Origin of the sequence: Halomonas sp. SpR1, from assembly GCF_031010175.1 — a bacterium.
Classification (GTDB): domain Bacteria; phylum Pseudomonadota; class Gammaproteobacteria; order Pseudomonadales; family Halomonadaceae; genus Vreelandella.
Map to the genome: position 1 here is coordinate 1 of NZ_JAUAMB010000022.1, position 56861 is coordinate 56861.

Annotated in this window: 53 protein-coding genes (1 of these 53 running past the window's edge); 25 read left to right on the forward strand and 28 right to left on the reverse strand. The window is 54.8% G+C overall.

Translation table 11 applies throughout. The features are described from left to right. Positions 1 to 181 precede the first annotated feature (181 nt). Positions 182 to 1864 (reverse strand): glucose-6-phosphate isomerase, encoded by a 1683-nt coding sequence (gene pgi, locus QT231_RS15280; RefSeq protein WP_308337712.1) that lies wholly within the window; start codon positions 1862 to 1864, stop codon positions 182 to 184. A 121-nt stretch (positions 1865 to 1985) separates the two neighbouring features. Here pgi and cmoA point away from each other — a divergent pair, with 121 nt between their 5' ends. Then, positions 1986 to 2729, forward strand: a complete 744-nt coding sequence (gene cmoA / locus QT231_RS15285) for a carboxy-S-adenosyl-L-methionine synthase CmoA (protein WP_308337713.1) — start codon at positions 1986 to 1988, stop codon at positions 2727 to 2729. A gap of 2 nt (positions 2730 to 2731) precedes the next feature. Then, entirely contained in the window at positions 2732 to 3742 is a 1011-nt protein-coding gene (gene cmoB / locus QT231_RS15290) for a tRNA 5-methoxyuridine(34)/uridine 5-oxyacetic acid(34) synthase CmoB (RefSeq protein WP_308337714.1), read from the forward strand. 3 nt (positions 3743 to 3745) lie between these two features. On the opposite strand, the gene QT231_RS15295 is transcribed toward cmoB, so the two are convergent. From QT231_RS15295 to QT231_RS15310, 4 genes are all read right to left on the reverse strand, one after another. Continuing rightward, positions 3746 to 4420 (reverse strand): zinc metallopeptidase, encoded by a 675-nt coding sequence (locus tag QT231_RS15295; protein ID WP_308337715.1) that lies wholly within the window; start codon positions 4418 to 4420, stop codon positions 3746 to 3748. A gap of 144 nt (positions 4421 to 4564) precedes the next feature. Beyond that, entirely contained in the window at positions 4565 to 5683 is a 1119-nt protein-coding gene (locus QT231_RS15300; RefSeq protein WP_308337716.1) for a phosphatase domain-containing protein, read from the reverse strand. Continuing rightward, a complete protein-coding gene (locus QT231_RS15305; protein WP_308337717.1) occupies positions 5683 to 6246 on the reverse strand; it encodes a type 1 glutamine amidotransferase domain-containing protein in 564 nt (187 codons plus the stop codon). Before QT231_RS15305 ends, QT231_RS15300 begins: the two co-directional genes overlap by 1 nt. Positions 6247 to 6386: 140 nt before the next feature. Beyond that, the gene (locus QT231_RS15310) at positions 6387 to 7274 is read right to left on the reverse strand and encodes a helix-turn-helix transcriptional regulator (protein ID WP_308337718.1); all 888 of its coding nucleotides are present in this window, start codon (positions 7272 to 7274) and stop codon (positions 6387 to 6389) included. Positions 7275 to 7470: 196 nt separating this feature from the next. Here QT231_RS15310 and QT231_RS15315 point away from each other — a divergent pair, with 196 nt between their 5' ends. From QT231_RS15315 to QT231_RS15325, 3 genes are read left to right on the forward strand one after another with little or no spacing between them, the layout of a single operon-like run. Beyond that, positions 7471 to 8175: an ABC transporter permease gene (locus QT231_RS15315; protein WP_308337719.1), complete on the forward strand. Its 705-nt coding sequence runs from the start codon at positions 7471 to 7473 to the stop codon at positions 8173 to 8175. Further along, positions 8172 to 8903 carry an ATP-binding cassette domain-containing protein gene (locus QT231_RS15320; protein WP_308337720.1) on the forward strand — a complete coding sequence of 244 codons (732 nt, stop codon included), beginning with the start codon at positions 8172 to 8174 and terminating at the stop codon, positions 8901 to 8903. The genes QT231_RS15315 and QT231_RS15320 overlap by 4 nt, the downstream gene beginning before the upstream one ends. A 53-nt stretch (positions 8904 to 8956) precedes the next feature. Continuing rightward, complete coding sequence (locus QT231_RS15325) at positions 8957 to 9766, forward strand: substrate-binding domain-containing protein (protein ID WP_308337721.1); 810 nt, start codon at positions 8957 to 8959, stop codon at positions 9764 to 9766. 81 nt (positions 9767 to 9847) lie between these two features. On the opposite strand, the gene QT231_RS15330 is transcribed toward QT231_RS15325, so the two are convergent. From QT231_RS15330 to QT231_RS15360, 7 genes are all read right to left on the reverse strand, one after another. After that, positions 9848 to 10810, reverse strand: a complete 963-nt coding sequence (locus QT231_RS15330; RefSeq protein WP_308337722.1) for an Rpn family recombination-promoting nuclease/putative transposase — start codon at positions 10808 to 10810, stop codon at positions 9848 to 9850. A gap of 72 nt (positions 10811 to 10882) precedes the next feature. Continuing rightward, complete coding sequence (gene cysN, locus QT231_RS15335; RefSeq protein ID WP_308337723.1) at positions 10883 to 12334, reverse strand: sulfate adenylyltransferase subunit CysN; 1452 nt, start codon at positions 12332 to 12334, stop codon at positions 10883 to 10885. Next, entirely contained in the window at positions 12334 to 13266 is a 933-nt protein-coding gene (gene cysD, locus QT231_RS15340) for a sulfate adenylyltransferase subunit CysD (RefSeq protein WP_308337789.1), read from the reverse strand. Before cysD ends, cysN begins: the two co-directional genes overlap by 1 nt. Positions 13267 to 13472: 206 nt before the next feature. Next, the gene (locus QT231_RS15345) at positions 13473 to 14237 is read right to left on the reverse strand and encodes a phosphodiesterase (RefSeq protein WP_308337724.1); all 765 of its coding nucleotides are present in this window, start codon (positions 14235 to 14237) and stop codon (positions 13473 to 13475) included. Further along, complete coding sequence (locus QT231_RS15350) at positions 14237 to 14683, reverse strand: DUF1249 domain-containing protein (protein ID WP_308337725.1); 447 nt, start codon at positions 14681 to 14683, stop codon at positions 14237 to 14239. The genes QT231_RS15345 and QT231_RS15350 overlap by 1 nt, the downstream gene beginning before the upstream one ends. A gap of 2 nt (positions 14684 to 14685) precedes the next feature. Next, on the reverse strand, positions 14686 to 15450 hold the full coding sequence (locus QT231_RS15355) for an NUDIX domain-containing protein (protein WP_308337726.1): 765 nt from the start codon (positions 15448 to 15450) through the stop codon (positions 14686 to 14688). A 72-nt stretch (positions 15451 to 15522) separates the two neighbouring features. Continuing rightward, positions 15523 to 16182, reverse strand: a complete 660-nt coding sequence (locus tag QT231_RS15360; protein WP_308337727.1) for a hypothetical protein — start codon at positions 16180 to 16182, stop codon at positions 15523 to 15525. A 183-nt stretch (positions 16183 to 16365) separates the two neighbouring features. Here QT231_RS15360 and greB point away from each other — a divergent pair, with 183 nt between their 5' ends. After that, positions 16366 to 16896: a transcription elongation factor GreB gene (gene greB / locus QT231_RS15365; RefSeq protein WP_308337728.1), complete on the forward strand. Its 531-nt coding sequence runs from the start codon at positions 16366 to 16368 to the stop codon at positions 16894 to 16896. Positions 16897 to 16932: 36 nt separating this feature from the next. Here greB and QT231_RS15370 read toward each other — a convergent pair whose 3' ends face one another. The 4 genes from QT231_RS15370 to QT231_RS15385 form a co-directional block, all read right to left on the reverse strand. Next, positions 16933 to 17661, reverse strand: a complete 729-nt coding sequence (locus QT231_RS15370) for an SIMPL domain-containing protein (protein ID WP_308337729.1) — start codon at positions 17659 to 17661, stop codon at positions 16933 to 16935. 197 nt (positions 17662 to 17858) lie between these two features. Beyond that, entirely contained in the window at positions 17859 to 18863 is a 1005-nt protein-coding gene (locus QT231_RS15375; RefSeq protein WP_308337730.1) for a methyltransferase, read from the reverse strand. Continuing rightward, positions 18860 to 19699 (reverse strand): methyltransferase domain-containing protein, encoded by an 840-nt coding sequence (locus QT231_RS15380; RefSeq protein WP_308337731.1) that lies wholly within the window; start codon positions 19697 to 19699, stop codon positions 18860 to 18862. Before QT231_RS15380 ends, QT231_RS15375 begins: the two co-directional genes overlap by 4 nt. A 35-nt stretch (positions 19700 to 19734) precedes the next feature. Further along, complete coding sequence (locus tag QT231_RS15385; protein WP_308337732.1) at positions 19735 to 21252, reverse strand: amidase family protein; 1518 nt, start codon at positions 21250 to 21252, stop codon at positions 19735 to 19737. A 323-nt stretch (positions 21253 to 21575) separates the two neighbouring features. Between QT231_RS15385 and QT231_RS15390 the strand changes: the two genes are divergently transcribed. From QT231_RS15390 to QT231_RS15440, 11 genes are all read left to right on the forward strand, one after another. Beyond that, entirely contained in the window at positions 21576 to 23306 is a 1731-nt protein-coding gene (locus QT231_RS15390; protein ID WP_308337733.1) for a PilZ domain-containing protein, read from the forward strand. Between the two features lie 116 nt (positions 23307 to 23422). Then, the gene (locus tag QT231_RS15395; protein ID WP_308337734.1) at positions 23423 to 24439 is read left to right on the forward strand and encodes a LacI family DNA-binding transcriptional regulator; all 1017 of its coding nucleotides are present in this window, start codon (positions 23423 to 23425) and stop codon (positions 24437 to 24439) included. Positions 24440 to 24524: 85 nt separating this feature from the next. Further along, positions 24525 to 25508 carry a sugar kinase gene (locus QT231_RS15400; RefSeq protein ID WP_308337735.1) on the forward strand — a complete coding sequence of 328 codons (984 nt, stop codon included), beginning with the start codon at positions 24525 to 24527 and terminating at the stop codon, positions 25506 to 25508. Positions 25509 to 25553: 45 nt separating this feature from the next. Beyond that, positions 25554 to 26528, forward strand: a complete 975-nt coding sequence (locus QT231_RS15405) for a D-glycerate dehydrogenase (RefSeq protein WP_308337736.1) — start codon at positions 25554 to 25556, stop codon at positions 26526 to 26528. Further along, on the forward strand, positions 26525 to 27202 hold the full coding sequence (locus QT231_RS15410) for an HAD-IA family hydrolase (protein ID WP_308337737.1): 678 nt from the start codon (positions 26525 to 26527) through the stop codon (positions 27200 to 27202). Before QT231_RS15405 ends, QT231_RS15410 begins: the two co-directional genes overlap by 4 nt. Positions 27203 to 27460: 258 nt before the next feature. Then, complete coding sequence (locus QT231_RS15415; protein ID WP_308337738.1) at positions 27461 to 28459, forward strand: TRAP transporter substrate-binding protein; 999 nt, start codon at positions 27461 to 27463, stop codon at positions 28457 to 28459. Further along, positions 28459 to 29001, forward strand: a complete 543-nt coding sequence (locus QT231_RS15420) for a TRAP transporter small permease (protein WP_308337739.1) — start codon at positions 28459 to 28461, stop codon at positions 28999 to 29001. Before QT231_RS15415 ends, QT231_RS15420 begins: the two co-directional genes overlap by 1 nt. Then, a complete protein-coding gene (locus QT231_RS15425; protein ID WP_308337740.1) occupies positions 28998 to 30272 on the forward strand; it encodes a TRAP transporter large permease in 1275 nt (424 codons plus the stop codon). Before QT231_RS15420 ends, QT231_RS15425 begins: the two co-directional genes overlap by 4 nt. A gap of 33 nt (positions 30273 to 30305) precedes the next feature. Next, complete coding sequence (gene kduI / locus QT231_RS15430) at positions 30306 to 31136, forward strand: 5-dehydro-4-deoxy-D-glucuronate isomerase (protein WP_308337741.1); 831 nt, start codon at positions 30306 to 30308, stop codon at positions 31134 to 31136. Between the two features lie 24 nt (positions 31137 to 31160). After that, positions 31161 to 31913 carry a 2-dehydro-3-deoxy-D-gluconate 5-dehydrogenase KduD gene (gene kduD, locus QT231_RS15435; RefSeq protein WP_308337742.1) on the forward strand — a complete coding sequence of 251 codons (753 nt, stop codon included), beginning with the start codon at positions 31161 to 31163 and terminating at the stop codon, positions 31911 to 31913. Positions 31914 to 31968: 55 nt separating this feature from the next. Then, positions 31969 to 32763: an IclR family transcriptional regulator gene (locus tag QT231_RS15440; RefSeq protein WP_308337743.1), complete on the forward strand. Its 795-nt coding sequence runs from the start codon at positions 31969 to 31971 to the stop codon at positions 32761 to 32763. A 41-nt stretch (positions 32764 to 32804) separates the two neighbouring features. On the opposite strand, the gene QT231_RS15445 is transcribed toward QT231_RS15440, so the two are convergent. Further along, positions 32805 to 34028 carry an amino acid deaminase gene (locus tag QT231_RS15445; protein ID WP_308337744.1) on the reverse strand — a complete coding sequence of 408 codons (1224 nt, stop codon included), beginning with the start codon at positions 34026 to 34028 and terminating at the stop codon, positions 32805 to 32807. Positions 34029 to 34142: 114 nt separating this feature from the next. On the opposite strand from QT231_RS15445, the gene QT231_RS15450 reads away from it, so the two are divergent. From QT231_RS15450 to QT231_RS15465, 4 genes are all read left to right on the forward strand, one after another. Continuing rightward, complete coding sequence (locus tag QT231_RS15450) at positions 34143 to 35006, forward strand: MurR/RpiR family transcriptional regulator (RefSeq protein ID WP_308337745.1); 864 nt, start codon at positions 34143 to 34145, stop codon at positions 35004 to 35006. 1 nt (position 35007) lies between these two features. Then, the gene (locus QT231_RS15455) at positions 35008 to 36495 is read left to right on the forward strand and encodes a D-aminoacylase (RefSeq protein WP_308337746.1); all 1488 of its coding nucleotides are present in this window, start codon (positions 35008 to 35010) and stop codon (positions 36493 to 36495) included. After that, on the forward strand, positions 36492 to 36884 hold the full coding sequence (locus QT231_RS15460) for a RidA family protein (protein WP_308337747.1): 393 nt from the start codon (positions 36492 to 36494) through the stop codon (positions 36882 to 36884). Before QT231_RS15455 ends, QT231_RS15460 begins: the two co-directional genes overlap by 4 nt. Positions 36885 to 37052: 168 nt before the next feature. Beyond that, positions 37053 to 38552 (forward strand): sodium:solute symporter family protein, encoded by a 1500-nt coding sequence (locus QT231_RS15465; RefSeq protein WP_308337748.1) that lies wholly within the window; start codon positions 37053 to 37055, stop codon positions 38550 to 38552. A gap of 67 nt (positions 38553 to 38619) precedes the next feature. Here the strand turns inward: QT231_RS15465 and QT231_RS15470 are convergent, their stop codons facing one another. The 11 genes from QT231_RS15470 to QT231_RS15520 all read right to left on the reverse strand — a co-directional run bounded on the left by QT231_RS15470 (position 38620) and on the right by QT231_RS15520 (position 50572). Continuing rightward, positions 38620 to 40080: a mannitol dehydrogenase family protein gene (locus QT231_RS15470; RefSeq protein WP_308337749.1), complete on the reverse strand. Its 1461-nt coding sequence runs from the start codon at positions 40078 to 40080 to the stop codon at positions 38620 to 38622. A 5-nt stretch (positions 40081 to 40085) separates the two neighbouring features. After that, positions 40086 to 41366, reverse strand: a complete 1281-nt coding sequence (locus QT231_RS15475; protein WP_308337750.1) for a TRAP transporter large permease — start codon at positions 41364 to 41366, stop codon at positions 40086 to 40088. A gap of 2 nt (positions 41367 to 41368) precedes the next feature. Then, complete coding sequence (locus QT231_RS15480) at positions 41369 to 41947, reverse strand: TRAP transporter small permease (RefSeq protein WP_308337751.1); 579 nt, start codon at positions 41945 to 41947, stop codon at positions 41369 to 41371. A 95-nt stretch (positions 41948 to 42042) separates the two neighbouring features. Next, a complete protein-coding gene (locus QT231_RS15485) occupies positions 42043 to 43011 on the reverse strand; it encodes a TRAP transporter substrate-binding protein (protein ID WP_308337752.1) in 969 nt (322 codons plus the stop codon). Between the two features lie 86 nt (positions 43012 to 43097). After that, a complete protein-coding gene (locus tag QT231_RS15490; RefSeq protein ID WP_308337753.1) occupies positions 43098 to 44120 on the reverse strand; it encodes a Zn-dependent oxidoreductase in 1023 nt (340 codons plus the stop codon). Between the two features lie 62 nt (positions 44121 to 44182). Continuing rightward, positions 44183 to 45394 (reverse strand): D-mannonate dehydratase ManD, encoded by a 1212-nt coding sequence (gene manD / locus QT231_RS15495; RefSeq protein ID WP_308337754.1) that lies wholly within the window; start codon positions 45392 to 45394, stop codon positions 44183 to 44185. 30 nt (positions 45395 to 45424) lie between these two features. Continuing rightward, positions 45425 to 46843 (reverse strand): glucuronate isomerase, encoded by a 1419-nt coding sequence (uxaC, locus tag QT231_RS15500; RefSeq protein WP_308337755.1) that lies wholly within the window; start codon positions 46841 to 46843, stop codon positions 45425 to 45427. Between the two features lie 39 nt (positions 46844 to 46882). Further along, complete coding sequence (locus QT231_RS15505) at positions 46883 to 48172, reverse strand: TRAP transporter large permease (protein ID WP_308337756.1); 1290 nt, start codon at positions 48170 to 48172, stop codon at positions 46883 to 46885. Next, entirely contained in the window at positions 48169 to 48663 is a 495-nt protein-coding gene (locus QT231_RS15510) for a TRAP transporter small permease (RefSeq protein WP_308337757.1), read from the reverse strand. Before QT231_RS15510 ends, QT231_RS15505 begins: the two co-directional genes overlap by 4 nt. Positions 48664 to 48756: 93 nt before the next feature. Next, positions 48757 to 49716, reverse strand: a complete 960-nt coding sequence (locus QT231_RS15515; protein ID WP_308337758.1) for a C4-dicarboxylate TRAP transporter substrate-binding protein — start codon at positions 49714 to 49716, stop codon at positions 48757 to 48759. Between the two features lie 124 nt (positions 49717 to 49840). Continuing rightward, a complete protein-coding gene (locus QT231_RS15520) occupies positions 49841 to 50572 on the reverse strand; it encodes a GntR family transcriptional regulator (protein ID WP_308337759.1) in 732 nt (243 codons plus the stop codon). Between the two features lie 352 nt (positions 50573 to 50924). Between QT231_RS15520 and QT231_RS15525 the strand changes: the two genes are divergently transcribed. The 4 genes in view from QT231_RS15525 to QT231_RS15540 are tightly spaced (at most 50 nt apart) and all read left to right on the forward strand, a layout consistent with a single transcriptional unit that may run on beyond the window. Then, complete coding sequence (locus QT231_RS15525; RefSeq protein ID WP_308337760.1) at positions 50925 to 52484, forward strand: diguanylate cyclase; 1560 nt, start codon at positions 50925 to 50927, stop codon at positions 52482 to 52484. A 50-nt stretch (positions 52485 to 52534) separates the two neighbouring features. Beyond that, positions 52535 to 53200 (forward strand): ABC transporter ATP-binding protein, encoded by a 666-nt coding sequence (locus QT231_RS15530; RefSeq protein ID WP_308337761.1) that lies wholly within the window; start codon positions 52535 to 52537, stop codon positions 53198 to 53200. Next, complete coding sequence (locus tag QT231_RS15535) at positions 53197 to 55698, forward strand: ABC transporter permease (protein ID WP_308337762.1); 2502 nt, start codon at positions 53197 to 53199, stop codon at positions 55696 to 55698. Before QT231_RS15530 ends, QT231_RS15535 begins: the two co-directional genes overlap by 4 nt. Next, positions 55695 to 56861, forward strand: partial view of a lipocalin-like domain-containing protein gene (locus tag QT231_RS15540; RefSeq protein WP_308337763.1) — the 5' portion only. Its footprint extends 24 nt past the window's final position; 1167 of the gene's 1191 nt are visible here — the first part of the coding sequence; it begins with the start codon at positions 55695 to 55697; the stop codon falls past the right edge of the window. The genes QT231_RS15535 and QT231_RS15540 overlap by 4 nt, the downstream gene beginning before the upstream one ends.

The following is a 56861-nucleotide window of genomic DNA, read 5'->3' on the forward strand; positions in this document are numbered from 1 at the left end:
TACTCATCGGGGCCAGAGGCGCCAGGAGACGACGCCTCATGCACAGGCCGGATATATGGCAGCAACCTGTTCCTGCATCGATGACCGAAGCCTTGCAAGCAGGGAGGAGACCATATATGGGTTTACAGCGCCTCCTCGTAGACCTGTCGCCGGGTTAGCCCCGGCTCGCTATCTGCTTAATTCACTCCTGCTCCGCCGCCCAAAATGCTTCAATCAAACCCTTACTGGAAGCATCCATCCGCGATAGATCTCCCTCATGGTCGATAATCTTTTGGGTATCCGTGGCAATCTGTTTGCCTAGCTCAACGCCCCACTGATCAAACGGATTAATATCCCAAATCACCGCCTGAACAAAGACCTTATGCTCGTAAAGCGCGATAAGCGAACCAAGGGTTGCTGGGGTAAGCTGATCAAGCAGCACCGTGGTCGAGGGCTGGTTGCCCCGGTAGCGCTTATGCTCCGGCCGCGGGCCGTCATCTTCCAAGGCGTCGTCGCCAAGCATCAATACCCGGGATTGGGCAAAGCAGTTGGCCAGCGCCAAACGGTGCTGAGTCTTCAGATGGCGCCGGGTATCCAGGTCTTCCACTTCATCATAACGCTTGAGCGGCGCTATGAAATCGCATACTACCGGCTGGGTGCCTTGGTGCAGCAACTGGTAAAAAGCATGCTGGGCATTAGGGCCAAGCTGACCCCAGAGTACCGGGCAGGTGGAGTAGTTAACCGGCTGGCCTTGGCGGGTAACCGACTTGCCGTTGGACTCCATCTCAAGCTGTTCAAGGTAAGCGGCAAAATACTCCAATCGTCCATCGTAGGGCAGTATGGAGTGCGCGCGAATATCTAGAAAATTAACGTTCCAGATGCCCGCCAAGCCAAGCAGTACCGGTAAATTATCTTCCATGGGCGCTTCAGAAAAGTGGCGATCCATGACGTGGGCACCGGCTAGAAACTCGCGGAAATTATCCATCCCCACGACTAGCGCAATCGGCAAGCCAATGGTACCCCACAACGAGTAGCGTCCGCCGACCCACTCCCAAAAGGTTAGTTGATGGTCATCTGCAATGCCCCACTCGGTCATTTTCTCAGGACTCGCCGATACACCGATAAAGTGTTGGCGCACCACTAACTCAGCGCTAATCGGCGTCGCACCATGCTGGGTTAAGCGGCTCAAGAGCCACTCTCGTGCCGTGTTAGCGTTGGAGAGCGTGTCAATGGTGGTAAACGACTTCGACGACAGTACAAAGATGGTGGTTTCAGGGTTTAGACGGCTAAGATAATCCGCTAACTGCGAGCCATCCATAGTCGAGGCAAAATGCACCTCAACCGGATGAATATCTTTGGGCCGAAAGTCTGCCAAAGCGTGGGTAACCATCAATGGCCCCAGGTCGGAGCCGCCAACGCCAAGATTAACCACATGCCGAATCGGTTTACCGGTGGCACCGCGCCACTGTCCTGCGTGCAGTCGGCAGACCAAGCGCTCCATTTGGGCAAGACTTTCGTGCACGGCAGCGACGATATCCTCCCCTTCAACCTCGAGCGTGGCATCGGCAGGTAAACGCAACGCCGTATGTAACGCCGGGCGATTTTCACTGACGTTCACTCGTTTACCGCTTAGCAGAGCTTCAATCGCCGAGGGCACACCCGCTTCAGTCGCCAGCGTAAACAGATGCTCGAGCGTATCGTCATCCCAACGCTGCTTGGAAAGATCCAGCGTCAAGCCCGCCACCTGGCGAGTAAAACTCTCCCAGCGCGTGGGTTCGGTGCCAAACAGCGTTTTTAGGTGAACGTGCTGCAGCGTTTCAGCATGATGCTTTAACGTCTGCCACGCAGGTAACGTATCGGGGGTAGCGCTTGATGCTGAGGCCATGTGGCATCTCCAGTGGCGTCGTTCCATGCAAGGTCTGTTCTGGGGTACTTTTCTGACTTACTGTTCTGACATACAAAGGGCGCGTAAACTACGCAACCTCATTAACAATACCGGCTTGCCCATGAGTGATGCATCTTACCGTGACGCTATCTTTTCGACACCCCTTGACCGCGTAGCGCGGTTCTCTTTCGATGAAAAAGTGGTCGCCTGTTTCCCTGATATGATCCGCCGATCAGTGCCTGGCTACGGGCAAATTCTGGGCATGCTGAGTTTAATTGCCCAGCGCCACCTTCGCCATGGCGCCCATGTATATGACCTCGGCTGCTCGCTTGGCGCTTCAGGTCTTGCTTTGGCTGGCGCGCTGCCACCTGATGCGTTTCGCTATACGGGCGTCGATCTGTCACCCGCCATGGTAGCCCAGGCACGGCAAACGTTTGCGGATGAGTGCCCAACGTATGCGATACAGGTGGAAGAAGCCGATATCCGTACCCTGGAGTATGCACCTTCGGGCATGATCATTCTCAACTTTACCCTGCAGTTTCTGCCCGCCGCTGACCGCGATGCGCTGTTGGCACGGCTCTATGCCGCGCTGGAGCCCGGCGGCGTGCTGATTCTTTCGGAGAAAACCGTCGATGCCGACGAGCGAGACAACGCCTGGCGGGTTGAGCGTTACCACGACTTCAAGCGCGCCAACGGCTACAGCGACCTGGAAATCAGCCAAAAACGCACAGCTCTGGAGAACGTCCTGGTGCCCGACACTCTGGACGCGCTGCATGGGCGTCTTAAGCAAGCCGGATTTCCACGCTCAATGACCTGGTTTCAGTACCTCAACTTTGCCTCGCTGATTGCGTTTAAGGAGGGTTAAAGGTGGCGCCGTTATCCGATGATCATCGCGCAATTTATCAGGCATTTTTGGATCAAGCCGTTCTCGACGCATCGCTTACTGCTTGGCTGGCGAAACTACCCGAGCAACTAGCTCACGGGCTTGACCGCAACCGTCACGGCGACCTTTCCGCCTGGGAGAAAGCCGTCGCTAAACTGCCCGCGCTTCCCACTGAGCGGCATGTCGACTTAAACAGCGATACCGTCAGCGTTGACCTGGAATTTAGCGATAGCCAGCAGCGCCAGTGCTTTAACCTACTAAGAAAGCTCGCCCCGTGGCGTAAAGGCCCTTTTCAACTGGGTGGCATCCATATTGACACCGAGTGGCGCTCGGACTGGAAATGGCAGAGAGTGGCACCACACCTGGCACCGCTAAAATATCGCAAAGTGCTCGATGTGGGCGGCGGCAGCGGTTACCACGCCTGGCGGATGGCAGGGGCTGGCGCAGCCTTTGTGTTGGTGATCGACCCTTCGCCACGTTTCTACTGGCAGTTTCAGGCGGTTCGCCACTTCGTCGGCGATGCCGATGGCGGTAGAACGCAGTTTTTACCCGTGGGTATAGAAGATGTGCCCGAGAACCTGGGCTTTTTCGATACGGTATTTTCCATGGGCGTGCTCTATCACCGCTCTGCACCGTTAGAACATCTTCAACAGCTAAAAGCGGCCATGGCGCCGGGCGGCGAGCTAGTGCTGGAAACCCTGGTGGTCGAAGGTGATGAGCGGACGGTCTTTGTCCCCGGCGAACGTTACGCCGCCATGCCCAACGTCTACTTTCTGCCCTCTTCAAAAGCACTGTGCCACTGGCTGGAGCGCTGTGGCTTTAACAACGTGCGGGTAGTTGATGAGGCGGTCACCACGTTAGACGAGCAGCGCTCAACGGAGTGGATGACCTACCAGTCGTTGGCTGATTTTCTCGACCCTAACGACCGCACCCGCACTATTGAAGGCTACCCCGCACCGCGCAGAGCGGTGATTCTGGCGAATAAACCGGGGTAATAACTACCTTCTTAAAATCACCAGCCAGCGCCCCAGGTTCATGACGCTAGCGAGAGAGGCAGCAACGTAGGTAAAGGCGCAGGCGGTGAGTACGTGCCGGGCACCGGGCATATCGTAAGGCGGCACGTACTCTTTCAACAGCGGCAGCGCGCGGTTAAAGCTGGCATCAAACTCTACCGGCAGGGTCACTAGATGCACCAATGCTGCGGTGCCAAAGCTAATAACTGCGATAGCAATCACTATCGCTAGACCACCCGGCAAACGCGTTAGTAGAAATAGAAAAGGCGCGGCCATCATGAGTAGAGCGCCGAGTTTTTCGGCTTTTTGGGCTACGCCGATTAAGCGGCTACGAGCCAGTAGAGGCGCGTAACCCTGGTAATGCTGAATGGCGTGGCCAACCTCGTGGGCAGCGACGGTGACAGCAGTTAGCGAACGGCCATCATAGTTGTCCGGGGAAAGCCTTACGCAGCGCGTTTCGGGGTCATAATGATCGCCAAACTCGGTGCGCTCGACACTCGCGCCTTCAATACCCAGTCGGCGCAGCAAATGATCGGCAAGCTCTGCCCCAGTGCCAGGATAGTCGTCACGACCACGAGTATGGCGTTTGAGCACCCACTTGGCCCATGCATTGGGGAGTACAAAAACGACCAGTGCGAAAATGATCAGCAGAACAACCATGGCAGTCTCTATCCATAAACAACCGCCGTTAGACAAACGACGGTAACAGGTTTTTTCTCAGCCTAGCGGTTATCAGATGAGTGCTTATCAGATTAGCTTTTACCATGGGGACTGACTTGGCAACAGCGTTGTGTGAGAGTGTGGTTATGCAGAGGTGTTGCGATGCTCCTCCACGTCGCGCTTAACGGCTGCTAAGCCGTGGGCAGAGATATGGCCCTGGGCGTGGGCATGCTCGGCAATCAGAACGCTATCGACGGCTAACACCAACTCACACTGGGTACCCACCAATTCATCGCGTAACCGCTGGATGGCCTGCTCACGCTTGGGATTTTTATCCACCCGGCGTATATAGATGGCTTTTATCCGATCCGGATAGGCTTTCACGATCTCGAAATACACTTCTGGATCGTGCTGACCGCTGTCGCCGATCAGTATGCAGGGCATCTCGTTGTAGAGGGTCAACATGCGATCGATCAGATCGCGCTTGTGCTCTTCTGCACGGCGCGGCCATGGGCGGCGTAAAGAGATGCCCCACTCACGTAAGAAGATAATCGGCCCAACGGGAATACGGTTTATCTGAAAAAAGGTTTCGAGCATTTCGTAAATGGCCCAGGGCCCCCGAGAGACATACAAGATGGGCCGTTCGGCGCGCTCGCTAACGCCACGATGCAGTGCTTGATAGAGCGATGCCACTCCAGGGAAAGCGGTGCGGCGGTGGGGTTTTTTGACAAATAGCCGGTAAAGCATTTTGAGCTTTTCCGCCACGCCGGTAAACATCACGGTGTCATCGATATCGCTGATCACCAGCAAATCTGCTTCGGGGGGTGGTACGTAAACTTCAACGTGAGTGCGCACCGGGGTTTGATCAGGGCAGTGCACCAAAATATCGGCGCGGTGCCAGGAGACATCAATGGGTAGAGCGTGACTGATCGGCAGATGCACATCGAAATAACCATCGCGATCCGTACCGACGCAGAGCTGATTTTCACCGATGTGGATTTCCACCTGCGCATCGGCAAGACCACGGCGCAAAACCCGCCGCGCCACATCGGCTGTATCGCGCCACATGCCATGGCGCGGGATCGCCCGGCCAAGTGCCGCCTGACGAAACACCCTACCCATGACAAATATTTCATGCTGAGAGCCGTAACCACGGTAGGGATGAACCACCATGCCACCGCGGCCACTGTCGCCCTTGATAGGCTTGGCAATAACATGGACAAGCCTTTTGACAAAGCTTGCCCACTGACGTAATACGCTCATCAAGCGTGTTGACCGGAGTGGCGTCCTTCCTGCAGCTCTTCGAGTAACTTGGCGTTAAAGGCATCCAAGTCTTTCGGCGTACGGCTAGTCACTAGCCCACTGTCAACAACGACGGGCTCATCCACCCATTCAACGCCGGCATTAAGTAGGTCTTGTGCAACGCTGGGGACAGACGTCATGCGGCGGCCATCCACTACACCCGCATTGATTAAAATCCAGGGCGCATGGCAAATAGCAGCCACTGGCTTGCCTGCTTCGAAAAACGCTTTTACGAAGCTTAATGCCTCGTCGTTGGTGCGCAGCTCATCGGGATTGAATAAGCCACCGGGAAGGACTAAAGCGTGATAGTCAGACTCACTAGCATCTGAAAGAGCTTTATCAGCTTCGTAGGTATCCCCCCAGTCGGTTTCAGCCCAGGCGCGAATTCCTTTACCGTCCGGGGACACTAAATGTACCTCAACCCCCTCTTTTTGCAGGGCGGCGCGGGGTACGCTCAGCTCAGACTCTTCAAAACCATCTGCGGCTAAAATAGCAACACGTTTACCGTTGAGTGCTTGTTTCATCATGCTCTCCTTTTCGTGATGATAGGCGTTTATAACGCACCACTAGTGTGGCGCATATTGCATCAGGGTCAAGCCCTCCTGCTTATGATACAAGAACGTCTACAGGCGCCCCAGACCTATAGAGGCTCTCGAATTGAGCGCTAGGCGTTATGTACAATGTTACCTGTCTCAGCGAGATCGTACCCTCTCAACTGCTTTGCCCGCTCGGTAAAACGCGCTTGATGCGCAAACGCCAATAGACGCTGTACAGAAGGTTCAAAATAGCTCCGCCGCCGCATGATTAAATCAAACGGCTCATCCCAGAGTGGAATGAAACCCAATTGCTGACAATGGGCGGCGGCTTCGACCCCCAGCCCCACATCGGCCTCGCCCTGAGCAATGCTGAGTGCCAAATCATCCTCGTTTAAGGACGCGTGTGGCGCCCAGTTCAGCGACGAGCTCTCTATCCCTGCTTGTTTTAGCAAACAGCTCAGCAGCCTTGCTGCCCCAGCATCTGGCTGGCGGTGGGCCACACGGACGTCGATTCGTTTTAAATCGCTAAGCCCGGAGATCTTCAGCGGGTTGTCAGCAGGCAAGAGGAGCCCCTGACGGCGCTTGGCCCAGCGCACTATCAATAGATCACGCATGCCACTTAAGCCGAGTGCGCCGGGTTCGTTGTAGCGTTGGGTGGAAGCATCGAGCAAATGAATCCCCCCCAACATCGCCTTGCCATCAAGTAAACGCCGTACACCGTCACCACTGCCTTGGCAGAGCATCGCCAGATCAGAGCCACTTTCCCGAATAGCCCACTCCAACAGCGGATCCTGGCTACCGGCCACCACGAGTGGCACCGACAGACGCTGCGCCTGGTCACCTTCCAAGTGATTCAACACCCATAGGTCTATTTGCTGACGGGGAAACAGCAGTTTTCCCGTTATCCGGCTGCACGGAATCTGGCCTTGGCGCACCAGGTCATACACCTTGCGCTCTTTTAAGCGCAGGTAGTCAGCGACTTCTGCGGTAGTCAAATAAGCGTGTCGTTCAGGCATCGCGATGGGTACCTCATTGCATGGCATTCACGCTGCGGCTTTGTGTAAGACTGTGTAAGACTGCATAAAACTGCATCAATTTCAGCTCAGAGTGCATTTAGTCACTCTACGGTACATGATGCCACTTCTTGCGCAATTGTTTTTACACACCCGTTCTCGAACACCCGTTCTCAAACAACAATGATGCAGACGCTCAATGCTGACCAGTGACAACGCTTTTAGTACCGCCCTCACCCTGATTCTGGGTATGGATAGCGCGCTTATCTCCATTGTGGCGCTCTCGCTGCAGGTATCCCTGATGGCGGTAGTGATCGCCAGCCTGATAGCGCTGCCCTTAGGCGCCGCCCTGGCATTGTGGCGCTTCCCCGGTCGCAACGTAATGATTGTTGCCCTTAATGCCTTGATGGGCTTGCCGCCAGTGGTCGCCGGGCTGTGCGTTTACCTGCTGCTATCACGGGCAGGCCCGCTGGGCGAATGGGGGCTGCTGTTCACCCCCACTGCCATGGTGATCGCTCAGGTGATTCTGGTAATGCCCATTATCGCCGCCCTAACACGTCAACAGGTCGAAGCGCTCCACGGCGAATATGCCGAACAGTTGAATTCACTGGGGCTTACGCGCCTGCGTATGATCCCTACTCTGCTATGGGATGCGCGCTTTGGGCTATTAACGGTGATCCTGGCAGGCTTTGGCCGCGCCAGCGCCGAGGTAGGCGCGGTAATGATTGTGGGTGGCAATATCGACGGTGTCACCCGGGTGATGACCACCAGCATTGTGCTGGAAACCAGCAAGGGCAACCTGCCCATGGCGCTTGGCTTGGGGATTATCCTGCTCGCCCTGGTCACCATGATTAATGCGATCGCCCATATCATTGGCGAAACGGCGAAAAGGCGGCTGGGATGAACGCGCATCATACGCCCCCTGTCGCTCCCCTTGAACTCGATAGCGTGGGCTTTATCCATCGCGGCCATACGCTGCTTAAGCCCACCTCACTGCGCTTGGCGGGCTGCCAGCGAACGCTAATAATGGGGCCGAATGGCGCTGGCAAAAGCCTGCTAATGCGCCTTGCCCATGGCCTATTGACGCCTACCAGCGGATCGGTTCGCTGGCAAGGCAAGCAGCCCGCGCAAGCGATGGTTTTTCAGCGCCCGGTGCTGCTGCGCCGCTCAGCGCTGGACAACCTCACCTATGTGCTAGCCATCAACAAAGCACCACGTCCAGAGCTGGCCACATTACCCCGAAAGGCGCAGGCAATGAGTGCCCTTGAGAAGTTTGGCTTAGCGCACCTCGCCAAACGCCCAGCGCGGGTGCTTTCCGGCGGCGAGCAGCAACGTTTGGCGTTGGCCCGGGCGTGGCTGCTCAACCCCCAAGTGCTGTTTTTAGATGAACCCACCTCGGCACTCGACCCCGCCGCCATCAAGGCCGTTGAAGATGCGGTATTGGAGTTTCATCACAGCGGTACTCGTATCGTCATGACCACCCATGATTTGCACCAAGCACGTCGTTTAGCCGATGACATTGTGTTTATGCATAACGGTGAACTACTCGAACACACTCCTGCCCACGCCTTTTTTACCGCCCCCACCTCACGTGAGGCGGGGGCGTTTACTCGTGGCGAACTGGTTTGGTAACCCTGAGATTAAGCAGTACTGGCATTGAAGCATCATCCTCAAGGAGCAATAAAATGAATAAGACCCGCGCATTTATTTTCGCAGGCAGCCTGGGACTGACCATTAGCAGCACGCTAATGGCGGCGGATGACTACATTACTCTGGCCTCCACCACCTCTACCGAAAACTCAGGCCTGTTTGACGCCATCATCCCCGCTTTCAGCAAAGAGACGGGGATTGATGTGCGTGTGGTGGCCGTGGGCACCGGCCAGGCGTTTGAAATTGGCCGCCGTGGCGATGCGGACAGTCTGTTGGTTCACGACACCGCTGGCGAAGAGCAGTTTGTGGCCGACGGTTATGCCACCGAACGGCAGAATGTGATGTACAACGATTTTGTGATTGTTGGCCCCAGCAACGACCCTGCGGGCATTCGTGACAGCGAAACCGTTACCGATGCCATGCAGCGTATCGCGGAGAGCGAGTCGCCCTTCGCTTCCCGGGGTGACGACAGCGGCACCAACCGCGCTGAACTGCGTTTGTGGGAAGATGCGGACATCACGCCCCAGGGCGAGTGGTATCGCGAATTGGGGAGTGGCATGGGCCCCACGCTTAACACCGCCGCCGGTATGGACGCCTATACGTTTACCGACCGTGCCACCTGGGTCGCCTTTGATAATCCGCAAGACCTTACCCTGCTGTTTGAAGGCGATGAAGCACTGTTCAACCAGTACGGTAGCCTGCTGCTCTCAGCCGAACGTCACCCGCACCTGAAGCACGACCTCGCTGCCCAGTGGCACGAGTGGCTTGTATCAGACGAGGGGCAGCAAGCGATTGCCGATTATGAGGTGGATGGCCAGCAGCTGTTTTTTCCGAACGCTGAATGATATTTGCGCTCCTTAAACACAGCGGCACGCCTGGGAGGCGTGCCGCTTCGTTTGGCATAATCGCATTTTCATAACGCAATCTTAGCCTTTAAACAGTTCATCGAGGGAGCTGGCGGTCAGCATCTGGGTTCCCCACTCACCGAGCTGTTCGTCGGTTGCCGTTGCGAGTTTTGTGTCCACCCATGACGGCAAATCGCCAAACTTGAACGCGAGCTGCATGCGAAGTAGCCCCGCAAAACCCTCTAGACGCCCTTCTAGACGCTCTTTCTTTACTAGGTTCACTAAGTTCTCTGCCAACATATCCTTATCCTCCACCAAACTGTTGAGCTGCCCCAGATTGACCTCAGCCCCAAGCCGTTGCAAGTGACGCTTGATCCAGCGGGTAACGATCCGGTCAATGCGCTCCTTGTTAGGATCCGCTTGAATGATAGCCACAATGCGATCTACCGCCTGTTGCAAGGCCTCCCAGCTTTCACCCGCATTCTCAACACTAAACACCCCACTGAGCGGCGTCCTTACTAGCCCTAACTGTTCATCAGTATAGCGCCCTTCATCAACTAGATAGTAGCGTAGTCGAGGCTGGTAAACCTGGAGAAAACCCGGCGGTTCTGGCGTTATCATGTCATAGATATCGGGTGGAGTTGTCCAGGACTTCGAGCCGTTATAGAGCACAATGGGCAAAATCGGTGGTAAGCCTTGACTAAACGTGGTGGCCTTTTGTTTAAGCAAATGATCGTAGAAGCAAGCAACGTAATGCATCAAACGAATAGGTATGGAGCGATCCACTGTGGACTGGAACTCCAGCAGAATATAAAGAAATACTTCTTGCGTCACACCTTCCCAAGTGACACTGACCGACCACACCACATCCTCGAACTTTTCCTCAAACAACGGCGTAATGTAATTGCCGCTATGGTTCTTCAGAGTGGAGAAATCCATTAAGGCGGCAAGCTCGTCAGGCGCAAAGCCCTCAATCAGCTGCTGAACAAACTCCGGGTAGCTGAATAACTCTTTGTAGCCGGTATCGTGATGATTGATGGTCACGGATGCCTCTAATTAGCTACGCTAGGCCATGAAGGAGGCGCCTAGAGCGCCCCCTCGACATACAACGATTTTTTAGCCTAACTGATTTCCCAGTAAACCACTGATATCTTTCGCTTCCCAGTGGGGGAAATGCTTGCGCACCAGGGCATTCAGGTCGCGCTCGAATGCCGCCCAATCGGTCGTTTTCGGCGTGGTTGGCGTCTCACTGGCGGTACCACGAATCATACCGGCACCTACGGTGACGTTGGTCAGCCGATCGATGATGATAAAACTACCGGTGCCTGGGCTGGTGCGGTAATCATCCACTGGAATGGCGGCGGTCAGTTCCACGTCGCAGCGGGCAATCGCATTTAAGTCCAGCGAATGCGTGGCATGTTTCTCCAAGGTATTGACGTCGATCTGGTACTCAATCGCGCTGACTTGGCCGGAAAGGTCACGAGTCGCCAGCTTGAAATCGTAAAGTTTACCCGGCGTTAACGCCTCGTCTTGCATCCAGACAATATCGGCTTTAAAGCTATTGGAGAGTGGCAGTTCGCTATCTGCCGCCACCAGCCAGTCGCCACGGGAGATATCGATCTCATCTTCCAGTGTCACGGTGATGGCCTGGCCAGGATAAGCCGCCGCGAGGTCGCCATCAAAGGTGACAATCCGAGCAACCCGTGATGTTTTACCCGATGGCAGCACCTTAACGGCTTGCCCAGGGCGTAACACACCAGCGGCCAGGGTGCCGCAGTAACCGCGAAAATCAAGGTTTGGGCGGTTAACGTACTGCACAGGTAGGCGCAGGTCACTAAGGTTTTGATCGCGGGTAATCTCGACGCTCTCTAATAACTCGATCAGCGTTTTTCCCTGATAGCCGTCACTGAAATACCAGGGCGTTTGTTCGCTGCGATTGACCACGTTGTCGCCATTCAGCGCCGACATGGGCACAAAGCGAATATCCGGCGCTTGGAGGTTAGTGGCAAAGGCGCGGTACTCATCGACTATCTCGTTAAAGCGCTGCTCGGAGAACTCCACCAGATCCATCTTATTGACCGCGATTACCAGGTGCTGAATACCCAGTAGGTCGGCAATAAAGCTATGCCGGCGAGTCTGGGTCTGCACGCCGTAGCGGGCATCGATCAGAATAATCGCCAGGCTGGCCGTTGAAGCGCCCGTGGCCATATTGCGGGTGTACTGCTCGTGCCCCGGGGTATCGGCGATAATAAACTTGCGTTTATCTGTGGAGAAGAAACGGTACGCCACATCGATGGTAATGCCCTGCTCACGCTCCGACTGCAGGCCATCCACCAATAGCGCCAAATCGACCGAATCACCGGTGGTGCCGCTGGTTTTAGAGGCTTGGGTAATCGCCGCCAACTGATCTTCAAAGATCATTTTCGAGTCGTGGAGCAAGCGACCAATCAGCGTCGACTTACCGTCGTCTACGCTGCCGCAGGTAATGAAACGCAGCAGATCTTTGTTCTCGTGCTCGTGCAGGTACTGCTCAATATTGTCGGCAATTAAATTGGATTGGTGAGACATTAGAAGTACCCCTCGCGCTTTTTCTTCTCCATCGAACCCACTTGGTCACGATCGATGGCACGGCCACTGCGCTCACTGGTTCGGGTCAGCAGCATCTCTTGAATAATTTCCGGCAGCGTCGCCGCTTCGGACTCCACCGCACCGGTCAGCGGGTAGCAGCCAAGCGTTCTAAACCGCACCGACTTCATTTCCGGCACTTCGTCGGGCGCTAACGGCATACGGTCGTCATCCACCATAACTTGCATACCGTCGCGCTCAACGATAGGTCGCTTGGCCGAGTAGTAGAGCGGCACGATGGGAATCGACTCTAAGTAGATGTACTGCCAAATATCCAGCTCGGTCCAGTTGGAGAGCGGAAACACGCGGATCGATTCGCCTTTATTGACCTTGGCGTTATAGACGTTCCAAAGTTCAGGGCGCTGATTCTTGGGATCCCAGCGGTGATACTTATCGCGGAAGGAGTAGACGCGCTCTTTGGCCCGGGACGCCTCTTCATCGCGACGGGCGCCACCAAAGGCCGCATCAAACCCGTGCTTGTCCAGCGCTTGCTTAAGCGCCTGGGTTTTCATGATATCGGTGTATTTAGCGCTGCCGTGGTCAAAGGGGTTGATATTGGCGGCCCGCCCCTCTTCGTTGGTGTGAACGATCAACCGCATGCCGGCCTCTTCAGCCATGCGGTTGCGGAACTCGATCATCTCGCGAAATTTCCACGTGGTGTCTACGTGCAGCAGCGGAAATGGCGGCGTACCTGGGTAAAAGGCTTTCCGCGCCAAGTGCAGCATCACAGAAGAGTCTTTGCCGATGGAGTACATCATCACCGGGTTGGAGAACTCGGCAGCGACTTCACGAATAATATGAATAGACTCGGCTTCTAACTGCTTGAGATGGGTCAAGCGCGCGGCATCAGGGGCGTTAAAAGCCTCCCCCTGCATCGCTGAAGAAACAGTAGACAATTGGGTCATGGCCCCTTACCTCACAAAAACATGCTCGTCACACAAGCTAGAAACAGTGTACGTTCTGAATATTGTACGTTCGAATGCAGGTAGGGTAACGCCGAGTTGATAATAACCCAAAAGAATTAATAACTATCTTTTTATTCCTAAAACACCTATCGAAGATTAAAAACACGCTAGGTCTATTAATCGATGCGCTCAATCCAGCTCTGCCACTCACTTCCCTGGGCATCGCTCCACGCCAAATCGATTACCCGATAGCCAGGGCGGGAAGCTTCATCAATGGCGAACTGCTCGGCACTGGGCAGAAACTGATCGGCCATCGCCGGGCAGCCATAAACATCAATGGTCGTTTCACCTATGCCTATATCTGGGCCTAAAATATGGTGCTCAGCGTAGGCTTGGTGCGCGTGACCAAACAGGATGATCTTGACCTGTGGGTATTGGCTTAGCAGTTGCCAAAATGCGTCGCGATCTTGTAGCCCAATGGCATCCATCCACACCGCGCCCACGTCCACCGGCGGGTGATGCATGGCAATCAGCGTGGGCCGGTCATCCTCCTCTAACTGCTCAGCCAGCTTGGCTAGCCGCTCGCTGCCCAGTTCCCCAAAAGGTTTGCCCGCCACCTGGGTATTGAGCAGCAGGATGCGCCACGAAACCATGTCCACTTGATCGACCATCGGCCGCTCGGCCGCCATGAACTCGGGCTGATCGTGATTACCCGGCAGCCAGTACCAGGGGCAAGGTAAAACTTCCATTGCCTGCACTGCCAAGGCGTAGGAAGCGGCTGACTCATCCTGGCTAATATCTCCGGTAAACAGCACGATATCGGGCTTCTCGGCGACGACTGCGCTCAATACCTGTTGAAACTGTCGCCAGGGCACTCCCGCGCGGGAGCGCGCTTCGATATCGGCGTAGAGATGAGCGTCGGTAATTTGCACCACGCGCATTAGGGTATCTCCGGCACATCGACGGTATGACCATGAGCGAGCCCATGAGCCAGCCACTCGCCTAAGAAGCGGTTGAGCTGCAGCTTCTCATCCGGCTGATGCATTCGGGCGTTGGGGTAGCGGTAGCGGCCATTAAAGTGGCGTTCGCGCTGAAAATCGGTGACTTCCGCCATGCGCACATCGTGATAGAGATGTACACGCATACGCGGCCCTTCCAAAACGGTATCAAACGGGCCTGTCTGAGAAACATCCACCATGGTGGTGTAAGGCGCCTGCTCTTGAATGTAGAGATGCAGATCGCCGAAATAGTGTTTATCTCCACGCAGGGCAATATCACGACGCTGGCCGGCCTCCATATCGCCCACCAGGCGCACCAAACGTAAATAGTTGGCGCTGCACTCCCCTTGGAGCGATTTTAAATCGGTGACATAGGCCGTTCTCGCCATGTTCACTCCTTGTCTGTTTCGCTTTGCGTCGTTTCGCTGTTCGTCGTGTCACTTTTCGTCGTATCACTTTTCAACAAAGCTCGCTGAGAGGCGGCACGCAGTGAGGCTCGTTGGCTATTAAGCCAATGTAGACCAATTAACGACATGGCGTTGTCGAGCCGCCCCTGCGTCAAGAGCTCCCAGGCGTTGGCAAACGGCATAACGTGAACACGAATGTCCTCATGCTCTTCGTCTAAGCCATGAATCCCGCCCAAGCCTTGGGTATCTACCAAACCACAAAATAGTGTCACTTGCTCGTTGCAGGCACCAGGGCTTGGGTAATAGGTGTGAAGTTTGGTCAGTTCAGTCACTTTGCAACCAGCCTCTTCCCACGCCTCGCGACGCGCCACTTCTTCAAGCGGTTCATCTTTTTCTGCCAAACCGGCCACAAGTTCGAGCTTCCAGGGAGACACGGCGTCATCAATGGCGCCTGCCCGAAACTGCTCAATAAGTACCAGCGCGTCACGCTCAGGGTCGTACAGCAGCACACCCACCGCATCAAAGCGATTGTGCACTTCGCGACGCATGGGTTCGCTCCAGCCACCTTCAAAAAGCCGATGGCGAAGCTCTAAGGCTTCCAGGCGGAAGAACCCCTGATGGAGCGTTTCCCGTTTAAGCAGCTCAACATCATCGCGCTTTAAGTCTGGAACGCTAAGCGCCGTATTCTTAAAGGGAGAGCTCTGAAAAGTGGGATTCTGAACAGATTCGTTCTTGGAGTTGGACGCCATGAGGCACTCCCGGTGGTGATAATCGCTCTATTATCAATGCTTGCCACCGGGAATGCCAATTCAGCGTATGGATTACAGCTGATTAAGCAGCGCCTGGGCGTCGCGGCGTAGCGCTTCATCGGAGACTTGCCGATTTTCACGGGCAGTACCGTTAACCGCCCGCTGGGCGTGCTCGCGAGCGGCCTGCTCGTTACCCTCTTCTTTCAAGAAGGCGGCATAGTAGTAGTTAACATCAATACCATCTGGGCGGATCTCCAGAGCACGCTGGAACATACGCTCAGCGGTATCGCTATTGCCAAAACCGAGTGGCCGCCCCGGTGCGCGGTCATATAAGGCACCGAGCGTGACGTAGGCAGAGCCATTCAACCCCTGGGGGTCAATTTCGATCGCCTTTTCTAACGCATCACGCGCATCGCCTGCGGTGCCTAACGCGCCTAAACCGCCACGCTCACGGGCATAAGAAGCCAGAATAATCCCCTGCCAGACAAGTACGTCAGCTTCATCGCTATGCTGCTCGGCTAATTGCTCCGCTTCGCCAGCCAAAGACTTAAGGGTGCGTTCCCTTTCGTTGGCGGGCATCTCAGTCACAGTATGCTCCCAACGATTCTTCAGCGAGAATAACTCACTTTCAAATGCGGTAGCGGTTAACGAAGAGAGCGCCAGCGTGCTGCCAATAGCGGCAGCGATCAAAGTGCGTGATAAGGATATACGTGAAAAAGAGGGAGTTCGCATAGTTGCTCCTAAATTATTGTTGTCCTACTTAGATCGTCCATAAGACCCACCAACAGCGGGCCTCTCCTCCAATATAGCAAAAAATCTAACGAACGTTTGAATGATTTACCAACAGTATGCAGCTTGGTTGCTTGGCGCAATTAACGTAAGGTAGATAGCTCGAAACACGATAGGGAATAGGTAATGAAAGGCCGCAACATGACCCGCTGGCGCGATCCAGCCAAAGATCCGCGTCAAGCCCCTAAGAGCAACCTGATTACCCCAGAAGGGGCGGCTCGCTTGCGCGCTATTTTGGATCATCTGTCGCGGGTCAAACGCCCCGCTATTTCTGCAAAGGTCGGCGAAGCGGCAGCTCAAGGTGACCGCAGTGAAAATGCCGATTACACCTATAACAAGAAAGAGCTGAACCGCGTTATCGCCCGCATCACCTACCTGACGAAACGTCTGGATGAATTGCAAATCGTTGATCGCCTACCCGCCGATACGAGCAAAGTATTTTTTGGCGCCTATGTCAGCCTTGAGGATGAAAATGGCGGAGAGGTACATCTCAGAATCGTTGGCCATGATGAAATCGACACCAAAAAACGCTGGATCAGTATCGATGCCCCCATGGCCAAAGCATTGCTCGGCAAGCAGGTGGGTGATGAAGCCAAAGTGCTCACGCCTAACGGTGATACGTTTTATACCATCACCGCCATTGATTACTCTGGCTAACCCCTGCGTCATTAACGCCGTCTAGTTCCGTAAGGCCTAATCTTGTAAGGAATAGTCCACTGTGGTGACGACGCGAACACGCTTGGTTTGCGGCGTGTAGCTGTCCAAGTCCTCAATGGAGAAGTAGCCCTGCGTCGCCTGACGAATCTGGCCCACCTGGCTACCGGAATCCTCGGCAAACTGCTGTGCGGCATTGCGCGCATCAGCAGTGGCCGCCGCGATCATCTCGGGTTTTATAGCGTCAAGACCGGTAAATAGAAACTCCGTGCGGTATTCGTAGCTGGGCGAGAGCAGTACGCCCTCTCGCACCAGCGACGTCGCATTGGGGATCGCCTCAATCACACCCTCAACATCCGGTGAGCGCAGCAGCAGCGTCGCTTCCGCGCGGTAGCGTTCATCCGGGCGCTGACCACCGTACTGATTGCTAAACTGGTCGGTAATCCTCGGCGGAGTGGAGCTAACATGCTCAGATGCAAACCCTTGCGCCTCCAGGAAATCGCGAATCGCCTGTTCGTCGTTGGATAACTGCTGCTCAAGGTCGCTCAAGCTATTAGCACTGACGCTGTAGTTGAAAGGCCAAAGTACCAAGTCCGCAGGCACTTCTCTTTCGGCTAAGCCGCGCACTGTCACGCTTCGTGACGACTGCTGCCACACTTCCGCGGCGCCCTTGATATAACTACCACTCCATACCAACCCCAGCGCCAGCAGTCCGCCCAGCAAAACGGCGCTGCCCAATACGGCCGTATTTCGAATATTCCCCGCCATCTTCTTCACTCCCGCACACTACCGTTAAATTAACGACTACTTATTTGCATCTTAGCCCTTAACAACCATAGCCCTTAACAACCATAGTCCTTAACAACCATAGTCCTTAACAAACAGAGCCCTTAACAATAGCCCTTAAAGGCAAGTTCGTCGGCGGCTGATTGTGGCAAGTTTGAGGAAATATCTATGGGCTAGCCCTAGCGGCCTGACTTAATCGCACCGTAAACCTTGAAGCGGCGATTATCTGCCAGAGTTTGGAAGTCATTGAACGCGCGCTGCAGATGCTCGGGATAGGGCAAGAAGCCATTGGCGACGATCACCAGTCGTCCACCAGCATTCAGATGCTCTGGCGCCGAGCCAATCAAACGCTGGCTGGGGCCATAGCTGATGTCGCGCTCTTTATGAAAAGGCGGGTTGCTGACAATCCAGTCAAACTGCTCGCCTTCAAGCGCGCTAAACACATCACTGCAGAGCACCCGACCTTCTAGCCCATTTGCCGCTAAGGTGCGCTTGCACGCTTCTACCGCAAAGGCGCTGACGTCTACAGCAGTCACATGGTGACCACGCTGGGCCAACCAGGCGCTAATAATGCCGTCGCCACAGCCCATATCCAGCACTTTAAGCGTTTTTTTCGGCAAACTACTTTCCAAACTCTCCAATAGTAATAGCGTGCCTTCATCCACTTTGCCGTGGCCAAATACGCCTGGGTGGCTGACTAATGTTAAACCTAGCGTCCCAAACGTTTGCCAAGCGCTGGCGCTGGAGGAATCCAGCGCGACGGTACGTGTAGCGAATAAAGAGCAGCGCCGCGCGTTGTCGCGTTTATCCCAGGGCATGCCCAACTCATCAAGCATCTTGGGAACGCGTTTAATGCCGCCTTGATGTTCACCCACAATTTCAATGGGCGTCCCTTCAGGAAGCTGCTCGCATAACCACTTGAGCCACCAAATACCTAACTGATGTGCCTTCGGCCAAAACAGCACAACCTCTTTGCCAAAAGGCTCGCCTGCGGCTAAGTCAAAAGGCGTTCGGGCCTGTTTACCTTTCGCCTGCCATTCACGCAGTGCGTCAAAATCACCACTTACCACACCCGTCGATTGATCAATAAGCCAGCCATCAACGGGTGGGCCTACAACCCACAGCGATGCGTAGTTATCTTTTTGGCGCTCTAACAGCTGGCACGCTGGGGCTTGGGCACTCATTCATCGATCTCCGGTTTAATTAAGGTATAAAGCAGGTAGCGGCCCAGGCGCCAATGAGGGTCATGGCGGCAGTACTGTTTTTCCAGCGCCAGCAGCGTTTCCGTTTCTGCTGGGGTTGCGGGGGGATGGCGCAGGTAGTCTTGAAATACGCGGATACCGGCGACTGCGTCTATTTGCAAGCCGCTCGCAGCGCTCCACTGCTCAATCTCAGCGTGACTTACCGGCGAAATGGGCGTCAGTCGCTGGCGCTTGCCCTTCCCTGCTAAGCGGTCGCTCAACGCCTTCTCAAGATTGCCTTTGACCGCGTTAGAAAAGCGCAGCGCATCGCGGTTAAACACCATTAAACTCAACTGCCCTCCCGGTGCCATTAACTGACTCAAGGTGGCTAACGCTGCCTGAGGGTCACCCAGCCACTCCAACACTGCGTGGCAAGTAATTAAAGGCCATGGGCCTGGGGCCTGATTGGTAAGTTCTTGCAGGGGCACCTGCAGATAAGTGAGCGCCGTTTCCGGCAACGTCTTGGCGTCACGGTGCCAGGTTTTCGCATAATTCAGCATATCTGCTGAGGGCTCCGCCATCGTAACGCTATGTCCTCGCTCAGCAAACCATGCTGCTTGTTGGCCCAGGCCACCACCGACATCGAGCACTTTCTGGTGACTCAAAGAGAGCATTTGCGGCAACAGATAGTCCAGCATTGCCAAACGCAGCTCGCCACGGGGCGCTTGGTAGAGCGAACGCGAAAACTTATCGGCTAACCCGTCAAAATAGCGATCGCCAGCCTGGGTTAATTGATAGTTTTTTACTTCTTGGTTTACTAATTTATCGTTGGGGTGCATGCATAAGACCAAGCGTCGCATCAAAGCGGCGTAGTTTACCCTGCTTGCGCGCGGAACGCCTGCTGGGGTGAGAAGTGCTGCCAATCATCGTGCTGTTCCATGGCAGCAGCAAGCTGAAGCAGCTGCTTGTCCTCCCCAAGGCGGCCCACCACCTGAACGCCAACCGGCAAGCCATTGGCCCCAATATGCATGGGCACTGACATGGCAGGCTGCCCGGTGAGATTGGCTAGCTGGGTAAACGGCGTTCGGCTGAGCGCATCTACCGCCAAGCGCTTCAGCATTCCCGCCTTCAACGCCAACGCGGGTATCCCAGGAATCGCCAACAGACCCATCATCCGCTCTCGCGTTTCAGAAGGATAAAGCTCGCCAATTTCTGGGGCTGAGTCTGCGGCTACCGGCATAACCAGAGCATCATAGCGTCGATGAAACAGACTCATCTGCTCGGCCGCCACATGCCAGTAACGTTTCGCCATTTCGTAATCCCGCGCGGAAAGCTTTGCTCCCAATCGACCGATGGCGCGGGTTGAAGGCTCAATATCGAGCTTGCGGACAGGTATCCCGGTTTGCTGACTTACCCAAGCAAGATCCGCGGCCAAATGGCCCAAATAGAGGGTGAGATAGCTATCGGCTAGCGCCTCTCCATCAACGGGTGGGTCACACCACTCAACCTCATGCCCCATCCCTGCCAGCGCCGCAGCTGCCTTCTCAACCGCCAAACTAACCTCACGGTTTAACGTCGTCCCCAGGCCTCTGCTTAACGGCTCACCCAGCGAGACGGCAATCCGCAACGGTGGAGGCGGAGCCGACAACGCTGCCACATAACCGGTCTCTTTCGGCACTGGGTAGGGCCCCGATGCTGCCATACCGTTGATCTGTTCAAGCAGAGCAGCACTATCGCGTACGCTTCGCGTCACGGCATGCTCAATTACCGCACCTTGCCATACCTCACCATGGGCAGGCGCAAGAGGAACCCGCCCACGCGAAGGTTTAAAGCCAAACAATCCACAATAACTGGCAGGAATCCGTATAGAGCCTCCACCGTCCCCAGCGAGGGCCATCGGTACGATACCGTCGGCCACTGCTGACGCGGCGCCACCGCTGGAACCCCCAGGCGAGTACCCAGCCCGCCACGGGTTTTGGGGGTGCGGGTAAGCTTTCGGCTCAGTAATCCCCATCAAACCAAGTTCAGGGGCCGCTGTCTGCCCTACTATTACCAAGCCAGCGGCACGTGCACGCTGAATAAGTAGCGAATCTTCCTTCGGGCACCAGTGGGCCAGGGACGCGCTACCAAACGCCAGCGGCTCACCGGCCAGCGCCATTAAAAGGTCTTTACTTAAGGTGGGCACCCCGCCGAAGAGGGTATCAGCCGGGAGTTTTTGACTCTCTTGTCGTGCACGCTCATAACGCGTTCGTACCACAGCGTTTAATGCAGGATTAAGTTTCTCAATAGCCGTTAGGGCCGCTTCCAGCACCTCCTCCCGACTGACTTCACGGCGGCGAATCAGCTCGGCCAAACCCATCGCATCATACTGCTGGTACTCGTCAAAATGCATGGCAATAGCCCCATATTTTTTCTCAGCCTAGCAGAGAGTACGCATATCTTTTCTATCACCACTCCAGCAACCCCGACGCTTAGTCACAGTATCTAACACTGGTAACTCCCGACGTCGCCCCCTGCCTATGTCAGAAAATTAAAAAAAGCTATCAAAGAAAAAATAACTGATTAACAAAATATATTGATATGGGTTTGCAAAAGCATCCAGAATACTAGCTAATAAACTAAGAATACTGGTAACTATTTTCTATAGGTGTTGATAAATATCAATAAAGAAACATCACCTTTTTTTACAAAAACAATACAAATGGTGGAATTGACATGCTTATCGACACAACCATTCAACATACTACCAGCCAAATAATTAAATCGTTGTTCAATAAAGATCACACCATTACGATTTTTTCTAAGGAAGCGGCCCAATCCATCGAGGCGACAGCTATTAAAGTTGAGCCCAATAATAGAAAAATTACTCTAGAGATAAAGTACACAGGCCTTTCGCTGTCGCCCTACCTAAATAACGACACCATATCGTTTGATATAGAGGCCTCGCGGCATGGGCATGGTTCCGAAGAAATTTATAATATTGAGCACGTTCCTGCTCATATCATCCAAATAGGCACCCACACTTACCACCTAGAGTGCCAACTACCTAACTCTATCTTTTCCTCTGATAACCGTGGTGCGCTAAGAGTCCCTTTCGTTCTTGGCATGCACGCCCGCGTTTACCTGGAAGTGTTTGCCCACGAACTCAATATAGAAGGAAAAGTACGTAACCTCTCAGTGGGCGGCTGTATGGTGAATGTGCGCCTCGAAGACAGCATTGCGCTTTCTGTCGATCAGGTACTGCCAAGGGTAACGCTAAAATTTCCCAATGGAGAGGCATTTGATACCCCAGGCCGCATTCGTCATATGCGCCCTTTTGGCAATCATGGCCATGCCGCCGTTGGCATAGAGTTCCTTGATCTGACCCCTGCCTCGACGGAAACGCTATTCCATTACGTTTCTGAAGCTGAATTCGAAGCCGCTTTACGCTCGGGCACACAACAGACCTCGCGGGCAAGGTCAAAACTGTTCATAGCAGATGCGAAAGAGAAAAAAATGCAGCATAAAGAAGAGCATGACCAACTTGTAAATGCCCAACAACCGCCCCTACTGCGGGGCATTCTCGAAATCGCCCAGCAGCTCCAAATCATGTTGATGTTTATGAAAAATAAACATCTATTGCCCGCAGAAATTTTATATGAGTGCGTAGACAGCATTCTGTATATGGTCAACCATGACCGCAAAGCCCTACAGTATGCCTTGACGTATTTGCACGATGAGCCGGAGTGGGTACGCCACGCCATTCAAGTGGGTAGCCAGCTCGCCATGATGCTGATTAGCCGCGACCCCTATGCCTACAAAACGCGGGAAGCAGTCGCGGGCGCCTTGCTTCATACCATGGGCAAGCCACTGCTCATTAGTGAACAGTTGCCCTCACTGAAAATTCACATGTCGCCGTCGCAAAGGGGGATACTCAAGCAGCATGTACACACCCTGAGCAAAAAACTGTCGGTTCTCGACTGGACACCTAGCCCAACGTGCAGCGACATTATCCTCAATGCAAACGAACGGCTCGACGGCAGTGGCTATCCCGCAGGAAAGCAGGCAGAAGCGTTATCAGAAATCGTTCGATTAGTTAGTGTTATCAAAGTAATCAACAAGCTAACCCATGAACGCAATGGACAGCACCCTCAGCAACCACTGGATGCTTACCGGTGGGTCAATAGCCGTCCTGAGACGTATGAAAAGTCACTGCTGGTTGAGTATATCCAACACTTTGGCCTTTACCCTATCGGCAGCTTGGCTAAATTTTCAAACGGTTTTCTGGCCTGGATTGTGGATGTAGATGCAAGGGGAATGCCTTGCAAAGTAAACGTTGTTAAAAACTTGGCTTTTAGGGACACTTCCATTGATACCGTACTGTTTAGTAACGATTTTAACCAGATCGGTCGTCTAGAAGGGACGGTCAATCCTAGCGACTATAATGTAAGCATGAAAAAAGCATAGCCAGGCTTATCCGTTCTTAAATACAACCATTCCCAACTACAACCACTCTCAAAAGTCGTTGCTAAGTCATATAGTTTTGCACAGAATGGAACCGATACCATTACCCTAAGTGTTTTATGTCTTCCCTCCTACGTCGTTCCACCATTCTCGAAGTAGCCCGCCTCGCTGGTGCCTCTAAAACCAGCGTTTCGCGCTATTTTGGCGAAGAGCGTGACCGGCTATCCCCATCACTTCAGGCGCGTATCGCCCAGGCGGCAAGCACCCTTGGTTACCAGCCGAATCAGATGGCACGCGGGCTAAAAGGCGGGCACTCTAAATTGATCGGCATGTTGGTCGCCGATATCCGCAACCCGTTTTCAGTGGCCATCACCCACGGTGTCGAGCAAGCGTGCCGCCAATACGGCTACTCGCTAGTCGTGTGTAATACCGACAATGACCCGGAGCAGGAGCGCCAACATTTAGACTTACTAAGCGCCTATCAAGTGGAAGGCTTGGTGGTAAATCCATCCGGCAGCCCCGAACGCCAACTGCACACCTTTATCAGCCAGGGAACCCCTATCGTGCTGCTAGACCGCGAAGTCGACCATGTGGAGGCGGAGGTGGTTGGGCTCGATAATCACCTAGCCGTTGATATGGCGCTCGAACACTTGTGCGTCCAGGGCTACCAAGCCGTACTGTATGTCAGCGAAGCGCCCGAGCAGTCAAGCACGCGACAACGGCGGTTGTTCCGCTTTCACCAAGCTGCCGAGCAGCGAGGACTGCATCATGGGACATTGCTGCTTGCTGCCCCAGATGGCTCAGCATCGCAGCAAACGCTAAGCGACTTTTTAGTCGCTCATCGACAGTACGCTTGCGCAGTTTTGTGCGGTAACGGCAATGCCACCCTAGCCGTGACTCGCCTGTTTCAGCAGTTGGGTTTAGCGCTTGGCAAGGTAGGGTTGATGGGAATTGATGAGCTCGACTGGTGCGCCTTAGTGCCTCCCGGCATTACCACCCTTGCCCAGCCCACCGATGCGATCGGCAAAACAGCAGTTGAGTGTTTGATGCATCGCATTGCACCGCGCACATCGACAATGCCAACCACTGTGAGCTTTGCCCCTAGTCTGATTGAACGAGGCTCTACCCAGCGCTAATTTTTAAGTCACCGCTAGAAAAGAGTCGCAAAAATGGTATCGTTCCCATTGAATGATAATAAACTGCACAACGAGAGTATTGACCATGCCCCACTCTATCTCTAGCCCGCCAGAAATTCTCACCTTTGGCGAAGCCATGGCCATGTTTGTGGCTGATACACCGGGCGATTTATCCGGCATTGAGGGTTTCCACCGCCGCTTGGCCGGGGCCGACAACAATGTCGCCATCGGTCTCTCAAGGCTAGGTTTTCACGTGGGCTGGTTAAGCCGAGTGGGAACCGATAGCTTTGGAAGGTTTATTCAGGCGGCTTTAACAGCGGAAGGTATCGATGACCGCTATATCCACGCTGATGCACAGCATCCCACCGGCCTGCTCTTCAAAGAGCGCGCCCAGGGCGGCGCCGACCCGCGAGTAGAATATTTCAGACGTGGTAGTGCCGCCAGCCATCTGAGTGTTGACGACGCCCGGAGTGTCGACTTTCAGGCGCTTAACCACCTGCACGCAACGGGCATTACCCCGGCGTTATCTGAAAGCGCCTGCCAGCTTAGCCATCATTTGATGGAGCAGGCCCGCGCCCATGGCGCCAGTATTTCCTTTGACCCCAATTTGCGGCCGTCACTTTGGCCCAGCGAAAACGTTATGCGATCGACCCTCAACGAACTTGCCGGCCGTGCCGACTGGGTGCTCCCTGGGCTTTCCGAGGGTCAGCTTCTCACCGGGCAGAAGACCCCTTACGACATAGCAGGCTACTATCTGGATCAAGGCGCCTCCGCGGTGATTATCAAACTGGGCCCAGAAGGCAGCTATTATCGCGGCAACCTGGATGGCCACGAAGAGAGCTTTACGGTAGGCGGTTGCCCTGTCGCTGAGGTGGTGGATACCGTAGGTGCAGGCGATGGCTTTGCCGTTGGCGTGATCAGCGCCCTACTTGACGGAGCTACAGCACGCCAAGCCGCCCAGCGGGGAAATCTAATCGGTGCTCAGGCAATTCAAGTCATCGGTGATATGGAAGGCCTGCCAAGTCGAGAGCGGCTACAGGCGCTTGAAGCAGAGCAACCCACTGCCTAACTCGCCTCGTTTTTTAGTAGCCGCTTTTTTACACAGGAGATAACAATGAAAAAACGTCTAGTGGTTCAAGGACGACTCAGCGACGCTCAACTGGCTGAGCTTCACGATTTGTTTGAAGTGGATGTGCTGCCGAAGATCACCGCCCTTGATGCCCCTGAAAATCGTGCTCTTTTAGCGGAGGCGCACGGCATTATCGGTTCCGGTTTGGCGATTACGCCCCAGTTGCTAGACGCAGCACCTAAGTTGAAAGTCATATCCACCATATCGGTGGGCTACGACAATATCCCCGTCGATGAACTGACAAAACGCGGCATTATGCTGTGCAATACGCCAGATGTACTTACCGAAACCACCGCCGATACCGGTTTTGCACTGATCATGGCCACCGCGCGCCGGGTGGTGGAGTTAGCCGATTGGGTGAAAGCAGGTGAATGGAAAGCCAGTATTGGTCCTACGCAGTTTGGTAGCGATGTGCATGGCAAAACCCTTGGCATGGTGGGATTTGGTCGCATTGGCCAAGCTGTTGCCAGACGCGGTGCGCTTGGCTTTGGCATGCCGGTGCTCTACTCCAATGCTTCCCCCAAGCCCGCATTAGAACGCGAGCTTGGCGCTAAGCGCCGCGAACTCAACCAACTGCTGGCCGAAGCCGACTTTGTCTGTGTCACGGTGCCGCTGACTGCCGAGACCGAACACCTGATCGGCGCCCAGGAGTTCGCAAAAATGAAGCCAACCGGCATTTTCATCAATATCGCCCGCGGCAAAGTGGTCGATGAAGCGGCCTTGATATACGCCCTGGAAAGCGGCGCTATACAGGCAGCCGGGCTGGATGTCTTCGAGCAGGAGCCGCTCCCCGCCTCATCACCGCTACCGAAGATGTCCAATGTGGTCGCTTTGCCGCATATCGGCTCCGCCACCCATGAAACCCGCGACGCCATGGCCCAGCGGGCGGCGGATAATATCCGCTTGGCACTTCAGGGCGAGCGCCCGATCAGCCTAGTCAATCAGGAAACCTATCAATGAATTCTATGCAGAACACGACCACACCTCTCTGCCTGCTGTTCGACTGCGATGGCACCCTGGTGGATAGCGAGATACTGCTCGCCGAGGTGATGGGCGAGATTCTGCCTGAATTCGGCTTACCCTTTTCAGCTCGGCAGTATATGGATGAATTTCGCGGGGTGCGTTTCCAGACCATCGTTCAAACCCTGGAAAAGCGTTTTCAGGTACTTGAAGAAGACGCTTTCTCTCAACTTGAAGCAGGCATGCGGGCGCGCATGGAAGCCCGTATGCGTGCCGAACTTGTGGCAATCCCCGGCATGCCGGCGGCTCTTGAACAGTTAAGCAACCACCCTATGGCCGTGGTCTCCAATGGCCCCGAGCGCAAAATTCGCTGCGCGCTGGAAAGCACTGATCTAGGCCACCATTTTGAAGGCAAGCTGTTCAGCGCCTATACCCTTAATGTGTGGAAACCTGACCCCGAGCTGTATCGCAAGGCGGCCGTCTCCATGGGTCACCCTCCCCACCAATGCGTGGTGATCGATGATGCCGCAGTGGGTGTCGAGGCGGGTCTGGCGGCAGGCATGCACGTTATTCATCTCAACCACTTTCCCAACGAGGAAAGCACCCCCAAAGGGGCGATTGGCATCCATCACGCCAGTGAACTACCCGCCGCTATAGCGCGCTTAAACTGCTGATTGCAGTTGCTTAGCTGACTGTTTAACCACCGCTCTTACTCGACAGGCATGCATCCCATGCCTGCCGACACTTTTGCCTGCCTGTTGATAGCCCTCTCCCCTCTCTATAACGACCAAGGTCGCATAGCGTAGGCATTGACCTGCGCAGGAATGACGCTAAGCTTGGCCTTACATCAAATATAAAAACAGATTTTATATTTGAGAAACAAAAAACACCGGAACACAACAAGAACATCACAATAAAACGGAGAGCCCTCCATGCGCCTAACCCACTTAATAATGACCAGCCTCGCGATTAGCTTTACCACGACGCTGCAAGCTGCCGATTTCACTTTCAAGTACGCCCATTCGCAAACCGATGAGGCGCCACGCTCTGAGTCCATGCGCTACTTCAAGGAAGCACTTGAAGAGCGCAGTGATGGGCGCATCGCCGTTGAGCTCTATTTCAACGGCACCCTGGGGAAAGAGGAGGACGTACTTCAACAAGTCCAGATGGGGCTTATTCAGGGCTATCGCGGTGGGCTGTTTGCCCAAGCTAACCCCGCCTATCTGATCTATACCATGCCGTTCCTGTTCACCACGCCGGAGCAAGCCATTGAGGTGATGGAAGGCGAGCTCGGCCAAGCCATTAATGAAGGCGCACGTGAAAGCCAGTTACATATTCCGGTAACCGGTGTTGCCGGCGGTATGCGCCAATTAACCAATAATGTTCGCGCGGTTAATCAAGTTGACGATCTACGTGGCTTGAAGATTCGCACCCCGCCGCTGGCACCCACGCTGCGGGCATTTGAAGCCCTGGGAGCCTCCCCACAACAAGTGCCTTATACCGAGACCTATATGGCGCTACGCACCGGCGTGGTCGATGGTCAGGAAAACCCGCCGTCCAATATCGCCGATATGAAATTCCATGAAGCTCAGGAGTACATGTCACTACTGAACTGGCAAATCCATCCCGACCCCTTCTTTATCAGCGCCCAGTGGTACGACCAGTTGCCTGAAGAGCTGCAGATGATCGTCGACGACGTCGCTCAGGAGACGATGACGCGCTCCAATGAAATTTGGCTAACCTCCGAGGCCAACTACCTCGAAACACTGAACCAACAGATGAGCATTAATGATATTACCGACGAACACCGCCAAGGCTTTGTGGATGCGGTGGTTCCTGTCTGGGAGCACTTCGTTGAGCGTGGTGACTTTAGCCAGGAGCAGCTAGAGCAAGTGCTCGCGCTAACCGGTCAAGAAGAGGTGATGGAGTAATGAATCCTCCTTCACAGGCGCAGCCGATGGTGGACGATACCGCCTTGATGCGTATGATGCGCCGCTTCGCTAGCCTGCTGGAAAATCTGATCGCTGCATTAATTGCGGCGGTTTTCCTGCTCTGCTTGGCACTGGTGATATTGCGCTACGCCTTTAGCATTGGCTTCGCGGGTGCCGAAGAGCTAATGCGCTTTCTATTTGTTTACTCCACCGCGCTTGGGGCATCAGTGGCTATTTTGCGCGGCGAGCATATCCGGATCAGCGTGCTGGTAGATGCCTTACCTACGGTAATAGCCGCTTGGCTGAATCGCTTACGCCATTGCCTGGTGGTGCTGTTCAATGGCTACTTGGCATGGCTCAGCGTCAGTTGGATTGGCCAAGTCGGTCGCTTCCGCTCCGCGGTGCTGGATGTGCCCAATTGGGTGGTGCAAATCAGCGTCCCCTGCGGCGCGCTACTGGTCATTCTATTCTCCCTCGCGGTGCTAATAGGTGGCGAGCGGCCCTCCGCTCAACGAGAAGACGCGCAGGAGGGCCAGGCATGATCTTACTGCTTGTTAGCCTGATGGTGCTGCTGCTGATCGGGGTGCCCATTGCCTACTCCTTAGGGCTTTCGGGGTTGGTCTATTTTCTGATCATGCAGCCAGGTCTGATTGGTGTACTGCCCCAGCGTGTGCTGTCCGGTATGGATCTGTACACCATGATTGCCCTGCCGCTGTTTATATTGATGGGGCTGGTGATGAACGCCTCGGGCATTACTGCTCGCTTAATCGACTTCTGTTTGATGCTGGTAGGCCGTTTCCCAGGCGGATTGGGGCACGTCAATATCTCCACATCGATGATCTTTGGCGGCATATCGGGTTCTTCTGTGTCTGATACGGCCTCGGTGGGTTCCGCGATGATTCCGGAGATGGCACGCAAGGGATACAGCGTAGAAACCGCCAGCGGTATCACCGTGGCCTCTTCCACTATGGGTATGATCATTCCTCCCAGCGTGCCCATGGTGATCTACGCCGTGACCGCCCAGCAGTCCATCGGCACCATGTTTATGGCAAGCCTTGTGCCCGGTTTACTGATTGGCGTGCTGATGATGGGCATCATTGCACTCATGGCTGGCCGACAAGGCTACCCCCGTGCACACGCAGGACTAACCACCCAGCAGCGTCGTCAGGTGATTCAACGTGCGGTACTCGCGCTATTAATTCCCATGTTTGTAGTGGGTGCAGTCGTTGGCGGGATCGCCACGGCCACTGAGTCTGCGGCGCTGGGCGTGGGCTATGCGCTGTTTCTGGCGTTGGTGGTTTTCAGAAGTCTCAAACTGCGCGAACTGCCCGCGCTGTTCCGTTCTGCCGTCATGACCAGCGCCACGGTGATGATCATTATCGCCATGAGCCAGCTGTACGTGTGGATTCTCTCAATGGAGCAGATTCCACAGCTATTGGCAGGCTTTTTAGGCGGGCTAGAGCTTACCCCTATATTACTCCTGCTGGTGATTGCCGCTGCCGTGCTTTTGATCGGCACCTTTATTGACGTGACCCCCGCCATTTTGCTGATTACTCCAGTGCTGCTGCCGGTGCTTGCCCTGGCCGATATTTCACCGGTGCAATTTGGTGTCTTGCTGATCAGTGGCTTGGCGATTGGCTTGGTGACACCGCCGGTGGGCATGTGCCTAAACGTCTGCTCCTCCATTACCGGCCTCTCGATTGGGCGTATTTTCCGCGGCGCCCTACCGTTTCTACTCGCTAACCTCCTGGTGATGCTGCTGGTCATTGCCTTTCCGGCCATCACCCTGTGGCCGCTCACGCTGTTCTCGTGAGCCCATTTACATTTACGCATAAAGGAAACTGATATGGATATTCGCCAAGCGCTCCACAGCGATCACTTTAAAACCCTCGATACCCAGGGCCTGCGTGACAAAATGCTGGTCACCAAGATTATGGTGCCGGGTCAACTGCCGCTAACGTACAGCCACGTTGACCGTATTATTGTCGGTGGCGCGGTGCCCACTGATTCGCCGCTGACCCTCAGCGGAGGCAAAGAGCTCGGCGTTGACTATTTTCTAGAGCGACGGGAAATGGGCGTTATCAATATTGGCGCGCCCGGTCGCATTACCGTAGACGGTGAAACGGTTGAACTAGGCACCCATCACGGCTTGTATATTCCCAAAGAGAGCCGCGAAGTCAGCTTTGAGAGCCTCGACGCTACCAAGCCTGCGCGCTTCTATATCAACTCAACGCCAGCCCATGTACGTTACCAGCTACGTCATATCCGCCCGGAAGATGCCTCGCCCACCAGCCTTGGCGACCCGGAAACCGGCAATGTACGCACCATTAATAAGTACCTGCACACCGATGTGCTGGATACCTGCCAGCTCTCCATGGGGCTTACCCAATTAGAGCCCGGCAGCATGTGGAACACCATGCCCTGCCATACCCACGAACGGCGCATGGAAGTGTACTTCTATTTTGACTTGAGCGAAGACGATGTGGTGTTCCACCTGTGTGGTGAACCCCAGGAGACTCGGCATATCGTGGTTGCCAATGAACAAGCCGTGATTCACCCCAGCTGGTCGATTCACTGCGGCTTTGGTACCCGCCGCTACACCTTTATTTGGGGTATGTGCGGTGAAAACCTGACCTACGATGATATGGATTTTATCGCTTCCAAAGCGCTGCGCTAAACCACGACTTAGGGAGATTGACCAATGACGCTATTTTCATTGAACGGCCAGGTTGCCATGGTCACCGGGTGCAATAAGGGGCTCGGCCAGGGGATTGCCCTTGCGCTAGCTCAAGCGGGTGCCGATATCGTAGGCGTCAACCGAAGCCCTGCTGATGAAACCCGCCAGCAGGTGGAGGCTCTGGGGCGCCAGTTTTACGACATTACCGCTGAGCTTGGCAGCCAAGCGCCTAGCGATATTGTCTCACAGGCGATCGCACAAGCAGGCAAGGTGGATATCCTGGTCAACAATGCAGGAATTATTCGCCGGGCGGCGGCGGTTGATTTTTCCGAACAAGATTGGGATGCGGTAATCGATGTTAATTTAAAAGCCGCTTTCTTTCTTGCCCAGCAGGTTGCCAAACACCTTATCGAGCGCAAAGCACCGGGCAAGATCGTTAATATCGCGTCGTTACTGTCGTTTCAGGGTGGTATTCGCGTGCCATCCTACACCGCCAGCAAAAGTGGCATTCTTGGTCTAACGCGTCTGCTCGCCAACGAGTGGGCGGGCCATGACATCAACGTTAATGCCATTGCGCCTGGCTATATGGCCACCGACAACACCCAAGCACTGCGCGATGATCCCCAGCGCCACGCTGAAATACTTGGCCGAATCCCCGCTGGCCGTTGGGGCACTCCCGAAGACTTAGCCGGCGCTGTGATATTCTTATGCTCCGATGCTGCCCGCTACGTACATGGTCATACCCTGGCCGTAGACGGCGGCTGGCTGGCACGCTAACCCAGCGTTTTGGTTAAGATCAACGAGCGATTGGCAATCACGTAAGGGAGCTTGAATGAAGGAGAAGGCTGAAACGCAGTACCACGCCCCTGCCTTAGAGAAAGGGTTGGATATTTTGGAGCTACTTGCCCAATCGCCCCAACCGCTAAGCACCCAAGCGATTGCCGAGCAGATCGGCCGTAAAACCAATGAGATGTACCGTATGCTGATGGTGCTACGGGATCGTGGCTACGTGAATATGGATGATAGCGGCAGCCGCTATCAGCTAACCCTAAAGATGTTTGAAATGGCCCACCGCTTCCCGCCCACCAAGCGGTTAGTACAGGCCGCGCTGCCGCGCATGGAAGAGCTGTGCCATGAAATCTCCCAGTCGTGTCACCTTAGCGTTGCCCGCCCTGGCCATCTATTGGTAGTGGCTCAGTATGAAAACCCCGACAAGATGGGCTTTGGATTGCGCCTGGGGGCCAAAATCGATATTTGTGGCTCCGGCTCTGGGGCCGTCATGCTGGCCTTTTTGGATGAGTCGCGCCGTGAGCGAATACTCGCTGCCAGCGATGCGACGCAACAAGAGGTTGCCCGTACACGCGACCTCTTTGAGCAGATTCGCCAGCAAGGCTACTATGTCGGGCCCAGTCCTCAGGTTCAGGGATTAACTAATATCAGCTTTCCTGTCTTTGGGGTTCATGACGTTATCGAAGCCGTTATCACTATCCCTTATCTCACGCTGATTCCTGAAGCGATGCATCGGGAAGTGCCCAGCATCGACCGCTGCCGTGAGCAGTTAGGGGAGCTAGCAGACGCCTTGACGCTGGCTATTGGTGGGCGTCTACCAGCAGGTACGACGAGCTAAATAACGCTCTCTATAACAACGGCACTCTCTACAACGGTGCACTAAAAGCAGGTGGCCATACCCTCTTTAACGTTTAATTGATCGTCAACGAGTAATAGCTGGCGCCACTTATCAAAGGTCAAGCAGGGATGAGAGGCGCCAAAAGCGACGATATCACCCACCTCAACATCCTGAGCGTTGTCAGGAAGGCGCACGAAGGTGTGCTGATCCATGATCTTGGTTACTTCCCAATCGGCAACCGACAATGATGGCGAGGGAGCACCTCCTTCCCGGAACCGACGCAAGGCCATGGGCAACTGGTCATGACCAATATCACGCTTACCTAGGGCGATAATGGCAAGCCCAGGCTCAGGTAGCGACTGCACTTGCGCAAATACTTCCAGAGCTGGCTCAAGCCCCTGCTGCAAATCCGGTCGACGGCCTAAAACTGCCGTCTGCGCTTCACGATAGAGCCCATGGTCGTGAACCACATAACATCCAGGCCGCAACACAGGAGTAAATCGACCCTGCAGCGGCGCACCTTGAAAGGCTTCTGCAATCACGTCGTACCAGGCAGAACCTGAGGCGGTGACGATTGGGTTGGGCTCTGCAAAGTGTCCAGCAGCTTCAAGCGCTACGGCAATATCTACTAAGTATTGCGCATAAGCGCGAATGCCAGATTCGGGGTCATCGCCGTGAACAACGCCTTCATAGCCTTCCAGGCCCACCAACGCGAGTGCGGGCTCATCAGCAATCGCTTCCGCTAGCGAAAGAATCTGCTGCTGATTGCGGCAACCACAGCGCCCTCCTTCCACGCCTACCTCGATCAGCACCGACAGTGTCAAACTACGCTTATCAAAGAAACGCTCAGCAAAGAATCGCCCTAGCTGGCGCACGTTTTCCTGACTATCAACCACGCAGTAAAACGTCGCGCCCTGCTCAATCAGACTGGCGATGATGGCCATATTGGCCTGGCCGACCAGTTGGTTGGCCATTAACAGCCGGGGGACGCCATTGGCAAACGCCGCCCGACACTGGGGGGCGGTCGCCAAGGTAATCCCCCACGCGCCCGCCTGAAGCTGGCGATGAAAAAGTGCAGGCGTCATGGTGGTTTTACCATGGGGCGCCAAGCGAGCACCGTGGGCTTCTGCGAATTGCTGCATCCACGCTACGTTATGAACCAGTGGGCCTTCATGCACTACGGCGGCCGGCAGGCTGACACCTGACAGAAGGTTTGACCCCAACTCTACACCGCCTTTATCCACCGCTAACGCCATTGTCTGCATGCGCCAATGTCCTCTTTTTTAAAAACAGCACCAATGTTAGATATTTTCACAACTATTGACTTCAAGTTAGAAACTAACATACTTTTCAAATCAGGCAACCATTAGGAGTCCACGGTGAGCCAAGAAATTGACATTTTGTCACGCATTACCACTGACTTTGCCGCGCTGCGTGATGCGGAAAAGAAAGTCGCCGAGTTAATCTTTGCGGATATCGACTTTGTCACCGAAGCGAGCATCGGCGAGATTGCCCAGCGCGCCGGGGTCAGCGACGCCAGCGTCACCCGTTTTGCACGCGCTATCGGCTGTACTAACGTGCGCGACTTAAAAACACGCTTAACCCGCGCCTTGGCCGCTGGGCGGCGATTTATTCAGGAAGCAACGCCAGAAGACAACTCAAGCGTGGTGTATGACATTGCCACCCAAACCCTGGCACTCAACCGTGACCTACTCGCCCAGGCCGATGTGGCAGGTGCCGTTGAGCAGCTGGATAAAGCTCGCCAAATACTGGTGTTTGGTGCAGGTGGTGGTTCCAGCATTCTTTGCCAAGAGTTCCAGTTTCGTTTGGTGCGCCTTGGCTATGCGGTCTCAGCTTACCCTCAAGCACTGCTCCCCCGTATGGTGGCATCAACCCTTGAGCCTGATGACGTGGTTGTGGTGCTCTCGGTCACCGGCTACACCCCGGAGATGGTCGAGTCTGCTCAGATTGCCAAGCAGTACGGCGCTAAGGTGATTGCCATCACCGCGATGAATTCTCCGTTAGCCGACACGTCGGATATCGTGCTTCCGGTGACTTCCCGTGAAACCGATTTCATTTTCCATCCTTCCGCCTCCCGCTACGCCATGCTCGCCGTTATCGATGTATTAGCGCTTGAGCTCGCCATGCGCCATCGCGAGCGCTCGCGGACTAAATTACGTCGGCTCAAGCTAAGCCTCGATGACCATCGCGGTGGTGATAACCGTCAGCCTTTAGGAGATTAAGATGGTTTACGACTTACTCATTCGTAATGCCAACGTACTCGATGGCTCAGGTGACCCGCATTTTCGCGCTGACGTGGCTATTAACGACGAACGTATCTGCGCCATCGGCAAGATGCCCTCCGCCACCGCCTCCACTATCATCGATGCGCAAGGGCGCTACCTGTCCCCTGGCTTTATTGATGTTCATACACACGACGATACCAACGTCATTCGTACCCCGGAGATGCTGCCGAAGCTCACTCAGGGCATTACTACAGTGGTGGTGGGTAACTGCGGTATCAGCGCAAGCCCAGTGAGACTCGCCAGCGAAGTACCCGACCCAATGAATTTATTGGGCAACTTAGAAGACTTCCGTTATCCAAGCTTCGCTGATTATGCCAACGCCGTAGACGCCGCTACGCCAAGTATTAACGTTGCTGCGCTGGTCGGGCATACCAGTCTACGCAGCCAGGTGATGGACAGCTTTGCCCGGCCCGCCACTGCAGCAGAAATTGCCCAAATGGAGGCGTTGCTACGCCAAGCGCTGGTCGAGGGCGCGTTGGGGCTTAGCTCTGGGCTTGCCTATCGCAACGCGATACAGGCACCGACCTCCGAGATGGCACCCCTAGTGGCAGCGGTGGGCGAGTCAGGCGGTGTCTATACCACCCATCTTCGCGATGAGTTTGCGGGCCTGCTTGATGCCATGGAAGAAGCCTTTACCACCGCGCGTGAGGGCAAGGTACCGCTGGTGATCTCGCATCTGAAATGCGCAGGCGCAGGCAACTGGGGAGGCGCGGGCAAGGCGCTGGGCAAACTGGAAGCCGCAGCCCAGCATCAACATGCTCACTGCGACTGCTACCCCTACACCGCAGGCTCCTCCACCCTCGACCTGGGCCAGGTGACGGATGAGATCGAGATCACCATTACCTGGTCTCAACCCCACCCAGAGCAGGCACGCCGCCCACTCAAAGAGATCGCCGCCGAGTGGGGAGTGCCTCTTCTAGAGGCTGCCAAACAGCTACAGCCTGCGGGAGCGGTTTACCACAACATGAGCGAAGCGGATATGCAGCAGGTGTTAGCGCACCCGCTCTCCATGGTGGGTTCCGACGGCCTGCCGAATGATCCGCACCCCCATCCGAGGCTTTGGGGTGCGTTTCCGCGGGTTCTGGCCCACTACAGCCGCGATTTGAAGCTAATGCCGCTATCAGAAGCGGTGCGCAAGATGACCAGCCTTTCAGCCGCTAATTTCGGCCTAACGGATCGCGGCGTGATTCGTGTCGGTGCTTATGCAGACCTCACTCTTTTTGATCTCGCGGTGCTGGAAGATACGGCGAATTACGAGACGCCCATAGCCGCCGCTAAAGGCATCGATATGGTCGTGGTGAATGGCAAGATCGCCTATCACCAAGGCGCAATTTCAGCCCAACGCTCTGGCCGAATGCTACGCAGAACAGAGCGAATTTCTCAATCCACTCCCTCCTTTCAACCCCACCAGGAGCAAACACCATGAGCATTACGCGATACGGCACCGAAGGCGGCGTAGGCACCGGCGGTCAGAAGCTGCCCTTTGCCCGCGCCGTAGAGGCAGGCGGCTGGCTCTACGTTTCCGGCCAAACACCCATGACCGATGGCGAAGTCGTCGAAGGCGGCATTGTAGAGCAGACCCGTCTCGCCTTCGACAACTGTCTGGCCATCATGCAAGAAGCAGGTTTCGGCGTCGAAGATGTGGTGCATGTCACCACCGTGCTGACCGATGCACGCTACTTCACGTCTTTCAACAAAGTATTCAAAGAGATATTTGGCGACAACCCACCGGCACGCATCTGCAGCGTTCAAGACCTGGTGGTGGATTGCAAAGTAGAAGTTGATGTGAAGTGTTTCCGCGCTGATCGCGCCTAAACAGCTAAAAAAGCAGCTAAAAACAAGTATCACAAAAAAGCGCCACACCCCGGCAAGGGTGCAGCGCCAGATTACCGCGTGATTAGGATCAAAAGCCCCGCGGTAATCGCTTCCATTGTCTACCTTCGGCCGCGGCAACGGCCGGATACACAACGATAAGAGGTTAACATGAACAGTCAAATATTCCTTGTCACCTTCGTGCTCTATATTGTCGCAATGATTGTCTTCGGATGGTGGGTTTCAAGGCATAAGCGCGGTAGCGGTGACGACTTTCTACTCGGCGGGCGTAGCGTTCCACTCTTTCTTACCGTCGGCACCACGGTTGCGACCATGGTGGGAACTGGCTCAAGCATGGGCGCCGTTGGGTTCGGTTACGCCAACGGCTGGGCAGGTGCTTTATACGGGCTTGGCGGTGCCGTGGGTATTTTGTTGCTCGCAGTCTGTTTTGCCCCGGTGCGCAAGCTGCGTTTTATGACCATGAGTGAGGAGCTGGCCTACTACGTGGGCGCCAACCGGCTGGTGCGCAATGTGGTCGCGCTACTTATCTATATTGCCTGTATCGGCTGGCTGGGCGCGCACATTCTGGGTGGCGGTCTCTACCTCTCCTGGATGGCGGGTATCGATCTAACCACTGCGCGCATTCTGGTGGCGTTGGGCTTCGGCATCTATTGTGTCGTCGGCGGTTACTTTGCGGTGATCTGGACAGATACTATTCAAGCCGTTGTGCTCTTCGCGGGCTTTATTTTAATGGCAATATTGGCGCTGGTAGAGGTTGGCGGCCTCTCAGGCCTTACAGAGGGCATGGATGCGGGCGCCACCAGTTTTCTGGGTATTGGCCAAATTGGCGCACTACCGGCGCTGTCACTAGCCGCCGTTATTGCAATTGGTGTGCTGGCGACGCCCTCCTTTCGTCAGCGTATCTACTCGGGTAAATCAGTTGGGTCGGTACGCCGCTCGTTCTTAATCACCGGCGTTCTTTACCTGGGTTTTTCGATTATTCCCGCCATTATCGGCATGGCCACCCACGCGCTTAATCCTGGGCTCGAAAATAGCAACTACGCCTTCCCTTTTCTGGCCACTGAAATCATGCCGCTGGGATTAGGTTTACTGCTATTGGTAGCGGGTCTCTCCGCTACGATGTCGAGCGCCAGCTCCGATGCCATCGCCGGGGTGTCCACGCTTATTCGCGATCTCTATGTACTGGCCACCGGCCGCACGCCCTCAGCGCGCAACGTGGTGCGCTTTTCGCGCATTGCGTTAGTGGCAACCATTGGTCTGGCGCTATTGTTTGCGTTGGCCTCTGACAACGTCATTACCTATATCACCCGCATGATCTCGACGATTCTGTCAGGGCTGTTTGTGAGTGCCATGCTGGGCCGCTTCTGGTCGCGCTATAACTGGCAGGGTGCTATCGCCACGCTTGTTTGTGCCTCGGTGACTTCCTTAACGATTATTGCCAACAGCGAGTGGACGTCCTTCTGGGGCAACCCCAGCATTCCCGCCGTGCTAGTAGCGCTGGTAGCGGGCGTGGTAGTTAGTCTGATGACGCCCGCATCCCGGGTTACCTCCGCTCAGGCGCTGGCGATTCTTGACCAAGAGCGTAAGCGAATGGAGCAAGTGCCCGAGCCGACACTAACCAGTGCAGAAGCGCCTTCTACTGCGCGCTAACAGGTAGTCATTAGTACCCAAAAACCCCGCTGATTTAATCAATCAGCGGGGTTTTTAATACAAGTATTTATAGCGCTGCGAGCGCCTCACGCAACCCGCCCTGGGTCAATGTTTGATACGCCGCCAACACCGCCTGTGCAAACGCCTTGTCTTTTGCCAGTGCGTTAGGCACCACATCGTCTATGGCCAAAAAGGCGGCTACTAGTGCAGTGCTATCGGAACCGTGTGCCTGGTGAAGCGAGGCAAAACGCGCGGCCAGCGGGTCATCAACGCTGTAGCTATTCCCCAGCAAATCTTCGCCTGCGGTGTAGCGAATCCAGGCTGCCATTCCCAGCGCCACACAGGGTGACGTTTGGCCCGCGTTAGCACGTTCCAACGTGCCAGTTAGCCAGCGCTGCGGTAGCTTTTGGCTGCCATCCATAGCGATTTGCTGCAGACGATGACGCAAACTGTCATTGGCAAAGCGCGCCAGCAGCGATTCAGCGTAAGCATCTAAATCGATGCCTTCGGGCATCTGTAGCGTAGGTGCTGCCTCTTCAAGCATATAGCGGCGCAACAACGCCCGAAGCTCACCCTGATTGACGCTGTCATAGACCGTTTCGATACCTGCAAGTGCACCAAGATAGGCCAACAAGGAGTGGCTGCCATTGAGCATACGTAGCTTCATGGTTTCAAACGGCGCCACGTCAGCAACCATCTCGACGCCCTCCGCTTCCCAGTCTGGCCGCCCCATGGGGAAGTTATCTTCCACCACCCACTGAGAGAAAGCTTCACATACCACCGCATTGGGATCATTAACCCCCAGCGCCGCCAAGCGTTCGAAGTCACCGTCGGTCATCGCGGGTACGATGCGATCCACCATACTGCAGGGAAACGCCACCTTATTGGCTATCCAACTGGCTAATTCCGCATCACGCTGCTTGGCAAGCTGCATCACCGCCTGGCGTGTTCGCTTACCGTTATCCGGCATATTGTCGCAGGAGAGTACTGTAAAAGGGGCGATACCTGCTTCGCGCCGCCGAGCTAACGCTTCCACCAATAAACCTGGGGCGGTGCGTGGCTGCCGGGGCGAGGCGATATCGCCGATAATCATCGGATCATCGACTCTTAACTCACCGCTGGCAGGGTTAAGAAAGTAGCCCTTCTCGGTCACTGTCAGAGTGACAATTCGCGTATCAGCAGAGGCCATTCGCGCCAGCAGCGCTTCCCCGTCACGCCCCCAGTTCCCTGCACCATCACGCCCAGAGAACAACGTTTCTTCGATCACGCCTATTTCGCGCAGCGTAATGCTTTCGCTGTCCGCGTACTCAGCCACATGATAGCGATGCCCTGCCACGCTTAAACCGTCCACCAAACCAATGCTTGAGCGTAGGTTAGCGCTGCATACACCCCAGCCAGTATCGCCGCTGCGCTGACGATAGCGCTCTAAATAGACCGCCTGATGGGCGCGGTGGAAAGCGCCTAAGCCTAAATGAACAAACCCGATCTGGCCGCTTTTGGGCATGGCATCAATACATTGCTGGTTCATAGTCACTACTCTCCCATCAGCAAGTTAGGCAACCAAAGCGAAATCGCGGGGACATAGGTCACCAACAACAACACCGCTAAGTTGCAGAGCAAAAATGGCACGATGGCTCTTGCCACCGTCAGCATAGGTAGTTTGCCAATCCCGGCCACCACGAATAGGCACACGCCCACCGGCGGAGTGGTTAAACCGATCATCAGGTTCAACACTGCGATCACTGCAAAATGCACCGGATCAACACCGACACCCGTGGCTACCCCCACCAATGCAGGGAATAGAATTATTAAGGCGGCGATGGTCTCCATAAAAGCGCCGACAAACAGCAGAATCAGATTAAGAATGAGTAAAACAATCAGTGGGTTATCGCTGAAAGAGAGAATAAGCGCAGCGATCATCTGGGGAATTTGTTCGCTGGTGAGTATCCAGCCAAACAGGTTCGCCAAACCGACCATCAGCAACAGTGCCGAAGAGGTTAATACGGTGTCTGACAAAATCGCCGGGAGCTTTTTCCACGACAGGCCTTTATACACATACATGCCGACGACCAAGGCATAGAGGCAAGCCACAATAGACGCTTCGGTGGGGGTAAAGAAGCCGCCAATGATGCCGTAGAGAATAATCACGGTCATCAGCAGCGCCCAGAAGGCCGTTTTGGCTTCGCGCAGCAGTTGCAAAAAAGGTACCCGCTGCTCTTTAGGATAACCACGCCGAACGGCCAAAATATACACAGTGACCATCATGGCGAGACCCATCAAAAGCCCAGGCACTGCACCCGCCAGGAACATCCGCCCGACCGAAATACCGCTCAGCGACCCTGCGATAATCATCGGCACGCTGGGGGGTATAATTGGCCCAACGGTTGACGAGGCAGCGGTGACCGCGGCGGCAAACGGCTTGTCATAACCCGAGCGCGCCATACCGGGAATCATCACCGAACCGATGCTGGCTGAATCGGCAACTGCCGTGCCGGAGATACCGCCAAAAATCATCGATCCCGCCACGTTGGCCAAACCAAGACCGCCGCGAATATGGCCTAACAGCGCGTTGGAGAAACGCACGATATGATCGGTAATATTGCCCACATTCATTAAATTGCCGGCCAGCACAAAGCCGGGAATACAGAGCAGCACGAAGGTATCGATACCCGCGTACATACGCTGCGGCACAATGGTCAATGAAATGCCTTCAAGCAGAAGGTAAGAGAGCGAGGCTAACCCCAACGCAAACGCAATGGGCATGCCCACCAAAAGCAAAACCAAGAAAACGCTAAACAGGATAATAACTTCCATGCTTACGACTCCTGAGGGGAGGCTGAGGAGCGACACATTGCGATAATTCCCTCAACACACCCCAGCAAGCTGTAGACCAGGAGTAGCGCAAAGGTGACGACCGTTGAGAAAAAGATATACAGCATGGGAACACGCAGCGTTGGCGAGGTCTGCCAGGCGCCGTTTTGTGCATACTGCCAAGCGTACGGCAGCACCAGAAAGGCAAATAGACCAATCAGCGCACAGATCAACACTTGAAAAGCCGCCTGCATCCGCGGCCCCAGCAGGTGATGAAAAAGCTCAACGCTGATGTTTCGGTTCTGGCGCAGCACCACACCCGCGGATAGCGCCACCATATAGATAAACAGATAGCGCGAGAGCTCTTCCGTCCAGGCTATCGAAAACGGCAAAAATAGCCGTGAACAAATTTGCAGCAGTACCGTGGCGGCAATGGCAACGAGCGCCACAACCGCCAAGCTCAGAAAGCACGTATCTACCCAGCCAATCACACGCCCGATAGGGCCTTCTAGCTTAGGCACCGCCGACATTGAAGCCAGGCTCTCCAACGCTTCCTGTTCAAGCGCTTTTTGATCCGAGTTCATCACCATATCCTTATAGGCAAGCTGCATAGGCAGTTCGAAGATGGGCCAGCAAGATGCCAGCCCATCGCCATTACCAATTCACTGCAAATACGACCTTACAAATCCTGGATAGCGTCAAAGAGCTCGCGCTGCTCGTCGGTTAAGGCCTCAAGCACGGCGGGACGGGCTTTCTCTGCGAAGGCATCGACGTCGACTTCCACGAACTCCATGCCACGTTCCTGAAGCGCTTGTTCAAGACGTGCCTGGTCATCCACGAAAAGCTCGGCCTGATACGTTTGCATTGTTTGAGCGGCATCACGAACCACCTGCTGAAGTTCGTCAGGCATGCTTTCCAGCTGGTTACGACCAATCACCACATAGATCCAGCTGCGCACATGGCCGGTCATGTTGACGTAGTCCTGCACCTCATTGAAGCTGGCGCTTTCGATCAGGCTAAGCGGGTTTTCCTGGCCTTCCAGGGTATTTTGCTGCAGTGCGGTAAACACTTCGCTAAACGCCATCGGGGTGGGACGCGCGCCCATTGCCTGCCAGGTATCGACGAACAGCGGTACGTTCGGTACGCGTAGACGTAGCCCATCCAGCTCATCAGGCGTGCGGATAGGCCGATTGGAGGTCAGCTCCCGTGGCCCACGCTCAAACCATGCCAGGGGCACCAGGTTAGTGCGCTCGGTGATCTGGGCTTCAATCTCAGCACCGATGTCACCATTCACCGCCGCATGGAGGTGTTCGGAGTCTCGAAAGGCGTAAGGTACCGCCATCATCGCGGCTTTCGGCGCCCAGTTCTGTAAGCTCTCGCCGGTGATGGTCATATCCGCCGTGCCCAGCTGAATACTATTGATCACGTCCATTTCGTTACCCAGTTGCTCACTGGGGTAGAGACGCACCTCAATCTGCCCGTCGGAGTTGGCTTCGACCTCCTCTTTAAACTTCTCAGCGGCCTGGTGCCAAATGTTCTGCTCGTTGGCTAAATGGCCAAAGCGCAGGGTGTAATCTGCCGCCATTAAGGAATGGCTGCCTAGCATAGCGGCCCCAAGAACAGCGCTGGTGATCAGTTGTTTAATCATTGTCGTTCTCCTGCACACGAGTGTTGTTGGTTGTTGGTTGCAGCTTCTAATTGCGTGTGGGTTGGCGTGGGTTGGTTTAGCACCCTTCAAGCGCCGATTTGGATCAGCACTTTGCGGGCCTCTTCTGGTCGATGATCAAGCATGTCGATGGCATTGGGCATGTCACTTAGTGGCAGCCGGTGGCTGACTAACGCCAACGGATCCAACTGCCCACTTGCCATTAGCTTAAGCACCTCCGGAAACTTACGGTTGTTGAGTCGCGAACCGACCAGGGTCAGCTCTTTCTTAATCACCTCTAGCTGCACAAGATCACTGGGCTGAACGCTAAAACCCAGCAAACCAATGCGCCCTGCTGGAGATGCCAGGCGCAGCATTTGTGGCAACAGCGCAGGCACGCAGGCCGCATCGGCAATCAGCGGCACGCCTTCACCTTGGGTTAAAGCAAGCACCTCTTTTTCCACATCCTGCTCGCGGCTATTAAATACCTGCGTTGCCCCAAGCTGTTTTGCCGCCACTAACCGCTCATTAATAACGTCAGTGACGATGACCTCTTCGATACCCTTGGCCAGAGCCATCTGCAGGATCGTCAGACCGATAACGCCGGCGCCCAGAATCATAAGTCGATCACCAGGGTGCGGCTGCATACGAGCAAGCACGTTGGCAGCAATGGTGTAAGGCTCAACCAAGGCAGCAGCGTCCAGCCCTATATGCTCGGGTAGTGGGTGCACGTTAGCCGCGGGGACGGCAACAAACTCTTCAAAGCCACCATCGCGATGCACTCCGATCACCTCAAGTGAACTGCATACATTGGGTCGGCCAATACGGCAGGGGTAGCACTCACCACAACTAATAACCGGGTCAACGCACACGCGATCTCCGACGGCAACGTCGAGCACACCTTCCCCCACTGCTTCCACTACCCCGGCAAACTCATGGCCGGTGATACGCGGAAAGCGTACAAAGGCGTTGTCGCCATGGATAATATGCATATCCGAGCCGCAGATCCCGGCAAATGCCACACGCACTAGCGCTTCACCTGCGGCTACCTTGGGCGGCTCAACATCCGCGACCTGATAGTCGTGAGGCGCCTTCACCTGGAATGCTTTCATTGACGTAAATCTCCTTACCCGCGCTTTTAGTTACCACTGCACCAGTTACCCATGCCCCTGGCTCACCAATGCCACAGAGTGCCATCTTCCAACCGGTTTACCGGCAGGCTGGCGCGCTTATAGGGGTATTGCTTGGCTAGTTGCTCGTCAATATCAACGCCGTGACCCGGCTTTTCGCCGACAATGAAATGGCCGTCCTCAAAGCGATAATCGTGGGGAAAGACCTCGTCAGTGGCACTGGTATGCGGCATATACTCCTGGATACCAAAGTTGGGTACCCAGGTATCAAAGTGAATCGCCGCACCCAGGCACACCGGCGAAAGATCCGTTGGGCCGTGGAAGCCGGTGCGCACGTGGTACAGCCCTGCCAAATCGGCGATGCGGCGCATATGGGTAATACCCCCCGCATGGGTTAGGGTGGCGCGTATATAGTCGATCCACTGATTCTCGATCAGTGCTTTGGCGTCATACAGGCTATTAAAGACCTCGCCCACGGCCAGCGGCGTGGTGGTGTGCTGGCGAATAAGCCCAAACGCCTCCTGATTTTCAGCCGGCACGCAGTCTTCAAGCCAGAATAGATGGTAGGGCTCAACCTCTTTGCCCAAGCGCGCAGCCTCAATGGGTGTCAGGCGATGATGAACATCGTGCAGAACATGTAGGTCTTCACCGAAGCGCTCCCGCACGGCGGCAAAAAGTTTAGGTACATGATTTAAGTATTTGCTGGTACTCCAGACGTGCTCGGCGGGTAAATCAGAATCGGCAGGCTCATAGGGTTCGCCATCTTTTTTGGCGACACCATAAATACTGGCAATACCGGGCACGCCGGCTTGCACGCGTACCGCTTTGTAGCCCTCATCAACATGGCGGGCTACCTCTTCCAGGCAGGCTTCGATATCACGCCCCGTTGCATGGCCATAGACCATCACTCGCTCACGGCTTTTACCGCCGAGCAATTGATACAGCGGCATGCCTGCAAGCTTTGCCTTAATGTCCCAAAGCGCCATATCAACAGCGGCAATGGCACTCATAGTGACAGGCCCACGCCGCCAGTAAGCGCCGCGGTAAAGGTAGTGCCAGATATCTTCAATGCGACCGGCATCACGCCCAATCAGGGTCGGTAACACATGCTCTTCCAGGTAGGCGACCACCGCCAACTCACGGCCATTTAAGGTGGCATCGCCTATCCCATACACGCCTGATTCGGTAACAATTTTTAGTGTTACAAAGTTGCGGCCTGGAGACGTTACGATTAAATATGCATCGCTAATGATCATAGTGAGTCCATCACAAGAAGTAAGAAGAAATTAACGCTCAAATAAGTAACGCTGCACATTGTGGTAACAGACCGCGCGCACCAGCTCGCCGACCCGATCTATATCGTTGGGTAGCTCACCACGGTTCATTTGAGCCCCCAGCATCTGGCAAAAAATCCGCCGGAAGTAGTCGTGACGGGAAAAGGAGAGAAGGCTACGAGAATCCGTCAGCATGCCCACAAAATGGCGCAGCAGACCGAACTGCATTTGGGTCGTCAGTTGACGCTCAATACCATCACGCTGGTCGTTAAACCACCAAGCGGCTCCAAACTGCACCTTGCCGGGGATCCCATCGCCTTGAAAGGAGCCCGCCAGACCGGCCAACATTTCGTTATCACGGGGGTTGAGGTTATAAAGCACGGTTCGCGGTAGTTGGTGCTGACTATCAAGCGCATCCAACAGCGCCGCCAAGGGTTCTGCGTAAGTAATATCACCAATCGCATCGAACCCGCTATTGGCGCCTATTTCACGCCGCCCCCGTTGGCTTAAATCACGCAAAGCGCCAATATGAAGCTGCATCACCCAGCCCCGGCGGGCGTACTCTTTGCCGAGCCATAGCAGTACCGCTGTGGTAAAGCCGTGGGCGTCGTCTTGGCTCAGCGTTTTTCCACGCTTTCTGCTATCGAGTATTCGGTTCAGCTCCTGGGCAGAAGGTGGCGCGACAAAGACGGGCTTCTCCAGGCTATGGTCGGAAAGGCAGCAGCCTAAACTCTCGAAATGCTCCAGACGCTGAAACAGTGCCGCCAGCAAATCATCAAAGCGCTGTATCGTCACACCGCTGGCGGCTTCGATTTTAGCGAGGTAATCAACAAATGCGGGCTGCTCTATTTTCAGCACCGTATCGGCTCGAAATGTCGGCAGCATTGTCGGCCCAGTGTTCGCGTTTGCGTGCCGTTGGTGGGTTTCCAAGCTATCCACGGGATCATCGGTGGTACATACAGTACGCACGTTAAAGTGTTGCAAAATACCTTGGGCACTCAGCTCAGGGGTTGCTAATCGCTGTTGCGACAGTTGCCATATCTCCTCAGCTGTTTGGGCAGAAAGCAGCAGATTATCGATCCCCAACGGTTTTTTAAGCTCGAGATGCGTCCAGTGATAGAGCGGATTGCCTAAGCAGTCGGGTACCGTTTCCGCCCAGGCTTGAAAGCGTTCTCTATCACTGACATCGCCGGTAATTCGCTGCTCAGCGATGCCCGCACAGCGCATGGCGCGCCACTTATAGTGATCCCCTTTAAGCCATAGCTGGGTTAAATTATCGAATTGGATATTATTAGCGATTTCAACCGGATCTAAGTGTGAGTGATAATCGCAAATCGGCATAAGCGCGGCATGTTCATGGTAAAGCCGACGGGCTGCTTCGTTTTCTAACAGGAAGTCTTTACCCATGAACTCAATATGATCGTTAAACATCAATTTCGCTCCTTTATTATGAGAGTCTCATAGGCAGTGTTAACCAAGCAGTAGATTAGGTAAAAACAGCACTATATTAGGGAAGAAGAGAATGCCCAGAACGACAATAAATACAGCAAGGGCAAATGGCAGTAACTCACGGCTATAGTCATAAAAAGAGCAGCGTAATATTCCGCACACGGTATACATTGATATTCCCACTGGAGGCGTCATGCCGCCAAAGGTTACCAGTGTCATCATAAGTAGACCGAAATGAACAGGGTCAACGCCAGCAGCTTTAATCACCGGCACCAGAATGGGGGTTAACAACATGACAACAACTGTGGCTTCTAACAACATACCCAGAAAAATAAGTATTACAGCCACTGCCAGCAATAGGGTTATATGGCTAGAGAATACACCTAGCGTTAGCTCAGCTATTGTTTGCGGCACTCGCTCAAAAGAGACCACATAACCAATAATGCCTGAGAACATAATAATCAGCATAATCATACCGATATCTCTTACGCTGGCACGCATGGCGTTAAGTATCTCTTTAATACCCATTTCCCGATGTATAACGCAGCCCACTAATAAGGCATAGGCAACCGCAAAAGCGCCCGCTTCTGAAGGTGTAAAGAGCCCATAACGAATACCCACTAAAAGCCACACAGGGAAGAGAATTGCCCAAATACTGCCACGCAGCGCCTTGAGCACTTCACGCCCTGTAGGTAGCTTTTCCCTTACTGGCTGATACCCCCGCCGCTTGGCCATGATATAAGTGGTTACCATCAGCGCCACCATTAACAGGAAGCCTGGCACCAGCCCCGCAATAAACAGTCGCCCAATGGAAACTTCACCCAGGTAGCCATAAAGAATCAAGCCGATACTGGGCGGAATGGTCGCGGTAATTAACCCGCCAATAGAGAGCACCGCGCCGGTAAACCCAGCTGAATAGCCGCCCTTAATCATACTCTTGCCCAGCACGCGGGATTGCATGGCGGCGTCCGCCACTGCAGAACCTGAAACACCACCCATCAAGGTGCTCAACACGATGCTTGCCTGGGCTAAACCGCCGCTCATCCATCCCGCTAATAGGGTAGAAAGGTGAACCAAGCGGGGGGTAATCCCACTAGCGTTCATCAGGTGGCCAATGAAAATAAACAGTGGAACAGCTAGCAGGGGAAATGATTGCGTTGACGAGACAATACGTTGGACAGCAATACTGGTCGGCAAAAATGTCTCGGGCAATAAGAAGTAAGAAAAACCCGCAATACCAATGGCAAAAGCAACGGGCATACCAATGGCCATCAAAAGCAGGCCGAATCCTAATAGTAACGCAGCCGTCATAGCGTTTCCTCCACCTGCTCATCATCGTCAGCCACTAAGCTACCGATAATTCCATTGGCGAAAACACGGCGCAGTAACGTAATCAACATCAATCCAGCACCAACGGGTAGTGCCAGGGTGATATAACCGTAACTAAGCCCTGCCACCCCCATGGGTCGCTGCCAGTTAGAAGTCGCTAAGGCATAGCCATACCAGATTAAAAGAGTCAAAAAGAGCATCATCATTCCAACACACAGACTGGTAATAATGAGCTGCAGCTTAATAGGCAAACGAATAACAAGAGCATCAATTCTTACTTGACCACCCTGACGCAAAGTAATGTCAGCGCCTAATACAGCAGTCCAAATAAACAGAAATTGCGCAAGCTCAGCACCTCCTGCATAAGGATTACCTATTGCTCTAGCCACTGAGCTAACAAACATGGTGAGAGAGGTACCACCGAGTAGCATAATAGCCAGCCACTCCTCACCTTTATCGTACCAATGCCACATACAGCATTCCTCGCCCTATACGGGCATCTGGATGGTTAAGTAATAGCAAAGAGGAAAGAGAGGTGCCCCGCCCTGGCAGGCAGGGGCTTAGACTTACTCTTGAGAAAGCAGCTGGTCACGATACTGGTTGTAACCTAGCTCTTCATAAACGCTATCCATACGATCTCTAAATACGTCCATATCAACCTGAGAAAACGTTACGCCTTCCTGCACCATGCGCATCCGCACTGAGGCTTGGGCTGCTGCAGTTGCTTCGCTGGCCTCTCCGCCAGCTTTTAGCAGCTCTTCATCTAGAATAGTGCGTAATTCATCAGGTAATGCCTGGTACCACTGTTCGGAAGTGGCAATACCGGTCATCAAATGGATATGGTTGGTTAATGCCACATGAGTAATAACTTCATGCAGGTTTTGACCCTCAGCGGCGGTGAGCTGTGCTTCAGCCCCATCGATCGACCCTAGCTGTAGGGCTGAGTAAACCTCCGACCAAGGCAGTGGGGTTGGCGTAGCGCCCATCGCTTCAACGGTTTTCACCCATACTGGGGAGTTGATAGTACGGATACGCACACCACTCAAATCATCGGGTGTCTTCACTTCCTTTTGGGTCAGCATCTGCCGCGACCCCTGAAACCAGTTATAATTGAGCAGTCGTAAACCACTTGTTTCAGCCATACCCTCTACCCAATCCAGGTAGAGCTGAGACGATGTGATTTGATCATAGTCATGATAATCTTCAACTAAATAAGGGGCGCTCAAAATACCTAGCTCAGGTTGATATTCCGACAAGCGACCGGCATCAACCAAGATAGCGATATTGGCGCCACTCCGAATTTGTTCGATCACGTCTTCGTCTGAACCAAGCTGGCTATTGGGAAAAATTTGAATGGTCAACTCGCCCTCTGAGCGCTCCGCAATCGCCTCTTTAGCGCTCTCCATTGCCTGAGCGATAGGATCTTGAGGGCTCAAAGCTATTGAGACATTAAGCTGGTAAGCGGCGTGAGCCGAATGGCTAGCGACTACCAGTGCAACAGCAGGAAGTATTTTTATGAGTTTCATATAGAGCTCCTAAAGGCATTCATTTATTGTTGATAATTCACCAGCCATTTCTGGCTAGGCCTACTTCATGCAGCTTATGCAGCATTTTTGTTTTAATTAGAGATTTTTATATCGTTAGGGATTTTTATATAGTTTGAGCATGAATTTTCATGCCCACATCTTCAAACAACTCCGGAAAGCGACGCTCTAATTCAGGCAGCGAGTGGAGTATTTCTCTCTGGTGGATACTCATTGTCTGCACTGCCGCCGTAGTATCTCCAGCAGCTATCGCATCCACTATGGCCTGGTGTTGATCGGTCAATTTAGGGATAGGTGTAGAATCAGGAATACTCAAATACCGCACTCTATCTAACTGTGCTTTAACATCTTCAATCACGTTCCACGCCATGGTTTGTCCCGTAGAAATTGCCAAGGTGCGATGGAACATCTCATCAAGAAAGAAAAAACGATCATGATCTTGCCGCTCAATGCAGCTGCGCTGGCGCTCAATCAGCTCGTTTAACTCCATCAAAACGCCTGATGGAAGCGTGCATTTAGCTGCTTCTAAAGCAATGGCTACTTCTAGAGACTCACGTATAAAGCGTGCCTCCAGCACCGCTTGGCGCGAAATGCGCACAACATAGGTTCCCCTTTGGGGCCGAACCTCCACCAATCCTGACTCAGAGAGGCGAATAAATGCTTCTCGCACTGGTTGGCGGCTGACGGTAAATAAATCCGCAATCTCTTTTTCAGAAAGCGCCTGCCCCGGCGCCAGCACCATACGAATGATCGCTTGCCGCAACACTTCATGCAGACGCTGACGCACCGTCACTTCGGTACTGGTTCTCAGCCACATTGCTTGCAAGTTCGCCTTCATATTAATCCTATTAACGTCTACGAGCTCCACCACTGCTATGACTAGTATGGTAGTGCATTGGAAATAAGAAAAGACCGAATCCTTTCATCTTTAGTCGCAGAGAACACCTATCCCCCAACAGCTAATTGGCTGCATACTTCAACATACTTCTTACATAACAGCCTGGCTTAGCGTATTTTTTGACTGTTGTTCTGTAACGTTGCAAGCATTTATGTGTAGGTATTTAACCAGCTAGCCGCCTAAAATGGTTTAATACAAACGAATGAATTCTAATATCACGGCCCAAGGCGGCACGTGACACGGAACAATTTAGGCTGGGCTTCTGCGCGCTAATCAGAGTTAGGAGAAAATAATGCAGGTCATTCAGGCAAAGGATTATTCGAAAGACTTGGTCTTATCGACTGAATTACCTCCATTTTTAGTAGCGGATCTAACTAACTGCCCGACTCTCCCTACTCTGCCATCGGTCGCTATCAACGTCTTGAAAATAGCCCGCACCGAGCACCCCTCAGTAAACGAGTACGCCAATGCGATAGAGCGTGATCCGGCCTTGGCTATACGAATCATTACTCTTGCCAACAGCGCCTTTTTCTCGCGTAGCCATACAAAGGTGTACGCCTGCCAGGAAGCGGCGGCCCGCCTGGGTTTAGACACTACGTTGGCAGCGGTAATGAGTTTCAGCCTGCTTCAAAACAGGGGCATTGACGTTCATTACCAGCGTGTATGGATGCGCTCCATCATTGCCTCGTTAGCAGCACGGCACCTTGCCATCTATCTCTGCCCCAACATGGCGGGGCCTGTGTTTACGGCAGCCTTGCTCCAAGACATTGGCATCATGGCATTACGTGCGACATACCCTAATGAGAGCCAACACCTATACACGAAAACCCCTCTATCCCATCGGCAATTATCCGAGTCTGAACAGCGGCTTTTTGGCTGTGACCACTCTCAAGTAGGCGCCTGGCTTGCCGCCAAGTGGGGAGTTCCGACGCCACTTGCTCAGCGTATCTGCGACAGTCACGATGAATACGACATTACCGCCCCCGAGAAGCTGTGCGTTCAGCTCTCAGGCCCCATCGCCGACGCCTGGCTCTCGTCCCACCCTGCGCAATCGCTAGTCGCCGTGGTGCGGGAATTTGAAACTTATCAGAGCGCCCAAACGATCTCTTTACGGCATTTACTGGAGAATATTCAGGAACAGTTGCCTGCTCTGGCAGATATGCTGCAAATGACAGCGCCTCCTTTACAGGATAACGAGTCGCTACTTGCCGAGGCCCAACAATTGCTGTTTCAACAAACGCTACAGCTCAAAGCGCGCCTTGATACCCACCAGGCGGAGCTCGCCTCACTCCGCCAGCGGCAAGATGAATTGGAAGAGCGCTCACGAACAGACATGCTCACCGGACTTGCCAACCGATCCTGGCTTCAAGAGCAGATGCACAAGCGCTTTGTCCTGTGCCAGGAACAGTCTCGCATCATGTCGGTGGTGTTTATTGATCTTGACCACTTTAAGAAGCTAAACGATCAATACGGCCACCAAATGGGCGACAATGTGCTGCAAACATTTGGCAAAACCCTACAGTCACTCATTCGTGACGGCGATCTTGCGGGGCGCTGGGGCGGCGAAGAGTTTCTGGTCGTTTTGCCCGATGAAGATGCACAGTCAGCCCAGGTTTTCGCCAAACGCATTGCCCAACGCCTGGAAAAAACGCCGATGGCACACGATGACCAGGAGCCCATTCATGTATCCGTATCCATCGGTATCGCCTGTTTGGATGACGGTGGATTTGGCAGTGCGGATGAACTCATTGATGCGGCCGATAAAAGTATGTATTTCATCAAGCACACAGGGCGCGGTGGCATAGCGATATACGGAGATCGGGGTGCGGCTGTAACACCTATTAACGACTAACCCTTTTCATTACTGGAACGCCCCACTCTATAGCAATATATGAGTCCCCTATGCTGGAACTTCATCAGGTACATAAAACCTACGCGACACCACAGGGCCCGCTAAGGGTTCTCGAAGACGCCTCCTTACGCTTGGCCGCAGGAGAAAGCCTGGCGTTAATGGGTGAATCCGGGAGCGGCAAATCCACCCTCCTGCATCTTGCCGCTGGTTTGGATCTTCCCGACCAAGGGACAATTACCCTTGAAGGCCAAAACGTCGCATTATTACCTGAGCCCGCCCGCGCCAGGTTACGCCGCGAGCAATTGGGTTTAGTCTTCCAGCAGTTTCATTTAGTCCCCAGCCTAACGGTGATCGACAATCTGCGCTTGCAGGCGCGCTTAGCCAAGCACGATGACGCCGACTGGGCAGGCTACTTGATTGAGCGGCTAGGGCTGACGGGGCTGGAGAAGCGCTACCCGGAACAGCTCTCTGGGGGGCAGCAGCAGCGCTTAGCGATCGGTCGCGCCCTGGCCCCCCGCCCTGCTCTGCTACTGGCCGATGAACCCACGGGTAACTTGGATGAAACCACTGCAGGCGAAGTGCTTGAACTGTTATTAAGCCTCGTCCACGAAACCCAGTGCGCCCTGCTCATCGTCACCCACAGCCTGCAAGTGGCGGCACCGCTAGATCGCTGCCTTCGCCTGCGCCACGGTCGTCTACTAGACGCGGCACTATGACCCAGGTTCTATCCACGCTACTTAGCCACTACCAGCGACATCCTGGCCAACTGATCATGCTGCTACTTGGGCTTTGGGTTGCCAGCGCTTTGTGGAGCGGCATCCAGGCGATCAATGCCACTGCTCGCGACAGCTACGCCCGCGCCGATGCGCTGTTTGACACCCAACTGGATCAACTTGAGCGGCGCGATGGCGCCCCACTCACCCGCGCCGAGTATCACGCCCTGCGCCAGGCAGGCTTGCCCGTTTCGCCCATGCTCGAGGGTGAGGTCTTTACTCAAGATGGCACCCGGCTAACGCTGATCGGCATTGATCCACTGACCCTTTCCAGCGACAATCCGTTTGCTCAAGCAGACACCTCCGCGTCATTAAGCGATTTTCTAACCCCCCCGTGGCAAACGCGCCTAGCGCCTGACGCCTTGGTAGCTCTGGGGATAGAGCGCGAAAACGCATCGGGTGCTACCCCGACCTTAGCCGATGGCAAGCAGCTCCCGCCGCTAATTTTATCGCCAGCGCTTCCACCGGACACGCTGATTATGGATATTGCGGCGGCGGCGCGGTTGCTTGAAAGCAGTAACGAGATTACCCGCCTGGTGGCCGCACCGGGAGCGCTATCTGAAGCCCCGGCCGGATTAACCCTCACCCGCGCCACAACGCTTGCCTCACCCGGACAGCTGACTGAAAGCTTTCATCTCAACCTTACCGCCTTGGGGCTGCTTGCCTGGGTGGTGGGGCTATTTATTGTTCAGTCAGCGCTAGGCCTGGCGCTGGAGCAACGTCTGGGAATGCTGCGTACCCTGCGGGTGCTGGGTGTGTCAGGGCGCCGCTTAGTTCTAGCACTCAGTTTAGAGCTAATCCTGCTCGGCCTGATCGGCGCACTTGCCGGTATTGCCAGCGGCGTTTGGCTGGCGCGTTTGTTACTGCCCGATGTCGCGGCAACCCTGGGCTCGCTTTATGGCGCAGGCGTGGGGCAAGAGCTCAATCTGCCCTGGCACTACTGGGTCGGTGGGCTTGCGGTTAGCCTTGGCGGGCTGCTGCTGGCGGGCAGCGGCGTGCTATGGCGTGCTGCCCGCTTAAACATGCTGGAGTTAGGCCAGATGCAGGCCTGGCGAAGCGGTTATCGGCGGCAATTAACGCTAATGAGCATCAGCGGCGCCCTCGCTTCGAGTATTGCGCTAGCGCTGTATGCCTGGCTACGCCTGCAGTCCCCTGGCGATGGTTTAGTGGCGGGCTTTGGGCTGATTGCCGCGCTGCTATTGGCCAGCGCGCTATGGCTTCCGCCCCTGTTAGCGCTAATCCTTAAAGGGCTGACACACCTTGCCCGGCGGCGCCCGCTTATCCACTGGGCAATGGCGGATATGCAGCTTCAACTACCCAAACTTTCACTGGCCATGATGGCACTGCTGATAGCACTGGCAACCAATCTTGGCGTGGGCAGCATGGTCGGCGGCTTTCGCCTCACCTTTTTAGAGTGGCTTGATCAGCGCCTGGTCGCCCCATTCTATTTAAATGCCCCCAGCGAGCAGTACGCAGATATTGACGCCTGGCTCGCTGAGCGCCCTGAGGTGGCTGAACGGCTGCTTACTCGGCGCAGTGAGGCCACCCTGCAGGCTGCAAGCACGCCAGAAGGCAGCCGCTCAATAGGCACGCCTATCGAGCTTTACGGCATTACCCCAGGGAAATCACTAACCCCACACTGGCCACTGCTGGCAACCCAACAGAACCGCTCATCCGCCTGGGCAGCCTTTAGCAAGGGCGCTATTTTTATTAACGAGCAGCTCGCCACCGCAGAGAACCTCTCCCCCGGCGACCAGCTAAACCTTAGCGCGCCGGGCACCAATGAAACACTGACCATCGCCGCTATTTATCCCGACTACGGCAACCCCAGCGGGCAAGTGTTGATGGCGTCGCTCCAGCTTGCCGCACGTTTTAATGCGCCGCCAAGCTCCATGGGGCTAGTGCTGAGTGATGGCGCTGATGTGGATGCCCTGCGTGCTGCCCTGAGCAAACGCTTTGACCTCGGCAGTGATGCGCTGAGGGATCAACGGGAGATCAAACGCATCGCCACCGAGATTTTCGAACGTACCTTTACCATTACCCGCGCCCTGAATGCGCTGACCTTGGCGGTAGCCGCGCTGGCACTATTGGCCAGCCTGCTGGCCCAGGCGCGCAGCCGACGCCAACAGTTGGCACCGCTCTGGGCGCTGGGCGTTCCCCGAGCGCAGCTGGCACAATTGAATCTGGCGCAATTGGGGGGCACTGCGTTAGCTACCGGCCTGCTGGCGATTCCGCTGGGTATCGCCATTACCTGGGGCTTAGTGGCCATCATCAATGTCGCCGCTTTCGGCTGGCGACTGCCGCTCTACCTATTCCCTTGGGAAATGGCCGTTACATTGGCAACCGCCGTGGGCGTAGCCCTACTGGCGGCTGCCCTGCCCACGCTGCGTTTCTGGCGCGCGTCGCCGCGGGCCTTACTGGCAGAAGAGGCGAATCAATGAGCTTACGTCGATGGTTGAACCTCGGCCTATTTATCATCGGTTCGCTGACGCTCTACGGCTGTGGGGAAGAGCAGCAAACCGACACCAACAGCGCAGGCTTTGCCGGTTTGGGGCAAGCGGCAGATGGTTTTCAGCATGCAGAACCCAACCAGGCCGTTCGTTTTCCCCAAGACCATGCCGCCCACCCGGATTACCGTATCGAATGGTGGTATCTCACGGCTAATCTGGAAGACGCCGACGGTGAGCCCCTCGGGTTACAGTGGACGCTATTTCGTCAGGCCCTAATCCCGCCCAGCGAACGCCCGGAGCCAACGCCGTGGGCCGCTGATCAGCTGTGGATGGCGCATATGGCGATCTCCCAGGGCGAGCAGCACCAGGTCGCCGAGCGTTTTGGGCGCAGTCACTCCCAAGCTGTCCTGACGGCGCCTAACGACAGCCAAGCAGGCGTAATCGCGAGCCCGTTTCACGCCTGGCTAGACGACTGGCAGCTTAAAGCGAGTGAAGAGGTCGATAATGCCGACTTTAATGATCTCACCCTCACCGCTTACAGCGGCAAAGATGCGTCGCGTTTTGGCTATACGTTGACGCTTACTGCCGAGGGGCCGCTAATCTTTCACGGCGAAGAGGGGTTCAGCCAGAAAGCCGCCAATGGGCAAGGTTCGATGTACTACAGCCAGCCCTTCTGGCAAATAGAGGGCGATGTCACCCTTAACGGCGAGACTACGTCCGTTAGCGGCCGCGGCTGGCTGGATCGTGAATGGAGTAGCCAGTTGCTTGATGCCCGCCAATCCGGCTGGGACTGGTTCTCGATTCATCTGGATGACGGCCACAAGCTGATGGCGTTCCAACTACGCGGGGCTGGTGCTAGTAGTGACGACAATGAAACCGAACAAGGCGCGGGCTACCGCTCCGGCACCTGGATTTCGCCGCAGGGCGAAGCCACGCTTTTAGCGACGGACGACATCACGCTAACACCGCTGGCAACATCGGCAGTCGCCGGACGCGATGTACCTACCCGCTGGCGGCTGGAAATACCGTCAGTGGCAATCGATATCAATATCGAAGCGCCCCACGCCAACCGCTGGATGACCACCAGCGTGCCCTACTGGGAAGGCGAAGTAGTGGTCAACGACCGCACCAGCGGCGAACCGCTGGGCGAAGGG

Excerpts from the sequence above, each read along its gene's own strand:
- pgi (WP_308337712.1), bottom strand. The coding sequence starts at position 1,864 with ATGGCCTCAGCATCAAGCGCTACCCCCGATACGTTACCTGCGTGGCAG.
- cmoA (WP_308337713.1), top strand. The coding sequence starts at position 1,986 with ATGAGTGATGCATCTTACCGTGACGCTATCTTTTCGACACCCCTTGAC.
- QT231_RS15295 (WP_308337715.1), bottom strand. The coding sequence starts at position 4,420 with ATGGTTGTTCTGCTGATCATTTTCGCACTGGTCGTTTTTGTACTCCCC.
- QT231_RS15300 (WP_308337716.1), bottom strand. The coding sequence starts at position 5,683 with ATGAGCGTATTACGTCAGTGGGCAAGCTTTGTCAAAAGGCTTGTCCAT.
- QT231_RS15305 (WP_308337717.1), bottom strand. The coding sequence starts at position 6,246 with ATGAAACAAGCACTCAACGGTAAACGTGTTGCTATTTTAGCCGCAGAT.
- QT231_RS15310 (WP_308337718.1), bottom strand. The coding sequence starts at position 7,274 with ATGCCTGAACGACACGCTTATTTGACTACCGCAGAAGTCGCTGACTAC.
- QT231_RS15315 (WP_308337719.1), top strand. The coding sequence starts at position 7,471 with ATGCTGACCAGTGACAACGCTTTTAGTACCGCCCTCACCCTGATTCTG.
- QT231_RS15320 (WP_308337720.1), top strand. The coding sequence starts at position 8,172 with ATGAACGCGCATCATACGCCCCCTGTCGCTCCCCTTGAACTCGATAGC.
- QT231_RS15325 (WP_308337721.1), top strand. The coding sequence starts at position 8,957 with ATGAATAAGACCCGCGCATTTATTTTCGCAGGCAGCCTGGGACTGACC.
- cysN (WP_308337723.1), bottom strand. The coding sequence starts at position 12,334 with ATGTCTCACCAATCCAATTTAATTGCCGACAATATTGAGCAGTACCTG.
- cysD (WP_308337789.1), bottom strand. The coding sequence starts at position 13,266 with ATGCAGGGGGAGGCTTTTAACGCCCCTGATGCCGCGCGCTTGACCCAT.
- QT231_RS15345 (WP_308337724.1), bottom strand. The coding sequence starts at position 14,237 with ATGCGCGTGGTGCAAATTACCGACGCTCATCTCTACGCCGATATCGAA.
- QT231_RS15350 (WP_308337725.1), bottom strand. The coding sequence starts at position 14,683 with ATGGCGAGAACGGCCTATGTCACCGATTTAAAATCGCTCCAAGGGGAG.
- QT231_RS15355 (WP_308337726.1), bottom strand. The coding sequence starts at position 15,450 with ATGGCGTCCAACTCCAAGAACGAATCTGTTCAGAATCCCACTTTTCAG.
- QT231_RS15360 (WP_308337727.1), bottom strand. The coding sequence starts at position 16,182 with ATGCGAACTCCCTCTTTTTCACGTATATCCTTATCACGCACTTTGATC.
- greB (WP_308337728.1), top strand. The coding sequence starts at position 16,366 with ATGAAAGGCCGCAACATGACCCGCTGGCGCGATCCAGCCAAAGATCCG.
- QT231_RS15370 (WP_308337729.1), bottom strand. The coding sequence starts at position 17,661 with ATGGCGGGGAATATTCGAAATACGGCCGTATTGGGCAGCGCCGTTTTG.
- QT231_RS15375 (WP_308337730.1), bottom strand. The coding sequence starts at position 18,863 with ATGAGTGCCCAAGCCCCAGCGTGCCAGCTGTTAGAGCGCCAAAAAGAT.
- QT231_RS15380 (WP_308337731.1), bottom strand. The coding sequence starts at position 19,699 with ATGCACCCCAACGATAAATTAGTAAACCAAGAAGTAAAAAACTATCAA.
- QT231_RS15385 (WP_308337732.1), bottom strand. The coding sequence starts at position 21,252 with ATGCATTTTGACGAGTACCAGCAGTATGATGCGATGGGTTTGGCCGAG.
- QT231_RS15390 (WP_308337733.1), top strand. The coding sequence starts at position 21,576 with ATGCTTATCGACACAACCATTCAACATACTACCAGCCAAATAATTAAA.
- QT231_RS15395 (WP_308337734.1), top strand. The coding sequence starts at position 23,423 with ATGTCTTCCCTCCTACGTCGTTCCACCATTCTCGAAGTAGCCCGCCTC.
- QT231_RS15400 (WP_308337735.1), top strand. The coding sequence starts at position 24,525 with ATGCCCCACTCTATCTCTAGCCCGCCAGAAATTCTCACCTTTGGCGAA.
- QT231_RS15405 (WP_308337736.1), top strand. The coding sequence starts at position 25,554 with ATGAAAAAACGTCTAGTGGTTCAAGGACGACTCAGCGACGCTCAACTG.
- QT231_RS15410 (WP_308337737.1), top strand. The coding sequence starts at position 26,525 with ATGAATTCTATGCAGAACACGACCACACCTCTCTGCCTGCTGTTCGAC.
- QT231_RS15415 (WP_308337738.1), top strand. The coding sequence starts at position 27,461 with ATGCGCCTAACCCACTTAATAATGACCAGCCTCGCGATTAGCTTTACC.
- QT231_RS15420 (WP_308337739.1), top strand. The coding sequence starts at position 28,459 with ATGAATCCTCCTTCACAGGCGCAGCCGATGGTGGACGATACCGCCTTG.
- QT231_RS15425 (WP_308337740.1), top strand. The coding sequence starts at position 28,998 with ATGATCTTACTGCTTGTTAGCCTGATGGTGCTGCTGCTGATCGGGGTG.
- kduI (WP_308337741.1), top strand. The coding sequence starts at position 30,306 with ATGGATATTCGCCAAGCGCTCCACAGCGATCACTTTAAAACCCTCGAT.
- kduD (WP_308337742.1), top strand. The coding sequence starts at position 31,161 with ATGACGCTATTTTCATTGAACGGCCAGGTTGCCATGGTCACCGGGTGC.
- QT231_RS15440 (WP_308337743.1), top strand. The coding sequence starts at position 31,969 with ATGAAGGAGAAGGCTGAAACGCAGTACCACGCCCCTGCCTTAGAGAAA.
- QT231_RS15445 (WP_308337744.1), bottom strand. The coding sequence starts at position 34,028 with ATGCAGACAATGGCGTTAGCGGTGGATAAAGGCGGTGTAGAGTTGGGG.
- QT231_RS15455 (WP_308337746.1), top strand. The coding sequence starts at position 35,008 with ATGGTTTACGACTTACTCATTCGTAATGCCAACGTACTCGATGGCTCA.
- QT231_RS15460 (WP_308337747.1), top strand. The coding sequence starts at position 36,492 with ATGAGCATTACGCGATACGGCACCGAAGGCGGCGTAGGCACCGGCGGT.
- QT231_RS15465 (WP_308337748.1), top strand. The coding sequence starts at position 37,053 with ATGAACAGTCAAATATTCCTTGTCACCTTCGTGCTCTATATTGTCGCA.
- QT231_RS15470 (WP_308337749.1), bottom strand. The coding sequence starts at position 40,080 with ATGAACCAGCAATGTATTGATGCCATGCCCAAAAGCGGCCAGATCGGG.
- QT231_RS15475 (WP_308337750.1), bottom strand. The coding sequence starts at position 41,366 with ATGGAAGTTATTATCCTGTTTAGCGTTTTCTTGGTTTTGCTTTTGGTG.
- QT231_RS15480 (WP_308337751.1), bottom strand. The coding sequence starts at position 41,947 with ATGAACTCGGATCAAAAAGCGCTTGAACAGGAAGCGTTGGAGAGCCTG.
- QT231_RS15485 (WP_308337752.1), bottom strand. The coding sequence starts at position 43,011 with ATGATTAAACAACTGATCACCAGCGCTGTTCTTGGGGCCGCTATGCTA.
- QT231_RS15490 (WP_308337753.1), bottom strand. The coding sequence starts at position 44,120 with ATGAAAGCATTCCAGGTGAAGGCGCCTCACGACTATCAGGTCGCGGAT.
- manD (WP_308337754.1), bottom strand. The coding sequence starts at position 45,394 with ATGATCATTAGCGATGCATATTTAATCGTAACGTCTCCAGGCCGCAAC.
- uxaC (WP_308337755.1), bottom strand. The coding sequence starts at position 46,843 with ATGTTTAACGATCATATTGAGTTCATGGGTAAAGACTTCCTGTTAGAA.
- QT231_RS15505 (WP_308337756.1), bottom strand. The coding sequence starts at position 48,172 with ATGACGGCTGCGTTACTATTAGGATTCGGCCTGCTTTTGATGGCCATT.
- QT231_RS15510 (WP_308337757.1), bottom strand. The coding sequence starts at position 48,663 with ATGTGGCATTGGTACGATAAAGGTGAGGAGTGGCTGGCTATTATGCTA.
- QT231_RS15515 (WP_308337758.1), bottom strand. The coding sequence starts at position 49,716 with ATGAAACTCATAAAAATACTTCCTGCTGTTGCACTGGTAGTCGCTAGC.
- QT231_RS15520 (WP_308337759.1), bottom strand. The coding sequence starts at position 50,572 with ATGAAGGCGAACTTGCAAGCAATGTGGCTGAGAACCAGTACCGAAGTG.
- QT231_RS15525 (WP_308337760.1), top strand. The coding sequence starts at position 50,925 with ATGCAGGTCATTCAGGCAAAGGATTATTCGAAAGACTTGGTCTTATCG.
- QT231_RS15530 (WP_308337761.1), top strand. The coding sequence starts at position 52,535 with ATGCTGGAACTTCATCAGGTACATAAAACCTACGCGACACCACAGGGC.
- QT231_RS15535 (WP_308337762.1), top strand. The coding sequence starts at position 53,197 with ATGACCCAGGTTCTATCCACGCTACTTAGCCACTACCAGCGACATCCT.